At 63.6% G+C, this 54,693-nt stretch carries 60 protein-coding genes (2 of these 60 running past the window's edge); 19 read left to right on the plus strand and 41 right to left on the minus strand.

The window, feature by feature from the left end:
- The 6 genes from ACLD02_RS16315 to urtE all read left to right on the plus strand — a co-directional run.
- A protein-coding gene (locus tag ACLD02_RS16315; protein ID WP_194865642.1) for a GntR family transcriptional regulator crosses the window boundary here: on the plus strand, positions 1–386 show its 3' portion. 325 nt of this gene lie to the left of the window's left edge; the window shows 386 of its 711 coding nt (coding positions 326–711); its start codon lies off the left edge, out of view; its stop codon occupies positions 384–386.
- A gap of 19 nt (positions 387–405) precedes the next feature.
- A complete protein-coding gene (gene urtA, locus ACLD02_RS16320; RefSeq protein WP_194865624.1) occupies positions 406–1,704 on the plus strand; it encodes an urea ABC transporter substrate-binding protein in 1,299 nt (432 codons plus the stop codon).
- A 77-nt stretch (positions 1,705–1,781) separates the two neighbouring features.
- Complete coding sequence (urtB, locus tag ACLD02_RS16325) at positions 1,782–3,416, plus strand: urea ABC transporter permease subunit UrtB (RefSeq protein WP_410299176.1); 1,635 nt, start codon at positions 1,782–1,784, stop codon at positions 3,414–3,416.
- Complete coding sequence (gene urtC, locus ACLD02_RS16330; RefSeq protein ID WP_161385454.1) at positions 3,413–4,543, plus strand: urea ABC transporter permease subunit UrtC; 1,131 nt, start codon at positions 3,413–3,415, stop codon at positions 4,541–4,543. The genes urtB and urtC overlap by 4 nt, the downstream gene beginning before the upstream one ends.
- Complete coding sequence (gene urtD, locus ACLD02_RS16335) at positions 4,530–5,390, plus strand: urea ABC transporter ATP-binding protein UrtD (RefSeq protein ID WP_410299177.1); 861 nt, start codon at positions 4,530–4,532, stop codon at positions 5,388–5,390. The genes urtC and urtD overlap by 14 nt, the downstream gene beginning before the upstream one ends.
- A gap of 12 nt (positions 5,391–5,402) precedes the next feature.
- The gene (gene urtE / locus ACLD02_RS16340; RefSeq protein WP_410299178.1) at positions 5,403–6,098 is read left to right on the plus strand and encodes an urea ABC transporter ATP-binding subunit UrtE; all 696 of its coding nucleotides are present in this window, start codon (positions 5,403–5,405) and stop codon (positions 6,096–6,098) included.
- Positions 6,099–6,296: 198 nt separating this feature from the next.
- Here urtE and ACLD02_RS16345 read toward each other — a convergent pair whose 3' ends face one another.
- From ACLD02_RS16345 to pdxH, 22 genes are all read right to left on the minus strand, one after another.
- Positions 6,297–6,749, minus strand: a complete 453-nt coding sequence (locus tag ACLD02_RS16345) for a hypothetical protein (protein ID WP_194865619.1) — start codon at positions 6,747–6,749, stop codon at positions 6,297–6,299.
- Positions 6,750–7,040: 291 nt separating this feature from the next.
- Entirely contained in the window at positions 7,041–7,814 is a 774-nt protein-coding gene (map, locus tag ACLD02_RS16350) for a type I methionyl aminopeptidase (protein WP_410299179.1), read from the minus strand.
- Positions 7,807–8,013 carry a ParD-like family protein gene (locus ACLD02_RS16355; protein ID WP_194296896.1) on the minus strand — a complete coding sequence of 69 codons (207 nt, stop codon included), beginning with the start codon at positions 8,011–8,013 and terminating at the stop codon, positions 7,807–7,809. The genes map and ACLD02_RS16355 overlap by 8 nt, the downstream gene beginning before the upstream one ends.
- 47 nt (positions 8,014–8,060) lie before the next feature.
- Complete coding sequence (locus ACLD02_RS16360; protein WP_410299180.1) at positions 8,061–8,537, minus strand: GNAT family N-acetyltransferase; 477 nt, start codon at positions 8,535–8,537, stop codon at positions 8,061–8,063.
- 6 nt (positions 8,538–8,543) lie between these two features.
- Complete coding sequence (locus tag ACLD02_RS16365) at positions 8,544–9,002, minus strand: GFA family protein (protein ID WP_410299181.1); 459 nt, start codon at positions 9,000–9,002, stop codon at positions 8,544–8,546.
- A 25-nt stretch (positions 9,003–9,027) separates the two neighbouring features.
- Positions 9,028–9,303, minus strand: a complete 276-nt coding sequence (locus ACLD02_RS16370) for a hypothetical protein (protein WP_410299182.1) — start codon at positions 9,301–9,303, stop codon at positions 9,028–9,030.
- Positions 9,300–9,515: a hypothetical protein gene (locus ACLD02_RS16375; RefSeq protein ID WP_410299183.1), complete on the minus strand. Its 216-nt coding sequence runs from the start codon at positions 9,513–9,515 to the stop codon at positions 9,300–9,302. The genes ACLD02_RS16370 and ACLD02_RS16375 overlap by 4 nt, the downstream gene beginning before the upstream one ends.
- A gap of 5 nt (positions 9,516–9,520) precedes the next feature.
- Positions 9,521–10,054, minus strand: a complete 534-nt coding sequence (locus ACLD02_RS16380) for an AAA family ATPase (RefSeq protein ID WP_410299184.1) — start codon at positions 10,052–10,054, stop codon at positions 9,521–9,523.
- A gap of 44 nt (positions 10,055–10,098) precedes the next feature.
- Positions 10,099–10,593, minus strand: coding sequence for a YcxB family protein (locus ACLD02_RS16385; protein ID WP_410299185.1), 495 nt, complete (start codon positions 10,591–10,593; stop codon positions 10,099–10,101).
- A 4-nt stretch (positions 10,594–10,597) separates the two neighbouring features.
- Complete coding sequence (locus tag ACLD02_RS16390) at positions 10,598–11,080, minus strand: hypothetical protein (RefSeq protein WP_410299186.1); 483 nt, start codon at positions 11,078–11,080, stop codon at positions 10,598–10,600.
- Positions 11,081–11,164: 84 nt separating this feature from the next.
- Positions 11,165–11,461 carry an antibiotic biosynthesis monooxygenase family protein gene (locus ACLD02_RS16395; RefSeq protein ID WP_410299187.1) on the minus strand — a complete coding sequence of 99 codons (297 nt, stop codon included), beginning with the start codon at positions 11,459–11,461 and terminating at the stop codon, positions 11,165–11,167.
- Between the two features lie 296 nt (positions 11,462–11,757).
- Positions 11,758–12,612: an aldo/keto reductase gene (locus tag ACLD02_RS16400; protein ID WP_410299188.1), complete on the minus strand. Its 855-nt coding sequence runs from the start codon at positions 12,610–12,612 to the stop codon at positions 11,758–11,760.
- Between the two features lie 20 nt (positions 12,613–12,632).
- Positions 12,633–13,712, minus strand: a complete 1,080-nt coding sequence (locus ACLD02_RS16405; RefSeq protein ID WP_410299189.1) for a Gfo/Idh/MocA family protein — start codon at positions 13,710–13,712, stop codon at positions 12,633–12,635.
- 106 nt (positions 13,713–13,818) lie between these two features.
- Positions 13,819–14,295 carry a hypothetical protein gene (locus ACLD02_RS16410; protein WP_410299190.1) on the minus strand — a complete coding sequence of 159 codons (477 nt, stop codon included), beginning with the start codon at positions 14,293–14,295 and terminating at the stop codon, positions 13,819–13,821.
- A gap of 110 nt (positions 14,296–14,405) precedes the next feature.
- The gene (locus ACLD02_RS16415; protein ID WP_410299191.1) at positions 14,406–14,735 is read right to left on the minus strand and encodes a Rap1a/Tai family immunity protein; all 330 of its coding nucleotides are present in this window, start codon (positions 14,733–14,735) and stop codon (positions 14,406–14,408) included.
- An 82-nt stretch (positions 14,736–14,817) separates the two neighbouring features.
- Entirely contained in the window at positions 14,818–15,219 is a 402-nt protein-coding gene (locus tag ACLD02_RS16420) for a hypothetical protein (RefSeq protein ID WP_410299192.1), read from the minus strand.
- Positions 15,220–15,246: 27 nt separating this feature from the next.
- Complete coding sequence (locus ACLD02_RS16425) at positions 15,247–15,789, minus strand: hypothetical protein (RefSeq protein ID WP_410299193.1); 543 nt, start codon at positions 15,787–15,789, stop codon at positions 15,247–15,249.
- Positions 15,790–16,298: 509 nt separating this feature from the next.
- Positions 16,299–16,688 (minus strand): DUF6228 family protein, encoded by a 390-nt coding sequence (locus ACLD02_RS16430; RefSeq protein WP_410299194.1) that lies wholly within the window; start codon positions 16,686–16,688, stop codon positions 16,299–16,301.
- Between the two features lie 81 nt (positions 16,689–16,769).
- Complete coding sequence (locus ACLD02_RS16435) at positions 16,770–17,081, minus strand: hypothetical protein (RefSeq protein WP_410299195.1); 312 nt, start codon at positions 17,079–17,081, stop codon at positions 16,770–16,772.
- Positions 17,082–17,172: 91 nt separating this feature from the next.
- On the minus strand, positions 17,173–17,658 hold the full coding sequence (locus tag ACLD02_RS16440) for a hypothetical protein (protein ID WP_410299196.1): 486 nt from the start codon (positions 17,656–17,658) through the stop codon (positions 17,173–17,175).
- Positions 17,659–17,825: 167 nt separating this feature from the next.
- Positions 17,826–18,311 (minus strand): GNAT family N-acetyltransferase, encoded by a 486-nt coding sequence (locus tag ACLD02_RS16445; RefSeq protein ID WP_410299197.1) that lies wholly within the window; start codon positions 18,309–18,311, stop codon positions 17,826–17,828.
- 587 nt (positions 18,312–18,898) lie between these two features.
- Positions 18,899–19,528, minus strand: coding sequence for a pyridoxamine 5'-phosphate oxidase (gene pdxH / locus ACLD02_RS16450; protein ID WP_410299198.1), 630 nt, complete (start codon positions 19,526–19,528; stop codon positions 18,899–18,901).
- 204 nt (positions 19,529–19,732) lie between these two features.
- On the opposite strand from pdxH, the gene ACLD02_RS16455 reads away from it, so the two are divergent.
- Positions 19,733–20,302, plus strand: coding sequence for a gamma-glutamylcyclotransferase (locus ACLD02_RS16455; RefSeq protein ID WP_203105980.1), 570 nt, complete (start codon positions 19,733–19,735; stop codon positions 20,300–20,302).
- 46 nt (positions 20,303–20,348) lie between these two features.
- Here the strand turns inward: ACLD02_RS16455 and ACLD02_RS16460 are convergent, their stop codons facing one another.
- The gene (locus tag ACLD02_RS16460) at positions 20,349–21,371 is read right to left on the minus strand and encodes an AraC family transcriptional regulator (protein ID WP_410299199.1); all 1,023 of its coding nucleotides are present in this window, start codon (positions 21,369–21,371) and stop codon (positions 20,349–20,351) included.
- 109 nt (positions 21,372–21,480) lie between these two features.
- Between ACLD02_RS16460 and ACLD02_RS16465 the strand changes: the two genes are divergently transcribed.
- The 5 genes from ACLD02_RS16465 to ACLD02_RS16485 all read left to right on the plus strand — a co-directional run bounded on the left by ACLD02_RS16465 (position 21,481) and on the right by ACLD02_RS16485 (position 27,403).
- Positions 21,481–22,683 carry an alkane 1-monooxygenase gene (locus ACLD02_RS16465; RefSeq protein ID WP_203105982.1) on the plus strand — a complete coding sequence of 401 codons (1,203 nt, stop codon included), beginning with the start codon at positions 21,481–21,483 and terminating at the stop codon, positions 22,681–22,683.
- Between the two features lie 158 nt (positions 22,684–22,841).
- Positions 22,842–23,417, plus strand: a complete 576-nt coding sequence (locus ACLD02_RS16470; RefSeq protein ID WP_238401211.1) for a sigma-70 family RNA polymerase sigma factor — start codon at positions 22,842–22,844, stop codon at positions 23,415–23,417.
- A complete protein-coding gene (locus tag ACLD02_RS16475) occupies positions 23,414–24,304 on the plus strand; it encodes a FecR family protein (RefSeq protein ID WP_410299200.1) in 891 nt (296 codons plus the stop codon). The genes ACLD02_RS16470 and ACLD02_RS16475 overlap by 4 nt, the downstream gene beginning before the upstream one ends.
- A gap of 65 nt (positions 24,305–24,369) precedes the next feature.
- On the plus strand, positions 24,370–26,715 hold the full coding sequence (locus ACLD02_RS16480; protein ID WP_410299201.1) for a TonB-dependent siderophore receptor: 2,346 nt from the start codon (positions 24,370–24,372) through the stop codon (positions 26,713–26,715).
- A 64-nt stretch (positions 26,716–26,779) separates the two neighbouring features.
- On the plus strand, positions 26,780–27,403 hold the full coding sequence (locus ACLD02_RS16485) for a flavin reductase family protein (RefSeq protein ID WP_410299202.1): 624 nt from the start codon (positions 26,780–26,782) through the stop codon (positions 27,401–27,403).
- Here the strand turns inward: ACLD02_RS16485 and ACLD02_RS16490 are convergent.
- From ACLD02_RS16490 to ACLD02_RS16525, 8 genes are all read right to left on the minus strand, one after another.
- Positions 27,360–28,202 carry a hypothetical protein gene (locus ACLD02_RS16490; RefSeq protein WP_410299203.1) on the minus strand — a complete coding sequence of 281 codons (843 nt, stop codon included), beginning with the start codon at positions 28,200–28,202 and terminating at the stop codon, positions 27,360–27,362. The genes ACLD02_RS16485 and ACLD02_RS16490 overlap by 44 nt on opposite strands.
- Before the next feature lie 51 nt (positions 28,203–28,253).
- Positions 28,254–28,949, minus strand: a complete 696-nt coding sequence (locus ACLD02_RS16495) for a TetR/AcrR family transcriptional regulator (RefSeq protein WP_410299204.1) — start codon at positions 28,947–28,949, stop codon at positions 28,254–28,256.
- Positions 28,950–29,034: 85 nt separating this feature from the next.
- Entirely contained in the window at positions 29,035–29,739 is a 705-nt protein-coding gene (locus tag ACLD02_RS16500; protein ID WP_238401179.1) for an ABC transporter ATP-binding protein, read from the minus strand.
- A complete protein-coding gene (locus tag ACLD02_RS16505; protein ID WP_410299205.1) occupies positions 29,736–30,515 on the minus strand; it encodes an ABC transporter ATP-binding protein in 780 nt (259 codons plus the stop codon). The genes ACLD02_RS16500 and ACLD02_RS16505 overlap by 4 nt, the downstream gene beginning before the upstream one ends.
- Positions 30,512–31,456, minus strand: coding sequence for a branched-chain amino acid ABC transporter permease (locus tag ACLD02_RS16510; RefSeq protein WP_203105989.1), 945 nt, complete (start codon positions 31,454–31,456; stop codon positions 30,512–30,514). Before ACLD02_RS16510 ends, ACLD02_RS16505 begins: the two co-directional genes overlap by 4 nt.
- Entirely contained in the window at positions 31,453–32,325 is an 873-nt protein-coding gene (locus tag ACLD02_RS16515; RefSeq protein WP_203105990.1) for a branched-chain amino acid ABC transporter permease, read from the minus strand. The genes ACLD02_RS16510 and ACLD02_RS16515 overlap by 4 nt, the downstream gene beginning before the upstream one ends.
- Before the next feature lie 65 nt (positions 32,326–32,390).
- Entirely contained in the window at positions 32,391–33,614 is a 1,224-nt protein-coding gene (locus ACLD02_RS16520; protein WP_203105991.1) for an ABC transporter substrate-binding protein, read from the minus strand.
- A 51-nt stretch (positions 33,615–33,665) separates the two neighbouring features.
- Positions 33,666–35,279, minus strand: a complete 1,614-nt coding sequence (locus tag ACLD02_RS16525; protein ID WP_410299206.1) for an AMP-binding protein — start codon at positions 35,277–35,279, stop codon at positions 33,666–33,668.
- 148 nt (positions 35,280–35,427) lie between these two features.
- Here ACLD02_RS16525 and ACLD02_RS16530 point away from each other — a divergent pair, with 148 nt between their 5' ends.
- Positions 35,428–35,913, plus strand: a complete 486-nt coding sequence (locus ACLD02_RS16530) for a YchJ family protein (protein WP_410299207.1) — start codon at positions 35,428–35,430, stop codon at positions 35,911–35,913.
- Between the two features lie 154 nt (positions 35,914–36,067).
- Here ACLD02_RS16530 and ACLD02_RS16535 read toward each other — a convergent pair whose 3' ends face one another.
- The gene (locus ACLD02_RS16535; RefSeq protein ID WP_203105994.1) at positions 36,068–36,850 is read right to left on the minus strand and encodes a siderophore-interacting protein; all 783 of its coding nucleotides are present in this window, start codon (positions 36,848–36,850) and stop codon (positions 36,068–36,070) included.
- A 112-nt stretch (positions 36,851–36,962) separates the two neighbouring features.
- Here ACLD02_RS16535 and ACLD02_RS16540 point away from each other — a divergent pair, with 112 nt between their 5' ends.
- A complete protein-coding gene (locus tag ACLD02_RS16540; protein ID WP_410299208.1) occupies positions 36,963–37,400 on the plus strand; it encodes a MarR family winged helix-turn-helix transcriptional regulator in 438 nt (145 codons plus the stop codon).
- 44 nt (positions 37,401–37,444) lie between these two features.
- Here the strand turns inward: ACLD02_RS16540 and bla are convergent, their stop codons facing one another.
- The 7 genes from bla to ACLD02_RS16575 form a co-directional block, all read right to left on the minus strand.
- Positions 37,445–38,347 carry a class A beta-lactamase gene (bla, locus tag ACLD02_RS16545; RefSeq protein ID WP_410299209.1) on the minus strand — a complete coding sequence of 301 codons (903 nt, stop codon included), beginning with the start codon at positions 38,345–38,347 and terminating at the stop codon, positions 37,445–37,447.
- Positions 38,348–38,369: 22 nt separating this feature from the next.
- Positions 38,370–38,990, minus strand: coding sequence for a TetR/AcrR family transcriptional regulator (locus ACLD02_RS16550; RefSeq protein WP_410299210.1), 621 nt, complete (start codon positions 38,988–38,990; stop codon positions 38,370–38,372).
- 5 nt (positions 38,991–38,995) lie between these two features.
- Complete coding sequence (locus tag ACLD02_RS16555) at positions 38,996–40,387, minus strand: efflux transporter outer membrane subunit (RefSeq protein ID WP_410299211.1); 1,392 nt, start codon at positions 40,385–40,387, stop codon at positions 38,996–38,998.
- On the minus strand, positions 40,380–43,565 hold the full coding sequence (locus ACLD02_RS16560) for an efflux RND transporter permease subunit (protein ID WP_410299212.1): 3,186 nt from the start codon (positions 43,563–43,565) through the stop codon (positions 40,380–40,382). The genes ACLD02_RS16555 and ACLD02_RS16560 overlap by 8 nt, the downstream gene beginning before the upstream one ends.
- A 36-nt stretch (positions 43,566–43,601) precedes the next feature.
- Positions 43,602–44,780 carry an efflux RND transporter periplasmic adaptor subunit gene (locus tag ACLD02_RS16565; protein WP_410299213.1) on the minus strand — a complete coding sequence of 393 codons (1,179 nt, stop codon included), beginning with the start codon at positions 44,778–44,780 and terminating at the stop codon, positions 43,602–43,604.
- Positions 44,781–44,830: 50 nt separating this feature from the next.
- Positions 44,831–47,992: an efflux RND transporter permease subunit gene (locus ACLD02_RS16570; protein ID WP_410299214.1), complete on the minus strand. Its 3,162-nt coding sequence runs from the start codon at positions 47,990–47,992 to the stop codon at positions 44,831–44,833.
- A 63-nt stretch (positions 47,993–48,055) separates the two neighbouring features.
- On the minus strand, positions 48,056–49,237 hold the full coding sequence (locus tag ACLD02_RS16575; protein ID WP_410299244.1) for an efflux RND transporter periplasmic adaptor subunit: 1,182 nt from the start codon (positions 49,235–49,237) through the stop codon (positions 48,056–48,058).
- Positions 49,238–49,549: 312 nt separating this feature from the next.
- Here ACLD02_RS16575 and ACLD02_RS16580 point away from each other — a divergent pair, with 312 nt between their 5' ends.
- Complete coding sequence (locus ACLD02_RS16580; RefSeq protein ID WP_338015254.1) at positions 49,550–50,539, plus strand: AraC family transcriptional regulator; 990 nt, start codon at positions 49,550–49,552, stop codon at positions 50,537–50,539.
- A gap of 50 nt (positions 50,540–50,589) precedes the next feature.
- Here the strand turns inward: ACLD02_RS16580 and crcB are convergent, their stop codons facing one another.
- Positions 50,590–50,982, minus strand: a complete 393-nt coding sequence (crcB, locus tag ACLD02_RS16585; RefSeq protein WP_203106004.1) for a fluoride efflux transporter CrcB — start codon at positions 50,980–50,982, stop codon at positions 50,590–50,592.
- Positions 50,983–51,231: 249 nt separating this feature from the next.
- Here crcB and ACLD02_RS16590 point away from each other — a divergent pair, with 249 nt between their 5' ends.
- The 4 genes from ACLD02_RS16590 (at position 51,232) to ACLD02_RS16605 (ending at position 54,167) form a co-directional block, all read left to right on the plus strand.
- A complete protein-coding gene (locus tag ACLD02_RS16590) occupies positions 51,232–52,239 on the plus strand; it encodes an isocitrate dehydrogenase (RefSeq protein ID WP_203106005.1) in 1,008 nt (335 codons plus the stop codon).
- Positions 52,240–52,427: 188 nt separating this feature from the next.
- Positions 52,428–52,691: a YqjD family protein gene (locus ACLD02_RS16595; protein WP_194296867.1), complete on the plus strand. Its 264-nt coding sequence runs from the start codon at positions 52,428–52,430 to the stop codon at positions 52,689–52,691.
- A gap of 4 nt (positions 52,692–52,695) precedes the next feature.
- The gene (locus tag ACLD02_RS16600; protein ID WP_203106006.1) at positions 52,696–53,169 is read left to right on the plus strand and encodes a hypothetical protein; all 474 of its coding nucleotides are present in this window, start codon (positions 52,696–52,698) and stop codon (positions 53,167–53,169) included.
- A gap of 77 nt (positions 53,170–53,246) precedes the next feature.
- On the plus strand, positions 53,247–54,167 hold the full coding sequence (locus ACLD02_RS16605; protein WP_203106007.1) for a cation diffusion facilitator family transporter: 921 nt from the start codon (positions 53,247–53,249) through the stop codon (positions 54,165–54,167).
- Positions 54,168–54,175: 8 nt separating this feature from the next.
- Here ACLD02_RS16605 and ACLD02_RS16610 read toward each other — a convergent pair whose 3' ends face one another.
- Positions 54,176–54,693, minus strand: the 3' portion of a protein-coding gene (locus ACLD02_RS16610) for an aldo/keto reductase (RefSeq protein ID WP_203106008.1). It continues 472 nt past the right edge of the window; 518 of the gene's 990 nt are visible here — the last part of the coding sequence; its start codon lies off the right edge, out of view; the stop codon is at positions 54,176–54,178.

A 54,693-nucleotide genomic window follows, 5' to 3' on the forward strand; every position in this document is an offset into this window, starting at 1 on the left:
TCGAGGCACTGACGCGGTTGTGGACCACGCCCCCGGACCAGCGACCGACCCAGGTGGGCCCGGTCTCGGCGCTGGACGAACGATTCCATGAAGTCCTGGTGGAAGCCGCCGGTAATCAGGAAATGGCGCGTATCCATCATGACCTCACGGAACGGCTGCGCATCATCCGTCGGCTCGATTTTACCAAGCCGCCACGCATCGACGCCACCTACCAGGAGCACGCCGCGATTCTCGAGGCGATCGCGCACCGGCGGGTGGAACAGGCGCAGATGATGCTCAAGGCCCACATCGAGGCCAGCCGCAATGAAGTAAGAAAAATCACCCTGCATATGCTCCACGAAGCGCGCGCCCAAGGCGACGCCCGGGAGTTCGGTACGGATCGGTAACTACAACAAGGGGAACATCATGAGCATGAAACGGAACCTGAAACGCATCGCCCAGGTAGGGATCGCCGCCGGCGCCATCACCTACAGTGGTCTGGTCAGCGCCGCGGACACCATCAAGGTGGGCGTGCTGCATTCGCTCTCCGGCACCATGGCGATCAGCGAATCGACGCTCAAGGACACCGTCCTGATGATGATCGAGCAACAGAACGAAAAAGGCGGCGTGATGGGCAAGAAGCTCGAACCCGTGGTGGTGGACCCGGCCTCGGACTGGCCGCTGTTCGCCGAGAAAGCCCGCCAGCTTCTTACCCAGGATAAGGTCGACGTGATCTTCGGTTGCTGGACCTCGGTGTCGCGCAAGTCCGTGCTGCCGGTGGTGGAAGAGCTCAACGGCCTGCTGTTCTATCCGGTTCAGTATGAAGGCGAGGAATCCTCCAAGAACGTTTTCTACACCGGCGCCGCGCCTAACCAGCAGGCGATTCCAGCGGTGGACTATCTGCTCAACGACCTGGGCGTGAAGCGCTTCGTGCTGGCCGGCACCGACTATGTGTACCCGCGCACTACTAACAAGATCCTGGAGGCCTACCTGAAGTCCAAGGGCATCGCCGACGATGACATCATGATCAACTACACCCCGTTCGGTCATTCCGACTGGCAGTCCATCGTCTCCCGCATCAAGGAATTCGGCAGCGAAGGCAAGAAGACCGCCGTGGTCTCCACCATCAACGGCGACGCCAACGTGCCGTTCTATAAAGAGCTGGGCAACCAGGGCATCGACGCCGCCGACATCCCGGTGGTGGCCTTCTCCGTGGGCGAGCAGGAGCTGTCCGGCATCGACACCGGTCCGCTGGTGGGTCACCTGGCCGCCTGGAACTACTTCGAAAGCGTTTACACGCCGGAGAACAACAAGTTCATCGACCAGTGGCACGACTACATCGGCGATGACAGCCGCGTCACCAACGATCCCATGGAAGCCACCTACATCGGCTTCAACATGTGGGTGAAAGCGGTTGAGAAAGCCAAATCCACCGACACCGACAAAGTCGCCAAGGCCATGATCGGCGTGGAGACTCCGAACCTGACCGGCGGCACCGCGGTGATGAACAAGAACCACCACCTCTCCAAGCCGGTGCTGATCGGTGAAATCCAGGACGACGGCCAGTTCGCCGTGGTCTGGCAGACCGACGGCCTGGTGGCCGGCGATGCCTGGTCCGACTACCTGCCGGATTCCAAGAACCTGATCGCCGACTGGACCGCCCCGATCAACTGCGGCAACTACAACACCAAGACCAAGACCTGCGGCGGCCAGACCGCCCAATAAGCGAACGCCCACGATTCGCGACCCGCGGGCCGGCGCTGGCCGGCCCGCCTTTAACGGACGGATTTCGAGGAACCACGATGCGAAGGGTTCTGCTGATTGTATTGCTGTGGCTTGGCGCCACCGGCGTAGCGGGCGCGCAGACGCCCACCGACGATCCGGTGGCGACGGACCCGCCCTCGGTGAGCGACGCGCTCGCCGACCTGAAAAGCCGCGACTTCGACGTCAAGGGCAGGGCCATTGAAACCATCGCCCGCTCCGGCCACGAACAAACCGAGGCCCTGCTACAGGCACTGCTGGACCGCAAGCTGGTCCACGACCGCGCCCACGACCGTATCGTCCTGGGCGAACAGGCCGACGGCGGCTGGGCCCTCACCGACCCGCTCACCGGTGAATCCCTGGGCCAGGTGGACGCCCGTGCCGCCCGCCCGGTGATCATCAACAACCGGCTGCGCGAGAGGATTCGCAACCTGCAGGCCGTGGCCGCGCTCTCCAACGCCAACCCGTTGGCGCGCCGGGAAGCGGCGCAGCGCCTGGTAGGCACCACCGACCCGACGATGCTGCGTGCCCTGCGCGAACGTCAGGCCGAGGAAAGCAACCCCCTGGTTAACGGAGCCATCGACACTGCCTTGAACATCGCGCTGTTGCGCGATCCCGGCAGTGACCTGCACACCCGCCTGGCGGCCATCGACGCGGTGGCCGGCAGCCTGGAGCCGGCGGTGAAAAACGTGCTGCGCGACCGCGCCACGCAAACCGACGCCGCCGCCGAACGCAACGCGGCGGAGAAAGCGCTCAAGGCCATCGACGCGCGCGCCGCCCGCTACGAAACCGCCGATACCATTTTCTTCGGCCTGAGCCTGGGCTCGGTGCTGCTGCTGGCCGCCATCGGCCTGGCCATCACCTTCGGCGTCATGGGCGTGATCAACATGGCCCATGGCGAGCTGATCATGTTAGGCGCCTACACCACCTATGTGGTGCAACAGGTCTTTCCCCAGGGCCATGAATGGTCCCTGCTGATAGCGATCCCGGCCGCCTTTCTTGTCTCCGCCCTGGTCGGCATCGTCATCGAACGCTGCGTGATCCGCTTTCTCTACGGCCGGCCCCTGGAAACCCTGCTCGCCACCTTCGGCGTCAGCCTGATTCTGCAGCAGGCGGTGCGGCTGATCTTCTCGCCGCTGAACCGCAGCGTGGTGACCCCGGACTGGATGAGCGGCGCCCTGCAGATCAACCCGGTGTTCTCGCTCACCTACAACCGGCTCTACATCATCTTCTTCGCCCTGGCGGTGTTCCTCACCCTGCTCACCGTGCTCAAGAAAACCCGACTCGGCCTGCAGGTGCGGGCCGTGAGCCAGAACCGCATCACCGCCCGGGCCATGGGCATCCGCAGCGAACGGGTCAACGCCCTCACCTTCGGGCTCGGTTCCGGCATCGCCGGGATCGCCGGCGTGGCCCTGGCCCAGCTCACCAACGTGGGCCCCAACCTGGGCCAGGCCTACATCATCGACTCCTTCATGGTGGTGGTGTTCGGCGGCGTCGGAAACTTGTGGGGCACGCTCACCGCCGCCTTCGGCCTGGGCATCGCCAACAAGTTCATCGAACCGCTGGCCGGCGCCGTGCTCGCCAAGATCATGGTGCTGGTGTTCATCATCCTGTTCATTCAGCGCAAACCGCGCGGGCTGTTCCCGCAGCGCGGTCGGGCCGCGGAGGATTCATGAGACATTCCGACTTCAAGACCGCGCTCACCGACCACGCCGCCAAGCTGTTCCTGGGCGTGCTGTTCGGCGCGGTGATCATCGTCGCCCTGCTCAACCTGCTGGTACCGGCGGACTCCGCCCTGCACGTGAGCAGCTACACCGTCACCCTGCTGGGCAAGTACCTGTGCTACGCCCTGCTCGCCCTGGCCCTGGATCTGGTGTGGGGCTACTGCGGCATCCTCAGCCTCGGCCACGGCGCTTTCTTCGCCCTGGGCGGCTACGCCATGGGCATGTACCTGATGCGCCAGATCGGCGACCGGGGCGTCTACGGCAACCCGGAACTCCCGGACTTCATGGTATTCCTGAACTGGGATCAATTGCCCTGGTACTGGCACGGCTTCGACCATTTCGGCTTCGCCCTGCTGATGGTGGGTCTGGTACCCGGCGTGCTGGCTTTCGTGTTTGGCTGGCTGGCGTTCCGCTCCCGAGTCACCGGCGTTTACCTGTCGATCATCACCCAGGCGCTCACCTACGCGCTGATGCTTGCGTTCTTCCGCAACGAACTGGGCTTTGGCGGCAACAACGGCCTCACCGACTTCAAGGACCTGCTCGGCTTCTCGCTGCAGGCGGATGGCACCCGGGTGGCCCTGCTGCTGGCCTCGGCACTCGCCCTGGGCGGTGCCTTCGTGCTGTGCCGCTGGATCACCGGCACCCGCCTGGGCCGCACCGTGATGGCGGTACGCGACGCGGAATCCCGCGCCCGCTTCCTGGGCTACCGCACCGAACACTACAAACTGTGGGTATTCACCTTGAGCGCCGTGCTGGCCGGCATCGCCGGGGCCCTTTATGTGCCCCAGGTGGGCATCATCAACCCGGGCGAGTTTTCACCGCTCAACTCCATCGAGCTGGTGGTGTGGGTGGCCGTGGGCGGCCGCGCCACCCTATACGGCGCGGTGATCGGCGCCATCCTGGTGAACTACGCCAAGACCGTGTTCACCGGCGTGATGCCGGAAGCCTGGCTGTTCGCCTTGGGGGGCCTGTTCGTGGCGGTCACCGTATTCCTGCCGCAAGGGCTCGTCGGTCTGGCCAGGAACCTGGCCCGCAAGAAGAAACAACCGGACCAGGAGGCCCACCATGAGCCAGCCTGATTCCTTCGCCACCAGCCTCCGCGAAACCTTCCGCCGTGACCAGGTGTTCGGGCCCCTGCGCCCGGGCACCCGCCCGGTATCGGCGGGCCACCTGGACACCGGCGGCAAGCACATCCTCTACATGGAGGACGTCACCGTCAGCTTCGACGGCTTCAAGGCCCTCAACGACCTGACGCTCTACATCGAACCCGGCGAGCTGCGCTGTATCATCGGCCCCAACGGCGCCGGCAAATCCACCATGATGGACGTGATCACCGGCAAGACCCGCCCGGACAGCGGCGTTTGCTACTTTGGCCAGACCCTGGACCTGACCCGCATGTCGGACACGGAAATCGCCACCGCCGGCATCGGCCGCAAGTTCCAGAAACCCACCGTGTTCCCGGAACACACCGCCCTGGAAAACCTGGAGCTGGCCATGGCCGGCCCCAAGGGCACCTGGCACGCCCTGCTGAAACCGGTCACCGGCGAACAACGCGATTGGATGGCGAGCACCCTGGATACCGTGGGCCTGCTCAATGATCGCGACCGGCCCGCCGGCGCCCTCTCCCACGGCCAGAAACAATGGCTGGAAATCGCCATGGTGCTGATGCAGAAACCGGAGCTGCTGCTGGTGGACGAACCCATCGCCGGCATGACCCGCCAGGAAGTGGAACGCACCGCCGAGCTGCTGCAAGGCCTGGCCGGCGAACACTCGGTGATGGTGGTGGAGCACGACATGGAATTCATCCGCTCCATCGCCAACACCGTCACCGTGCTGCACCAGGGCAGCGTCCTCGCCGAGGGCAGCATGCAGCAGGTGCAAAACGACCCCAGGGTGATCGAGGTCTACCTCGGCGAATCGGTATAGCTGGAAAAGAATATGTTGAACATAAAAGGCCTCAACCAATACTACGGCGAATCCCACACCCTCTGGGATCTCGACCTCACCGTCGCCGAAGGCGAATGCCTGTGCGTCATGGGCCGCAACGGTGTCGGCAAGACCACCCTGCTGAAAGCCATCATGGGGCTGCTCCCGGTCGAATCGGGCAGCATTGAATTCCAAGGCCGCGACCTGGCCAAAAAGCCCGCCGAGGAACGGGCCCGCGCCGGCATCGGCTATGTGCCCCAGGGCCGCGAAATCTTCCCCCTCCTCACCGTGGAAGAAAACCTGGAAACCGGCCTCCAGGCCCGCGCCGACCGCAGCCGCAAAATCCCCGAGCGCATCCACGAGCTGTTCCCGGTGCTCCACGACATGCGCCACCGCCGGGGCGGCGACCTCTCCGGCGGCCAGCAACAGCAGCTCGCCATCGGCCGCGCCCTGGCCCTGGACCCCAAACTGCTGATCCTGGACGAGCCCACCGAAGGCATTCAGCCCAACATCGTCGACATGATCGCCCGGGTCATCAAAACCCTGAACCAGGAAGAAGGCCTCACCATTCTGCTGGTGGAACAGAAGCTGCCCTTCACCCGCGCCGTGGCGGACCACTTCGCGATTCTGGACCGGGGCAGCAAAGTGGCGGAAGGGGGCGTGAACGAGCTCGACGATGAGCTGGTGAAGAAGTATCTGACCGTTTAGAGCCCTTCAGGCAGAAGATAAATGGTGCACTCATTCCTAGGCCCGACAAGAGCCCTGTATGGTTTGTGCTGTTCGGCCTGGAATAATACCGTCCTCCAACAGAAACGCGGAACCAACGACCTTGGCGATGATCGGGACACGCTTGAAACCACGGCTAAAAACGACGCCTCTGGGCTTCGGACTTCCGATCGCACTCCCTTAATACATATTATCCCTGGACAGCATGGCGCAAAAAGCAACGCCGAACATGGCCGACAACCATAGCCAGAACCCGGCTTGATACTCCACTATTCGCTCCCTTGGACCTCCATCTGCCCAAAGGCTCGAGTAGAAGAAAGAGGACAAGGCCAGAATAAAGCTTCCATATGATAGATTCCGCGTCACCTTCGATGTTTGCCCGCACAGCAACATCAATACGGAAAGCCCGAAGAGAGGATTCGCAAACCACGCGATGCAATTATCCAGAACGGCGGCCCACCCAATCATCAGAACGTACCATCCCATATAGTCATTCAAGACGGCAGAAAATCCTTGATAGCTACTATCAGTCGTGAACGCAGGAAAAAATAGCGACAGCACGTATAGGACAACGGAAATTAACACCAGAATATAAAGCCTGAACTCAAGCACATCCCCCCATATGTCTTTCATCACTTCACCCTTGCTCCATTAAAACCACTCTTCCTTTATGCATACAGCCCGAAAGATCCAATTCGGCGAGATCACCACCTGATTTATCGACGCCAAGAAGAAATGCAGCTATACGACGGACCCCCTGAAAATGAAGGAGCACGACGGTGAAATCACTGTTCAGGCGCGGGTCGCTGGCGACTTCCCGGGCAGTCCCGCTGTGCTTCGCTATGTCTCCGGACTCGGCGATGACAGGATACAGTCCTCGCTATCGGTTAAGCCAAAGCGCCGGCGCTTTCCCGATTTGGCGGATCAACTCCGCTCTTCATCTCGCAGCGTCAGCACCTCGAAGCCATCCGGGGTAACCGCGATGGTGTGCTCCCACTGGGCGGAAAGGCGCTTGTCGCGGGTGACCACGGTCCAGCCGTCCGGCTTGGTGCGCACCGCCGCCTTACCCTGATTGATCATCGGCTCGATGGTAAAGGTCATGCCCTCGCGCAGCACGGTACCGGCGCCGGGCTGGCCGTAGTGCAACACCTGCGGGGCTTCGTGCATCTCGCGCCCGATGCCGTGGCCGCAGTATTCGCGTACCACGGAGTACCCCTGCCGCTCGGCGTAGCGCTGAATCGCGGCGCCGACATCGCCCAGAGTAGCGCCCGGTTTGACCACGCGGATGCCTTCCCACATGGCCTCGTAGGTCTTCTCCACCAACCGCCGCGCATGGGGAGCCACCTTGCCGATCATGTACATCTTGCTGGAATCGGCGATAAAGCCGCCTTTCTCCAGGGTGATGTCCACATTGATGATATCGCCGGACTTCAGGATCTTCTTCGCCGACGGCACGCCATGGCACACCACCTGGTTCACCGAGGTATTGAGCACATACTCGAAGCCATACTGGCCCTTGCTGGCCGGACGCGAGCCCAGCTCATCGACGATGTAGCGCTCCACCCGATCGTTGATCTCCAGGGTGGAAAGACCGGCCGCCACCCAACCATCCAGGTACGCGAAAACCGACGCCAGCAGCCGCCCGGACTCGCGCATCAGCGCCAGCTCCGCCTCCGTCTTCAAGACCGCCTCAGCCACCGGCCACCCGCCGTATATCCACCTCGGCCAGCTTCAGCTGCTCGCGCACGATCTCGGAAAAGGACAGCTCAGGATTGGCCTCCGCCAACATACCGATTTTGATCCAGAACTCAGCCTGGGCGTTGATGGAACGCACCATTACCGAACTGGCTTTGCGGATCTCCTCGTGGAGATCATCGTTGATCTTTACGATGCCCATGGCACGACCTATATATGAAACGTATACGAATCATATATACCGAGCCCTCAGCTCGCAACAGGGCGCGCCACCAGCAAATGGTAGGTGGTGAAACGCCGGCCCAGCAGCTGGCTCTGGTGCACCTCGCGCGCCATTCTGGCCAGCGACCGGTATTCCGGTCGACTGCCGAGAAGATGGAAGACGACTTCCTCATGGCCGAACTCGCTGGCCCAGCCCATCAGGATTCTGAATACGGCGATGCCAAGCCCCCAGGCCCTTTGTGACAGCACGATCGCAAGTTCGAAGCCATGACCATCCGGCTGAATCCCGCACCAGCCCGCCAGCTTCCCATCCACGAGAATCCCGCGAACCCGGCAGCCGGGCAGCGCGTCCAGCCGATGCTTCTCCCTTACCCACTCCTGAACGCTGTCCTTGTCGAAGCAGGCGTGATCCACCAGGTGCTTTCTCAGCGGCGCCTCGTTCAATACCGCCAGAAGGTCCTTTGAATCCACCCGGGTAAGATCAACCAGTTCCAGGTTGCTCATACCGGACTATCCGCCCGCCGCTTCGGCGTACTGCTGAAGCAAGACGGGGAATTGCTCTTGAGGCGGGAATTCTTCAAAGCCGTGGGTGGCACCGGTACTGACCCAATCCAATTTTTCCTTGGTGAAAGTCTCGATGAACGGGCGGTAATCAGCGGCGTTGTCGAACATCGTGGAGCGCACATTCACGAAATCCGCCTCGCCCTCCGGCCGGGTGAACAGCCAGCTCATGCAGTAATCGCAGAAGAAATGCCGCGTGGCGCCATGCAAACCGCCGATCACCGGCTCCCCCCGCGTGACGCTAAACGCCTCACCGGGGAACAAGGCACTCAGACTGAACGCACTGGACGACATACGCTGACAACCGGTGCAATGACAGGCCATGGTGACCATGGGCCTGGCGTGAACCTCGAATTCAACCCGCCCGCAGCGGCAGCGCCCCGTGGCGCTCAAGGAAACGTCCGACATAACAAAGGACCTCTTCATGGAAATATCAGGCACCGCTTCCGGAACCCTCCTCACGGATCGTCAAACCATGGTGGTCCGCCATGGCCACCAGCGCCGACTCATCACCCCGGATCTCCCACTCGAACCAGTTGGTCCACTCCATCACCAGTTCCTGGCCGTCTTTTCGGAGGGTATAGCTGTCGAAATCGATGCCTTTGTCAAAAGCCAGGGGCGAATACTCCCTTACCTTCTTCCACCCTCCGCGCCTCAGCGCTTCGAGTAGCTGGTTTCCCTTTTCCGTATCCAGCTCGATCAACTTCATTCCGAAAGGCACCTCTCCTCCGACGCCTGAACGCCGAACCGCCCCAGCATCCGCCGCACATAGCGGGTATCCGACCACAGGCCCTCGTCCTCCGCCTGTATGCCCATGCCGTTGGCGATGGCCTTCATCTCCCCGTAGCTCTTGCCGAGAATGTTGGCCACGGAGGCAATGCCGCAACCGGAGACTTCTTCCTGTACAACGCAGCTAATCACTTCTATTACTCTAATCCCGCCGTTGCCATAATGAAGGCAACCCGCTCCTCAATGCCGACGCGAGGCACTTCCACGGTTTGGTAGCCCCACCGCTCATACCACCGCTTCATCCCTTCGAATACCTCCACGGACTCCTCGAAGGTCTGGTCTCGCTCCGAGTCCGTGCCGTAGATTTCCTGCCAGGGCGGCAGCAGAAACACGGGATTGTGGTACGGGAACCGCTGAACCAGACCGGCCGCTTCGTCTTCCGTGATCGCGGACGCCAGGTCCAGCATGTACAACGCGTCCAGCACACCCCGGTCGAAGAAGGTTACGCCGTGGTGGGCTGTCGCGGCCCGATACTGTTCGATGTCCGAATCCAGGATCTCCCTGGCGAAGGCGGAGGCATCCGGTCGCGGCGACAGCCCCGCCGCCAGCCTCGTCTTTATGATCCGCCGCGCGGCCTCCGGGGCCACGCGATGGCCTCGCGCCGCGAGAGCATCCAGCAGGGTGGTTTTGCCGCCACCAGGACCACCGGTGACCACGAACCGTTTACTCATAGGATTGATAAGCTCCCTTCCGCCGGGAAACAAAGGCACCCGGCCTATTTGCTTTCCGGCATTGTTCCACTCAGAGCAGCCACGAGGGCCGGAATGTCGAAACCACTTTCGCTGATTGATTTCGGCACCACATAGTAGAGTCTTGGCATGGAAAAAATGATCACGTAGCGGTCATTCTGGCGCCACTTATGGATCGCATCCCAGCGCAGCAGCCCCTCGCCATCCCGGGAGGAAAAGGAGACGCCCTCCTCCCTCAACTCAACGGTGAACTCCTCGTGCATCGCCTTATATTTATCGTAGTGCCGCCCAAGTAAATACGGCGATACGAAAAGCTGGACCACCAGGAAAAAGACAATCCAACCGATCAAACCACCGACGATGGGTGCACTGACGGCTGGCGGCGCATAAACCGCCACGACCAGAAGGACAGCGAACACCATTACCGAGACAATCACGACTTTCACCGTGGGCCTGGCGTACAGCCTGCCCGACGCCACATAGTCCTTTTTCGAGATGCGGTATTTCGCCTTCATCGTCATCTTGTCAGCACCTCACATGGGCCAGGATATGTTTCTTCACGTGTTCGAAATCCTCCCGCTTCGGCAGCACGCTGGATACGATAGTGAGCTTCCCTTTGCGGTGAATAATCTTGAAGAAGACCGTTCCTTTTACTTCCTGGACCGAGACTTTTTCCACGTCGTTAAACGGCACCGTGATGATCTTTTTGCTAATGCCGCTCTTTGGTGCCCGAACATACTGATCGGTGATGATGAGCTCTCCCTTTGATGTGAGGCTCTTGAAGATCAGCAGCAAGCCCAACACCGAGAAGGCCGCGAGCACGAACGTGATCACCCAGTAGAAGATCGTGGCGCCCATTCGCGAAAAATGGATGCTGCCGTTCAGCACCAGCCCCCGATCGTTATCCAAGGAAAAGAAGCCCATGAAGCCGGCAAGCACGCCGAAAAAGACAACGGTGACGATCGCGGCGAGCAGCTTTGGCTTATAGGGGTATCGCTCTTCCATCATTCCAGTTCTCTTTCATTGCATTTATCCCGCCGGGGTGCCTGAACGGACCGGCCATCAACCAAGGTAAGCGACCGATTTACCACTTCAGCGCGTGAAATCCTCGATCTCATCGTAAACGGTGACGGAAAGCCGCTCGCCGATCTCACGCATCCCCACCATCTGCGACGGGCTCTCCGCGCCCCAGAACGCCTTCCAACTCTCCATGGCGTCCCACTTGGCGACCGTCAGCACCTCGGTCTTGTCCTCGGGACCGCGGAGCATGAAGCTGCCCAGCGCCCCGGGCACGGTTTCATGAATCCTGTTCGTGGTGTGAGCCCACGCTTCCCGAAAGCGCGGGAAGTCCTCTTCCGCCACCCGCCACCGGTATACCACCCGAATCACATCCGTCTCCCTATCACAATAATGAGCCGCCGCTCTTGCACCAAGGCAATGACGGCATTGCGTGCGTGACAACCGCTTTGAATCAGCAGGCCCTAAAATGCCCGATTCGCCGCTTTCCGTCGAGCGATCAGCGGGGGCGGATGCGCGAAGCTTGATGCATCTCTCGGGAAGGCGTGGAGCGCCGGGGAATTTCGCTATTCGGGCGGGAAAACGGAATTTGGTGGGATCGCGGCTGAAGCCGCTCCCACGGGGGCCAGCAAGGGCCAGGAGCTGCCCGGCCCTGCTGGTGGAGGGGTTTATTGGAACACGGGGAAGACGGCGGCGTCGCCGTAGTCCTGGATGGGCTTCATGGTCTTGAGGGTGGCCATGTCGTCGTCGGCAATGACGAAGTCCACGTCCGCGTTGTTCTTCATGTGGTCGGGCTTGGCCGTTTTGGGAAGCGGCAGCAGGCCGAGCTGAAGGTCGTAGCGGATGCAGAGCTGCGGGATGGAGACGTTGTACTTGCGCGCCATCTCGGCGATTTGCTCATTCTTGAACAGTTCGCCGTGGCCCACCGGGGAATAGGCTTCCACCAGCAGGCCCTTGTCCTGGGAGTGCTGGATCAGGTCCCAGGGCGTGTTGCTGATGTGGGCCAGCACCTGGTTGACCACCGGCTTCACGCTGCAGGATTCGAGGATGTTGTCGACGTCCTGCTCGGCGAAGTTGGAGAGGCCGATGGCGCGCAGCTTGCCGGCGTCATGGGCTTTTTCCAGGGCCCGCCAGGCGGCGCGGTTGCCTTCCAGGAAGCGGTCCGCCTCGCCGAAGCTGTCCCAGGGTTGCGGGCTGTGGATGATCATCATGTCGATGTAGTCCAGGCCCATGCGCTCCAGGGAGCCGTCGATGGCTTTCACGGCGTCTTCGTAGTCCTTGAAGCGGGCGGCGAGCTTGGTGGTGAGGAACATGTCCTCGCGGGAGACGCCACAGGCTTTGATGCCGGCGGCCACCTCGGCTTCGTTGCCGTAGTCCTGGGCGGTATCGATGTGCCGGTATCCGAGTTCGGCGGCGTCCTTGACGGCCTGCTCGGCGGCGTCACCTTCGATCAGCCAGGTGCCGAGGCCGAGTTTGGGAATCTCCACACCGTTGGAGAGGGTGTAGGTTTCTTGCAGCATCATGGTCGTTTCTCCTTGGTTGGTCACCGAGCGGAGCGCTCGATGGCATCCATCAATTCGTGCAGGGCGACTGCGTCGTCGAAGGACGGCGCGGTGCGCGAGCCCTGCGTAATGTCCTGGTACAGGCGCGCGTATACGCCGGCCACGTTGCGGGCGGCGGCGGTGTGCGGCTTGCCTTGGTATTCGCTCGCGTCCGGCATCAGGGGCGCCAGGGTTTGGTCGTCGCCACGGGCCCCTTTTACCCTAAGCTGGGTGAGCTGAGCGTGGCCCAGGTCCGCGGTGACCTGAATGTCGCCTTCGGTGCCGTTGATTTCCCAGAGCAGGTTGGTGCCCTTGCTGACACCGCCACGATAATGGACCGCCAGCGCGGCGCCATCGCTCAGCGTGCCGTGGAGCATCACCTGGTCGGCGGCGGTCTTGGGGCGGGTCTCGCCGGTGTCGGTGACGCGCACGGTTTCGTAGCGGCGCAGGGTCCGGGCGGAAACCTGGTCGATGCCGCCGAGCACGTCCTGCAGGGCGGCCAGGGTGTGGGCCAGGGGGATCATTTCCATGGTGGCGCCGTTGCGGGCGTCGTACAGGTAATAAAGATCGTCCGAGGTGGTGCCGGCCCAGTTGCCGCCGCTGCCGATCAGCGAGGTGGACAGCACGGTGCCCACGTAGCCGTCGGCGATCAGCTGCTTGAGATGAAGAATTTCCGGGGCCACCCGGGCCTGGGTGCCGACCACCGCCACCACGCCCTGGGCGCGGGCCAGCTCCGCCAGCCGGCGGGCTTCCGCGAGGCCGTTGCCCAACGGCCACTCGCAGTACACATGCTTGCCCGCTTCCAGCGCCGTGGTCACCAGCTCCAGGTGATGGGGCACCTTCACCGTGACCACCACCAGATCCACCTCCGGCGAGTGGGCCAGCTCCTCGGCGCTGGCGAACGCGTGCGGCAGGTTCATTGCCTCGGCGGTGCGGCGGGCGCTTTCCACGGAGCTGTTGGCCACACCCACCACCTTGAACTTGTCGCCCAGGGACGCGAGGGCCGGGATGTGCGCCGTGGCGGCCCAGTGGCTGTCGGGGTTCAAGCCGATGAATCCGACTCGAATGGGCTTCTCTTCCATGGCCGATCCTCCTGTGGCGATCAATGGAACTCGGAAGTGCCCTCCATGCTACGCCCCGGTGCGCCGTGGCGTTTACCCGATCATCGCCAACGCCTGCCTGATCCTGTCAATTCCTCGTGACGGGATAGTCGTCTGCCAGCTCCAGAGTTTCCAGACTGTTCCTTTTATCTTCGAGGTCTTTGAATTCTTCAGTTTTGTCGAGCTTCTTGGACTTCATATCACGAAGCAAAAGCGCCAACTCAAACGGCGCAGCTCCAAGGTGCAATCGTACTTGCGCATTAAAGGTATCGACAATAGCACTGGTGCTTTCGTCCAAATCAGTGCCGAACGTTGCTGCGTTGATACCTAGGATTTGCCCCAACTGATTTAAGAGATTGGCATAGCTGTCAGAGAACCGCTTCTGACGCTCTTTGTAGTAGTCAAAAAGATGCTGGCGAGCAGAAAATTCGTTCCCTTCGCGTATTTTTTCCAGCGTGGCCCGGAACTGAAGGGACGCTGCCTTATATCCAACGAAGCCAGTAACTAAGGCTGGGCCAAGAATCTTGAGAGCATCATGAAGCAGTTCAGTTATTGCCGGATCCATGTGTTACCTCATGAGCGCATAACGCCGTCAACATGGGCCGAGCGTAGCGAGGTCCCGCCCCAGCATAGCTCGGGCGAAGTGCTTGGCATTGTTAAGAGCCACGCCCGGCTTTATGGGCACGGCCATTTTTGTTGAACTGAATCATTTACTAGTTCCATGGCGCTACGTGAAGCGGGCGGGGCTTCTTTGAGCAATACGCTCACAACCTGCTCCTTGACCTCACCATGTGTTACTGCCTCCGGAACACACCACTCGTCCATTGAACTATAAAGTGCGTCAATGGCTCCCTCGCAGAACCCGCGAGCATATTCATTTGTTTCTGTTTCCTCACACGCCGCGTAAAGAAACGATGCTGACATAGGTGTTGCCAAACTATCCGCCTGCACCAACGGCGCCGCGATCAGTAAGGCCAGAATTAGCCCTGTTCCATTCGTATTCATTTCGGCTTTCCCGTTTTCGATCATGTGTTCTGAACGCACAAGTAACTGGCACCGGAGCGACAGCGAAGGGAACCAGAACCCGCTAGGGTTTTGGTGTCCGGTAGACCGCCTTGTTAAGGTGCCGACGCCTGAAAACGCCCCATGCCCCCAACAAACCAAAGACACTTCCTGTCCCCACAGCAAGGTGTAACATGCTCACGGGAGTGAAGGTACCTGCATATACAAAGGCCGAAAAACCACCAGAAAGAAAATAGGTGTTGCCCAGAGCCATAAAAGCGATAGCCCAACGGCCATATTGGGGCTCCTTTCTTAATACCTGAGCCCCAACAACAATGAACACAGCCAAGGCCGATGCTAAGGTCACCAGCGTGAGATTCGGGGTAGCGTGTGTCAGGTCCGCTTCCACTCCGGCTTGGTGGATTTCCCTACCAGAAAAGCCGCCGAGGAGGGTGACCGCAATAAATAGCCCGATCAGATATCTCATAGCACCTTAACGCTTGCAGCACGCGCGTTAGCGCGTCCCGGCCGCAGGCCCTTGCTGATCTACTTTGTTAGGGCTTTCTGCGCGATTAAAGGTTGAAATACGTATAGAACGCCCTGGTATTTTGTGTCTTGCCAACTCATTTAGACGTTCTGCTGCTTGCTTCATAGCTTGAAGATCAACCTCATTTGTTGCGAACTCATTTGATTGCGGCTTTGATTCAAGCTCAACAAACTTTACCTTAAACTCTTTTTTCGATATTTGCACATAACAATGCAAGGCATTTGTACCTGGATATCTAAAACTCAAATTCTGTGTGTGGCCCGTTAATGGCTGAAGCCCCCATGACATACTTGAACTTAGGAATTCAAAACCTTCATTTTTTAATAAATTTATTACCTCGCCAGCTAACAGATCAACTTCTTCGTCGCTGGTGATGATTCGTTTTGTGCCATCTACTCCTAGGCCCGCATCAATATGCTGAAGCTCTCTTTGTTTCAACATTGCTCCTTTAGGAGGGCAGCCACAAAGTAGAAACGCTACTGCTATTATGAATATTGCTCGAAATTTCATTTGTAGCCCTAACGCCATTGTTCAGCGGCAGCCTTGGCAGAGCGAAGCGGCGACAAGGCTGTCCAGTGGAGGGCCTTCAGGCCCGGAACGTACTGGAACTATTGGTTATGCGGAGCCGCTTGGTAACGTCCCATCTTCGAAGTCCGCATACCTCTCCACGCCTTTTGCAGACACCTCCAAGCCGCCCAATCTCTTGATTTCCGTCCACGGCGTAGAGGACGCGTCGTATTCAATCAACTCATATTCCCGGTGGCAGGTCTGCCAATTTGTACATGGACACCTATTTGGAGGTTGGTCCCAGGGTGTCTCTGCGAGGCGCTGAAGCACAGCCAACGCTTCACTCCACGAGTTAAACTCCCCGTGCCACTCTGCGTGGAATTGATCCTCCAGGACGACAGTCAAGATTCGGCCTCATTGGTACGCATAACGCTTTTGTTTAGCGGCGCCCCGACAGGGGCGTCCGGTGGAGGCCGCAGGCCGGAACAAACTACAACAACTTGTTAGAATTTCTAGTTTGCGAAGAACGCCCTTACCGATTTGGCTATCCTTTCCGTTTGGCTTGCATCCAGCCCAGGACTGACGCTTGAACTCCATAACTCGGGACCATCAAACTCACTAACTTTTATGTTGAGCATTACGTGGCCAAGCTTATCGGAGGTTGCGGTTAACTCCAGCTCGCCCTCGATGGAAGTCCACACCAGGGGGCCTTGCCAACCTTTCCATTCTTTTGCGATGAACTCGAAAAAATTGACCAACAAATCACAGTCGGCATAACCCCAAACTCTTTTCTCCAACTTTACGACAGGACTGTCGTAGCGCACAGAGAAGTAATCAGCATCTCTTTCGCAGAAAGTAAGCGATGCAGATGTGCTTCCTGATTTTATGACTGCTGTATCCATCCTTCCTACTTCTAACGCCCGCCATCACCGGTGACAAAGCCGTAGCGGAGCGGAGCTTTTGGCATCCGGTGGATGGCCTGGTTAGCTGATGGGCTCAATGCAGTACTCGATCGGCATAGGCTTGTCTACTACCTTTGAAGACAACCTGTATCGCTTACCTTTTTCTATTGAAGCTTCTTTCAGCACATCTTCGAGACGATCTTTTATTGGGACCTGAAAGTCATCTTCTGTGCGAGCCTGGATAAATGCTGCTGTGACCTCGAATTCATAATTCTCCGACTTATACAGAGCGAATTCGTCTCTAGGATCACGCTTAAACTCAAAACTCTCGCCATAATTATTGCCAAACCAATCCTTTACTTCATCAAGGACCGTATCGATATTTTCATACATTTCTGCATTCTCCTTTTCAGCTAACGTTCGCGTTGAGCCGCGCGCCGACAAGGCGCGTCGGACTCGAACGCGTTGTTATGCGTTGCCTCCGTCATTCCTCAACCGAGTTCCACGTAACCTTGGCTTGCTTTCCTTTACCCTTACCGAGCGTCTTACGATCTATGAGCTTTGACTCGAATTCGAAATCCTGCGTGATCTTTACAACAAGCAACTTGTTAAAGTTTCCGGCCCGCTTGACTTGAACCGTTCTATTGCCTTTTTCCGGCGATATTGTTTTTATCTCTACCCAATCATTTCCGAGGCGACCATCAGATCCCTTTGTCCCTGGTGCGTGACGTTCAATCCCGTATTTAATTTCTCCGTAGAGTTCGCCCAGTTCACCCCAAATCTGTAAGTAGCGACCCGTTACGTCACGGTACTCTCTCGCCGCTTCGACCAGATCTTCGAAAACTCTAATGACATCGAGACTCGCCTCGGGGTACTCAGCCTGCATTTCCTGATCCGCAAGTTGGCCATTGATCCAGTCCCAACTGATCCATTCCCCATCATCCCAAATGCCGTCAGCCGGTCCTGTCATAGGCCTTCCTGTCATTGAACAGCGCATGTGATTCCCCAGGTATAACGCCCGGCTCACCGAGCGAATTTTTGATGGCGGCTTTTGTGCAGCTCTTTGCACAAAAGATGACAGCGGAAATTTGTCCGGTGCAGCCGTTTGTTATGTGTGTTGCTGCTTACAATTACCACCTATGTGTACCTTAAGAACAAGCCAAGATAGTTGTTATGGATATTGCTTTTCCATGTGTTGCCATACAACCGAAACCCTAGTTGCTCAAGTATCTTTACCATCGCCGGATTAGCTGAAATTTCGGTAGAAGCCATGAGGTTCTCTTGCCCGAACTCATCTAGCAGCATGCGAGCAATATTTTTCGCTATGCCTTTTCCAGCATAGCTTGGGTCCGTGTACAGATATCCAAGCTCCCATTCAAAATCACTGCTTTGCTTTGGAAGTCCAGCTTTCTCATTTGAGAAATCGGATTCAGTCTTGACCTTAATAGCGCCAATCCCAGCTACCTTTCCATCAATTTTTGCGATACACAACAATTTACACCTATCAGCTTTGCGCCAAAGATCACCTTGAACTTTTCTCTGCTGCTTCAATGCTACGGAAAAACACCCTCGGACTTCATCTGTAAGCTGACTTTTCGAGATTAAATCATATTCGATTTTCATTTCTCCAAAACTCTTTCTAATCGTTCTAGCACGACGCTTTCTTTACATAACAGGTATTAGGACGCCGGCTCGAATATCCAATGAACGCGCCGGCGTCATATCACGTTATAGTTTTTAACTTCATCGAATAAAAGCAGAAAACTCAACGCGTTACAAACCCGCCGCATTGTCTGTCCCTGTTCGCTTGATTTCTTCAGTTCCGAATTGCCATGACTCCGTTCATATAAACAGCCCCAAGAGGGTAGCCATGCATACGAATAGTCGCAGGCGCCCAAGGCTCCGTGATCCGTTTCGCGATGCCATTCAAGTGCGCCATTACAGCCCACGGCCCGGGAAAACCTTGAGGTCATCGTTGACCTGATCCATGGCGCTGGGTTGCGGGTTACGGCGTCGGTTCGTGGTGGCGTTTTAGGGCGTCGTTACAGGCCAGGGGCGAATGGCCGGACCGCTGCTTTGAAGTGGAGAGGTTGGTGGTTGATTTAGGGGCTGATCGCGGCTGAAGCCGCTCCTACAGGGGCGTGTTGGGGCGTGTGGGGCATGGTGTGCGTGATCGGGCGGGCGAGCGGGCCCGCCGGGCGGGGAACGCCTTAGGGGGCGAGGCGTTCTCGGGTCCAGGTGGTGCCTTGTTTGAGGTAGCGGAAGCGGTCGTGGAGGCGGCTGGGGCGGCCGTGCCAGAACTGGATTTCCTCGGGGGTGATGCGGTAGCCGCCCCAGGTTTCCGGCATGGGGATGGTTTCGCCTTCCGGGTATTGCTGGGCGAGGTTGGCCATGTCCGCTTCCAGTTGTTCGCGGGTGGCGGGGCGGCTTTGCGGGGAGATGGCGGCGCTGAGCTGGCTGTCGCGGGGGCGGCTGGCGAAGTAGTCGCGGGATTGTTGGGGGTCGAGTTTTTCGGCGCGGCCGTTGACGATGAGCTGGCGGTCGAAGGGGCCCCAGAACATGACGAAGGAGACGTTGGGGTTGGCGGCGATGTCGTCGCCTTTGCGGCTGTCGTAGTGGGTGAAAAAGACGAAGCCGCCGTCCTCGATGCCTTTGAGCAGGACCACGCGGCTGGAGGGGCGGCCGTCGGCGGAGACGGTGGCGAGGGTCATGGCGTTGGCCAGGGGGAGGTTGGCGTCGATGGCTTCGTCGACCCAGCGGCGGGCCTGCTCGACCGGGTCCGCCAGCAGGTCGGCTTCGCTGAGGCCGGGGGCGTGGTATTCCTGGCGTACGTCTTTCATGGGGGCCCTTGTTGGTTTGTTCGTGGTGTTGGGGATTGTAGCGGAAATGGTCGGGGGTTTTGGTTGTTTGGGGTCAAGGGTGGTGGGTATGTGCCGGGGGGATCGCGGCTGAAGCCGCTCCTACGGGGGGTTCGATTGGGCATGGAGTGAACGAAGCGCGCTTGGGCGGCGGCGGGTTGGGGTGGGATTCGTTATCCTGGGCGTATGTCATTCAATACCATCGAGATCAATAAGCAGCGGCAGGATTTGAGCGGGCGCGAGAGCGTTTGGTTGTTCGGTTACGGGTCGCTGATTTTCAAGGCGGATTTTCCGTATCTGGAGCGGCGGCCGGCGAGCATTCGCGGGTGGGCGCGGCGGTTCTGGCAGGGCTCCCACGATCATCGGGGGACGCCTGAGTCCCCGGGGCGGGTGCTGACGCTGGTGGAGAGCCCGGGGACGGTGTGCGCGGGGATGGCGTACCGGGTGGCGCCGGCGGTGTTCGATCATCTGGATGTGCGGGAGAAGAACGGCTATTTGCGGTTTTCCACGCCGATGACGTTTTCCGATGGTGGGCACGAGGAAGGGCTGGTGTACATCGCCACGGAGGACAACGCGGCGTTTTTGGGGCCGGCGTCCGAGGCGGCGATCGCGCGGCAGATTGCGGGGAGTCATGGGCCTAGTGGGCCGAATCGGGATTATTTGTTGAATCTGGCGGAGGCGTTGCGGGAGTTGGGGGCGGAGGATGAGCATGTGTTTGCGTTGGAGCGGTTTTTGTTGGGGGTGGAGAGGTGTTGAGCGTGGTGTGGTGTAGCCGGGTGTGGAATCGCGACTGAAGTCGCTCCTACTGTTCTCTTCGCATTTGACGGGGGGAGACGCCGAACCAGCGTTGGAAGGTGCGGCTGAAGTTGGAGGGGTCCTGGTAGCCGAGGCGTTCGGCGATGCGTTCCACCGGGAGGTCGGTTTCCAGGAGGTACCAGGCGGCGAGCTCGCCGCGTACGTCGTCGAGCAGTTCCTGGTAGCGGGTGCCTTCGCTTTTTAGCTTGCGGATCAGGGTGCGCGGCGACATGGCGAAGCGGGCGGCCATGTCTTCCAGGGTGGGGTACTGGCCATCGCCGTCGAGCAGTTCGATGCCGATGCGCTGGCTGAGCGGGCCGCCGCTCTGCAGTTGCTTGAGCTGGTGTTCGCAATCCCTTAGCGCGGTGCGGTGCAGGCCCGGGTCGGCGGTGAGGCAGGGGGTGTCGAGCACCGGCTTGGGCAGGGTGATGGCCAGGTGGTCGGCGCCGAAGGTCACCGGGCAGCCGAGCCGTTGTTCATAGTGTTCCGCCCAGGGCGGCGCCTCGAAGGGCACCTGGATGCGGGCGTCGCGCAGGCGCCGGGAGGTGACCGTGTCCACCAGCTGGAAGTAGGTGGCGAGGATCGAGCCGGCGTTGAATTCCCGCATGTCGCCCAGGTCCACTTTTTCGTGGAGGGTGAGCCGCCCTTCCCGTTCGTCCTCCTCGAAGCTGAGTTCCACCAGTTGGAAGCGCACCGCCACGAAGCGGGCCACTACCTTGAGCACGGCGCGCAGGTCCGGGGCGGAGATCACCGCGTAGCCCAGCGGGCCGTGGGCGGACACCGAGGTGGCGGCGCCGATTTCCAGGCCCAGCCAGGGGGTGCCGGTGAGGGCCACGGCGCGCCGCTCCAGGCGCGACACCTGCTCCAGGCTCAGGTAGCGGTGTTCACCGAGCAGTTGCTCCCATTGCAGCCGGGTGCCACGGAAGATGGCGTCGTTTTCGAAGCCTCTTTCGTGCAGATAGGCGCACATCAGCCGGGGGTAGACCGGGTGGATGGCGGGGCGCAGGCGGTCGGTGTCGGTGGCGACCATGGTCGGGTCCTTTGTCACTATATGACGACTTATTGCCACCTTAGGCGGTGCCTTGCAAGGTCCGGGGGAGACATTCTGTATCCCATCGAACAACAATATCGAGGTTGCTATGAGCAAGGCAGGCGTTTTCACCGGACCTTCCGGGGTCGTGTACCGCGACCGCAAGCGAAAACTGTGGTTCACCTCCATCTTCGTGCCGGCCATCGTGTTCGTCGGCCCGGCGTTGTATTTCGCCACCGGCAACGCCTGGACGCTGTGGATTCCGCTGGTGTTCTACTACCTGACGGTGCCGGTGCTGGACATGATCATCGGCGAGGACCTGAGCAACCCGCCGGAGGAGATTGTCCCGCAGCTGGAGGAAGATCCTTATTACCGCTGGGTGACCTATGCCCTGGTGCCGCTGATCTGGGGCGCCTGGTTCTTCGGCGCCTGGTTCGTGGGCACCCAGGATCTGCCCTGGTACGGGGTGCTGGCCATGGTCTACCTGATCGGCGGCACCTGTGGCGTGGGCATCAACCTGGGCCACGAGATGGGCCACAAGAAGGGCAAGGGCGAGCGCTGGCTGGCCAAGTTCGTGCTGGCGCCGTGTGGCTACGGGCACTTCTTCATCGAGCACAACAAGGGCCACCATAAGGACGTGGCCACGCCGGAGGACCCGGCCTCCTCGCGCATGGGCGAGAGCATCTGGAAGTTCGTGCTGCGGGAGATTCCCGGCGCCGCCAAGCGCGCCTGGCGTCTGGAAAAAGATCGTCTGGAGGCGCGCGGCAAATCAGTGTGGTCCCTGGAGAACGAGATCATCCAGCCGGCGATCATCACCGCCGTGGCCTGGGGCTCGGTGCTGGCGATCTTCGGCATCGGCCTGCTGCCCTACATTCTGGCCACCGCGTTCTGGGGCGCGTTTCAGCTCACCTCCGCCAACTACATCGAGCACTACGGCCTGCTGCGCCACAAAACCGCCAACGGTCGCTATGAACGCACCAAACCGTACCACAGCTGGAACAGCAACCACATGTTCTCAAACTGGGCCACGTTCCACCTGCAGCGCCATTCCGACCACCACGCCCACCCGACCCGGCGCTATCAGAGCCTGCGCCACTTCGAGAACCTGCCCACCCTGCCCAACGGCTACTTCGGCATGTTCTTCATCAGCTACTTCCCGCCGCTCTGGTACAAGGTGATGGACAAGCGTCTGCTGGAACACGCCGGCTACGATGCGCGCAACATCAACTTCGACCCGGCCCGGCGCGAGGAGCTGATCCGCAAGTACGACATCAAATACGGGGACGCGCCGGCGAAGGTGGCCGCGGGCTGAAAGGCATTATCGCGACTGAAGTCGCTCCTACGGCACTGCGTTTGGCACCGTAGGAGCGACCGGGCGGCGTACCGCTTCAGTCGCGATCGCCCGCTTGTCACTCCCGCCTCATTTAATGATAATTGTTCGCATTATCAGGAAAGGGGCGAGGGGTGAGCATGACACCAAGGTCGTTGTCGGTGCCCCGGCGACGGGACACCGCCGGGGCGTCTTCAGGCGCGATGCCGGACATCGGCCTGCTCTACCACGAACATCACGGCTGGCTGTTCAACTGGCTGCGGCGCAAGCTGCTCAGCCCCCAGGACGCCGCCGACCTCTCCCACGACACCTTCGTGCGCCTGATCACGGGCGCCCCGGCCCAGCTTCATGAACCGCGCGCCTACCTGCTGGTCATCGCCAGCCGCCTTCTGATCAACCGCAACCAGCGGCAACGCATCGAGCGCGAGGCGCTGTACAGCGTGGCGGTCCTGCTGGAGGGCACCGATCGGCGCGGCCCGGAGCAGGTGGCCGGGGCCCGGGATCTGCTATCCCGGGTGCTGCACCTGCTGCTTGAGGAGCTGCCGGAAAAACCCCGCCGCGCCTTCCTGATGGCGCGCCTGGAGGGCCTGAGCTACCGGGCCATCGGTGAGCGGCTGGCGGTGTCCGAGAGCAGCGTGAAGCAGTACCTGGCGCGCTGCCTGGCCCATTGCCACTGGCGCCTGCACGATGCCCTGGAACAGGGGGGCGGCCAATGAGCGGCACGGACGGCATCCGCGATCGGGCGGCGGACTGGGTGGTGGCCCTGCATGAGGCCGGCGAGGCGGAGCGCGCCGAGCTGGAACGCCGTTGCCAGGCCTGGCAGGCGGAGGACGAGCGCCACCGCCGGGTGTTCCATGAGATGCGCACTTTGTGGGACGGCCTGATGCCCGAACGCCCGCGCCGTTCCCGGGCCGGCGTGCTGGTGGTGTGGCTGCTGATCGGGCTGATCGCCTGGCAGTTGCCGTGGACCCTGTGGCGCGGCGATGCCCACACCGGCACCGGCGAGCGCCGCGTGCTGGTGCTCGACGACGGCAGCCGCCTGACCCTGGACGCGGACAGCGCCGTGCGCCTGACCCTGAACGCGGACCTGCGTCGCGTCCGGCTGCTGCGCGGCCGGCTGTTCGTGAAGGTGGCGCCGGACGCCAACCGGCCGTTCCAGGTGGTCACCCGCGATGGCACCGCCGAAGCCCTGGGCACCGAGTACAGCGTGGCCCTGGAGGGCGAGCGTACCCGGGTGGCGGTGCGCGAATCCTCGGTGCGGGTGATCCCCGCCGCCCGGCCGGCGGCAGCCCGGGTGCTGCACGCCGGCGAGGGCACCACCCTGACCCGCACGCGCAGTGACGCCCCGGCGGCGCTGCCGCCGGGGCGCTTCGACTGGCTGGATGGCCGGCTGGTGTTCAATGACGCGCCCCTGAAGGAAGTGCTGGCAAGACTGTCCCGACACCGCCCGGGCTGGCTGCTGGCCAGCCCGGCGCTGCCCTCGGACCTGCGCTTCACCGGCGTACTGCCCGCCGACGACAGCGAGCGGGCCCTGGCGGTGCTGGGTGACGCCCTGCCGGTGCGGGTGCGGCGTATCACCCCCTATGTGGTGTGGGTGGACTGATTTTTTTCTGCCCGATCCGGGCCGTCGCCGGTCATGGAAGGTATAGGCAACCAAAGGAGACCTCCATGCCCCTACCCTTCCGCCCCCGGCTGACCCTATCCCGGCAAACCCTATCCTGGCTAACAATGCCCTGCCTGCTCGGCGCCCTGGCGCTACCCGCCAGCGCCGCCGAGCTCGACCTGCCCGCCCAACCCCTGGATCAAGCCGTCACCGAGCTGGCCCGTCAGACCGGGCTGACCATCGGCGGCGACGCCAGCCTGCTGCGCGGCCACCGGGCACCGGCCCTGAGCGGCGACTACGCGCCCCTGGACGCCCTGCGCCGACTGCTGGCCGGCACTCCGGTGACCTTCCGGGTGACCGGTGACGACAGCGTCATCCTGGAGCGCGGCAATACCCTGGAAGCGGTGGAAGTGAACGGCGAGGCGGAGCGCGCCGGCCTGGCGCCGGTGTACGGTTACGTGGCCCGCCAGAGCGTCACCGCCACTAAAAGCGACGTGGCCCTCAAGGAGACTCCGCAATCCGTGTCCGTGGTGACCCGGGAGCAGATCGAGAACCAGAACGCCCAGACCCTGGACCAGGCCCTGGCCTACACCCCGGGCGTGCAATCGCTCACCGGTGGCGCCAACAGCACCACCAGCGACGGTCTGCAGATCCGCGGTTTCAACGTCACCGGCTCCAGCCCGTTTTACCTGAATGGCGCCAAGCTGGCCCGTAACACCTTCAGCACCACCGCGGAGCCCTATGGCATGGAACGCATCGAGCTGCTGCGCGGGCCGGCCTCGATCCTGTACGGCGCCGCCGCGCCCGGCGGCGTGGTCAACATGGTCACCAAGCTGCCCACCCAAGAGCCACTGCGCGAGATCCGCCTGCAGGGCGGTAGCCATGATCGCCGCCAGCTGGCGGCGGACTTCGGCGGCCCGCTCACCAACGACGGCCGCTTCGCCTATCGCGTCACCGGCCTGACCCGGGACAGCGACACCATGGTGGACTACATTCCCGATGACCGGGACTTCCTGCAGGGCGCCCTGACCTGGCAACCCACCGACAGCACCCGGCTGACGGCATTCGCCACCTACCAGAAAAACGACACCGCCTATGTCTACGGCTTGCCGGTGGCCGGCACCGTGGAATCCAACCCCAATGGGCGCATCGACCGGGACCGTTTCATCGGCGAACCCGGCTTCAACGAATTCGTCTCCGAGAGCTACACCCTGGGCTACCTGTTCAGCCACCGCCTCAACGACACCTGGACGGTGCGGCAAAACGCGCTCTACTTCACCGCCGACGCGAATTACGCGGATATCGGCGTGGGTAGCTACGCCGCCGACCAGCGCACCGTGAGCCGCAGCGCCTATACCCGCAACGACGACAACCACAGCTGGAGCCTGGATAACCAGCTTGAAGGGGTGTTCGAGCTGGGCCGGACGCGACACACTCTGCTGTTCGGCGCCGACTACACCGAGCAGAGCTTCGCCCGTGCCCAGTACAGCGGCACCGTGGCGCCGCTGGATGTGTACGCACCGGTGTACGGGTCCCCGGTGGTGCTGGGCGCCACGCCGTTGGGCTCGTTTAAATCGGACAACCAGCAACTGGGCATCTACGCCCAGGACCACATCAAGGTAGACGACCGCTGGGTGATCCTGCTGGGCGGCCGCTACGACCGCTTCGACAACAAGCAACGCGACCGGCTCACCGGCGACCGCGCCACCACGTACGACGACAGCACCTTCACCGGACGGGCCGGCCTGGTGTATCTGTTCGACAACGGCTGGGCGCCCTACCTGAGCTACTCGCAATCCTTCGAGCCAGTGGAAAGCAGCACCGGCACCGACTACGAGCCCACCGAGGGCGAGCAGTACGAGGCCGGCCTGCGCTACGCGCCGGATGACCGGGATTTGTCGGTGACGCTGTCGGTGTACGACCTGATTCAGCAGAACGTGCTCACCACGGACCCGGCCGGTGGCCCGCAGATCCAGGAAGGCGAAGTCCGCTCCCGGGGCGCGGAGCTGGAAGCCCGTGCCCAGCTCACCAACGGGCTCAGCCTGATCGCCGGCTACGCCTACACCAACGCCGAGATCACCAAAAGCAACAGCGGCAGCGAAGGCAACGAACCCGGCGCCGTGCCCGAGCACAGCGCTTCCCTGTGGGCGGACTACCGTTTCGGCGGCGCGCTCAGCAACCTGAACGTGGGCGCGGGCGCCCGCTACATCGGCGCCAGCTACGACCTGGCCAACAACGTGCGGGTGCCGGACTACACCGTCTACGATGCCCTGCTCGGCTACTGGCTGGACGACTGGCGCCTGGCCCTCAACGTGCAGAACCTCACCGACGAGGAGTACGCCACCTGCACCTACCTGTGTTTCTATGGCCAGGAACGCACCTACACCGCCACCGTCACCTACCGCTGGTGAGGTAACACGGACGGGGTGGTGCGCGCCGCTTGTGGCACGCACCCCGCCGCCCTAACATTGCCCGATGAACGACGACACCCATTTCTACCAGCCCTCCGCCGGCCACGGCCTGCCCCACGACCCTTTCAATGCCCTGGTGGCGCCGCGTCCAATAGGCTGGATTTCCTCGAAGAGCCCGGACGGCGTGCTCAACCTGGCGCCCTACAGCTTCTTCAATGCCTTCAACTACCGGCCGCCAATCGTCGGCTTCGCCAGCATCGGCTACAAGGACAGCGTGCGGAACATCGAAGCCACAGGGGAGTTCGGCTGGAACCTGGCCACCCGCCCCCTGGCGGACGCCATGAATCAGAGCTGCGCGGCGGTGGCGCCGGAGGTGAATGAATTCGAGCTGAGCGGGCTGACGCCGGAGCCGTCACGAATCATCGACGTGCCCCGGGTGAAGGAAACCCCGGTGTCCTTCGAATGCCGCCTCAGCCAGGTACTGCGCCTGACCGGCGCCGACGGCGCCGAGACCGACACCTGGCTGGTGCTGGGTGAGGTGGTGGGCGTGCACATCGCCCGGCACCTGCTCAAGGACGGCGTCTACGACACCGCCGCCGCCGAACCGATCCTGCGCGCCGGCGGCCCGGCGGATTATTTCTCCGTCAACGAGACGACCCGCTTCCAGATGTATCGCCCGAAGACTTAGCCCAGTCCGACACCATCACATCCTTGACGGTGTCGGCCAGATAAGGGTCCGCCATCAGATCGTCGTAGAGCTGGACGAGCTCCCGCTTGTGCTGCTCGGTGATCGGTTCCTTGGCGATGCGGTACAGGTCAGTGCCTGTCAGGTTCTTGATCGGGCGCCCCTTGAACATGTTGATTGAGAAAAAATCCAGGACCGGATTCTCGGGATTCGCTTCCAGAATCGCCATCTCGACCAGGCTGCCATCCTGCCCGTTGAATAACCCCAGCCCCGCAAAAATCCCAGCCGTGGCATGGGTGACATCACCGTTGAATCCACCGGTGTAAATACCCAACCCATGAGGTTCTACGATAAACCCCGTGTAAGCATCCAGCGGTATCAGCAAAAGAACCGCGTCCAACCGGTTCTCCCGGGCCAAGTCGCTTACCAGCGGACGGTATCTGTCGATGGGCGTTTCCATCCAAGTCTTCAAACTAAAAAAAGGCTGTTCAATGTCCGAGTCCAACCAGATTTGGCGGTCATAGTCCACGTGAACCAACTGGTAATTGAAGTGATCGCGAAGGCTCTGCTCGATACGAGTCCGATAGATCTGGTCCAGATTTGCCTCCGACAAATCCACCTTGATCCGGTCATTGCCGAAATTGGTGGCGCCTTTATAAGCAATATCCACCTCGTCGCCCATTAAGGACAGCACCGCGATCCGTTCCATGTCTTCGTGCTCGAACGGTGCCTTACTGGCACATCCTCCCAGCGCAAGCAGCACCACCCCCGCCAAGAAAACAAAGCAGACCGGCTTCTTCATATCCTTCCCCTTTTTATTGTTTCATCATCCACGTTAATTACGGATTACCGTTCAATCATCGGCAATATTCAAATAGCGCTCCAGCACGTCGCGGATCACCTCGGCGTAATGGTTCACGCAGATTTTCTGTTCCCGGTATTTGCCGCGCTTGAGGTACCAGTCCTGCAGCATCGCCTTGGTGAGCGAGGCGAGCAGGCGGGCGTTGACGTCGCGGTAGGCGCCGGCGGCGATGCCTTCCTCGATGATGGCACGGAAGATGTCTTCCACTTCCCGTTCGATGGCGACGGCGTCATGTTTCTCTTTCTCCGGCAGGCTTTTGGCTTCCATGTAGGAGAAGTAGAACCAGGCGCGCATGATCTCGCTGAGATACAGATGCGCCTGAATGGCGGTGAACAGCTTGTCCCGAGGATCGACGATCTCCCGGGTGTGGCTGAGCAGAGTCTGGCGGGTGAGCAGGATGCCGTGGCTCTGGATCAGGTGGATCAGGTCGTCCTTGTTGCGGATATAGGCGTACAGCCCGCCCATGCTGAGGCCGGAATCGGCGCACAGGTCGCGCAGGGTCATGGCGTGGAAGCCTTTCGAATTGGCCAGACGCAGGGTGGAATCGATGATCCGCACCAAATTGCGCACCGCCACCGCTTCCTTCTTGATGCGAATCTTGTCCTGGTTCTGCCGGAACAGCTCCCGGCAGATGTCTTCCTTGGACAGACGCAGGTCCACTTTAAAGGCGTCGTAATCGGTGATCATGGGTCGTCAATGGGCTGAAAAGCGGTGAGTATAAAAGAGGCGGGGCCGGTTGCACCAAACCCCGCCGCCGATTCGCCGCCGGCCCTCAGGCGACCGACAGGAAGCGGTTCTGGGTGTCCACGTCCTGTTTCAGCTCGGCGCTGAGAGCTTCGTGCACCACCCGGCCTTTCTCCAGAATGTAGGCGCGGTCGGCGTGCTTGAGGGCAAAGTGCACGCTCTGGTCGGTGAACAGGATGCTGGTGGTGCGCGACAGATCATCGATCAGGCGCCCGATCTGCTGCACGATCACCGGCGCCAGCCCTTCGTTGGGCTCGTCCAGCAGCAGCAGGCGCGGTTCGATCATCAGCGAACGGGCCACCGCAAGCATCTGCTGCTGGCCGCCGGACAGGGTGGCGCCGTCCTGGTCGGCCAGTTCCGCCAGCATCGGATACTCGTCGAAAATCCGCTCCACGCTCCAGGCGTTCTCGCCGCCGGGACCGCGCCGGTCCGCCACGTCCAGGTTCTCGCGCACGCTCAGGCCGGGAAAGATGCGCCGATCCTCCGGCACATAGCCGATGCCCAGCCGCGCGATGCGGTGCGGCGCCAGGCGGGTGATGTCCCGGCCCTGCCAGGTGACCGTGCCCCGGCGCGGCGGCGTCAGCCCCACGATGCTTTTCAGGGTGGTGCTTTTGCCGGCGCCATTGCGCCCCAGCAAGCACACGGTCTCGCCCTCGTTAAGCGCCAGGGTGACGCCCTGCAGGGCCTGGCTCTCGCCGTAGTAGGTGTGCACGTCATCGAGTTGAAGAATCATGCGCCGGCCTCCTGTTGTTCTTCGTCTTCTTCTCCCAGATAGGCGCGCCGCACCTCCGGGTGGCGGCGCACTTCCTCCGGCGTGCCCACCACCAGCGCCTCGCCCCGGTGCATCACCAGGATGCGGTCGGCCAGGCTGAACACCACCTCCATATCGTGCTCGGTGATCAGGAAAGTGTAGTCGCCGCTGTCGGCCAGGGATTTCACCAGGGCGGTGGCACGGCGGGTTTCATCCGGCGTCATGCCGGCGGTGGGTTCATCCAGCAACACCAGACGCGGCCGGGTGGCCAGCACCACGGCGATTTCCAGCAGGCGCTTGTCGCCATAGCTGATCACGCCGGCACGGCGCTCCGCCAGCCCGCCGATGGACAGCCGCTCCAGCAGCGCCTGGGCTTCTTCCTGGAGCACGGTGTCGCGGGACGCCAGGTTGAACCAGCGTCGGCTGTGGTGATGCAGCGCCGCCAGCGCCACTTCCACGTTCTCGCGCACCGTCATCTCGGTGAAAATGTTGTTGATCTGAAACGAGCGCGACACGCCCAGCCGGCTGATGCGGTGCGGCGGCAGGCCGGTGATGTCCTGGCCGTCCAATAACACCTTGCCCCGGGTAGGCGTCATGCGGCCGGACACCATATTGTAGAAGGTGGTCTTGCCGGCGCCGTTGGGGCCGATAATGGCCAGGGTCTCGCGGGGCTGTACGTCCAGGGTGATGCCGGACACCGCGGCGTTGCCGCCGAAGTGCTTGGTCAGGTCTTGGATGCTCAGAATCGGTTCGCTCATTTTCGCTCCAGCCACCAGTCGAGGAAGGTGCCCAGCAGGCCACGCCGGAAGAACATCACCATCAGCGCCAGCACGATGCCGAGGAACAGCATCCACGCCTGGGTGATGCTGGTGATCCAGGTCTCCAGCAGGATGAACATGGCCGAGCCCACGAAGGGACCGAGAAAATAGCCGGTGCCGCCCAGGATCGACATCAGCACCGGTTCCGCCGAGGTGGACCAGTGCAGCATTTCCGGGCTGGCCACGCGCAGGAACGGGGCCATCAGGCCGCCGGCCAGGCCGGCGAAGGCGCCGCCGAGGGTAAAGGCGGCCAGCCGGTAGCTGCGCACATTGAGACCACAGAACGCCACCCGTTCCGGGTTCTGGCGGATCGCCTGCAGGATCATGCCGAACGAGGACCGACCGATCAGATAGAGCACCGCCGCGGCCACCACCACGAACACCAGCACCACGTGGTAGTAGACCGCCGGATTACCCAGTGTCAGGTCCAGCCCCAGGCCGAAATCCCCCAGGGTGAAGCCGGCGATGCCGTCGCTGCCGTTGGTCACCGAACGCCAGTGATGGGCCACCGAGAACACCATCATGCCGAACGCCAGGGTCAGCATGGCGAAATACACTTCGTTGAGGCGCACGCTGAAAAAGCCGATCACCAGCGCCAGTAGCGCGCCGGCGCCCACCGACAGCACCAGGCAATAGAGAAACGGCCATTTCAGATGCAGCAAGGTCATGGCGGTGGCATAGCAGCCGACGCCGAAGAACGCCGCGTGGCCGAAACTGAGCATGCCGGTGTAGCCGAACACCAGATTAAAACTGGCGGCGAACAACCCCATGATCAGAATTTCGGTGACGATGAAAATATAGAAATACGGCGCGAACCAGGGCAACGCCACCAGCCCGATCAGGGCCACCAGCAGCGCGCCGAGCAGAATCGTCTGTTTCATGCGGTAGCCCCCTTGCCCATGATGCCGGTGGGTTTGAACAGCAGCACCAGCGCCATGCCCACGAACGGCAGCAGCATGTTGATCTCGGGCATATAGCGCCCGCCGAAGCCGTGCATCAGGCCCAGCGCCAGGGCACCGATCAGCGCGCCGGGGAAACTGCCCAGACCACCGATCACCACCACGATAAAGGATTCGATAATGATCTTGTCGCCCATGCCCGGGTCGATGGCGCGCATGGGGGCCGCCACCGCGCCGCCCACCGCCGCCAGCCAGGCGCCGAAGGCGAACACGCCGGTGACCACGCGCTTGGTGTTGATGCCCAACGCTTCCGCCATGTCCCGGTCCAGGGCGGCGGCGCGCATGATGCGTCCCACCCGGGTGCGGTTGAACAGATACCAGAGACCGGCCAGCAACAGCAGGCCGACCAGAATGACGAACAGGCTGTAAATGGGATAGCTGGGCCCGCCAAACACGCGCACGGTGCCCTGCAGAATCGGCGGCGGTTCCACCACGTGGATACCGGAGCCCCAGATGGAGCGCACCGATTCGTTGATGATCAGCAGCAGCGCGAAGGTCAGCAGCAGACTGTCCGCCACGTCGCGCTGATAGATGAACCGCAGCACCAGCCGGTCGATCAGCACCGCCACCGCCGCCACGCCCAGCGGCGCCAGCAGCAAGGTGGGCCAGAACGACAGACCAACCAGATTGATCAGGGTATAGGCCAGATAGGCCCCGAGCATATACAGCGCGCCGTGCGCGAAATTAATCACGTTGAGCACGCCGAACACGATGTTCAGACCCACCGCGATCACGAACAGCAGCAGGCCGATATCCAGACTATTGAGTAAAGCCGCGCCAAAGCCGGACATGACACCCCCGTAACACGGAATTCAGGGAAGGGAACCGCCGGCCGGAGCCGGCGGCGTCAGGGTGTTCAGAGCTGGCAGCCGGTTTCCTCGATGGTGCGGGAAACCTTCTCGCCGTCGAAGATGCGCAGGTCCGCCAGGGTGCGGATGCCGTGCTTCTCGTTCATCGGGCCAGACTTGCCCCAGTTGGGGCCGACCAGCGCCTGATGATCGCCGGCGCGGAAGGCGATGGTGCCGTTGGGGGCGTCCAGGCTCATGCCGCTAAGGGTTTGCGCCAGTTTGTCGCCGTCGGTGGAGCCGGCGCTCTCAATGGCTTTCTTGTAGGCGTACACCGCCGCGTAGGCACCTTCCGCGTTGTAGCTGGGCGGCACGCCGTAGCGATCGATGTAGGCGCTGACGAAGCGCTTGTTCACGTCGTTGTCGAAGCCGTCGTACCAGTAGCGGGTGGACAGCCAGACGCCTTCCGGCATCTGCTCACCCAGGGCGGACAGCACCTCGGTGGCGGCGCCCACGGTGAACATGATTTCCATGTCCTGCTCGAAGAAACCCAGGTTGTTGGCCTGGCGTACGAAGTTGACCAGGTCGCCGCCCCACACCGAGATCAGCACGCCGTCCGGCTTGGCGGCCATTACGCCATTGATGAACGGGGTGAAGTCCTCGGCGCCAAAACGCGGGAAGGCGGTGTCGCTCATCAGCTCCACGTCCGGGTTGGCTTCCTTGAGCGCCTTGCCGAAAAACTCCCAGGACTGATGGCCGAACGCATAGTCCGGGCCGATGGTGGTCCAGCGTTTGGCGCCGGTTTCCCCGGCGATGATGGCGGCGGCCTTCATGTTCTGGGCCACATTGTTACTGATCCGGTAGGTGTAGGCGTTACAGAGTTTGCCGGTCACGTCCGGGGTGGCGGCGTGGGTGATGATCAGCGGCTTCTTCAGTTCCGGCATCACCGGCACCAGGCCCTGGGCCACGCCGGAGCTGTCCAGCCCCATCAGCACGTCGGCCTGATCCTGGTAAACCAGCTTGCGGGCCGCCTGGATCGCCACCGATGCCTTGCCCTGGCTGTCCTCGGTGATCACTTCCAGGTCGCGGCCCATCACGCCGCCATCCTGGTTGATTTCGTCGATGGCCAGTTGAATACCCTGCTGGGCGAACTTGCCGTAGTTGGCGGCGCTGCCGGACAGAATATAGATGGCGCCGATGCGGATCGGATCGTCGTCCGCCCAGGCGGGGGCGCCGGCCAGGCCGGTAACGGCCACCAGCGTCATCAGGAGTCGTGCGGGTTTGAGCAGTTGCATGACGGGTCCTCTCTTTTTATCAGTGTTGTTGTCGTATGTTTTGTCCCGTGGCTAACCGGCGAGACGGTCACGCAGCACGTTCTTGCGAATCTTCCCGGTCACGGTTTTCGGTAGCGCGCCCAGCACCACCTTTTTGGGAATCTTGAAGCCGGCCAGCCGCTCCCGGCAAAAGCCGATCAGTTCGTCCAGGTCCAGCTCCGGGCCGGGGCGCGGGTCGATAAAGGCGCAGGGCACCTCGCCCCACTTCTCATCGGACATGGCCACCACCGCCGCCTCCGAGACGCCCGGGTGCTGATAAAGCACTTCCTCCACTTCCAGGCTGGAGATGTTCTCGCCGCCGGAAATGATCACGTCCTTGGCGCGGTCCTTGATCTCGATGTAGTTATCCGGGTGCATCACCGCCAGGTCGCCGGTGTTGTACCAACCGTCACGGAACGCCTCGGCGGTGGTCTCCGGATTCTTGAGATAGCCCTTCATCAGGGTGTTGCCGCGCAGCTGGATCTCGCCCAGGGTCTCGCCGTCCGCCGGCACCACCCGGCGGCGTTCGTGGTCGTAGACCCGGGCGTCGTTGACGGCGAAGTTGATCACCCCCTGACGGGCCATGCGCCCGGCCAGCTGCTCGGTGGGCAGCGCCGCCCAGTCCGGTTGCGGCACGCACAGGGTGGCCGGGCCGAAGGTTTCGGTGAGGCCATAGAGATGGGTGATGTCGAAGCCCAGCTCGCGGGCCTTGCGGATCACCGAGCTGGGCGGCGCCGCGCCGCCCAGGGCGAACCGGGCCGGCCGGCTCAGGGCCCGGCCACGCTGGTCCATGTCCGCCAGCAGCATGTTGAGCACCACCGGCGCGCCGCACAGATGGGTCACTCCGTGCCCTTCCATGCGCCGGTAGATCAGGTCCGCGTCCACCTTGCGCAGGCACACATGGGTGCCGCCCACGGCGGTGATCGCCCAGGTGTAGCCCCAGCCGTTGCAATGAAACATGGGCAGGGTCCACAGGTAGACGGTGTCGGCGTTCATCTCGAACGCCATGGCGTTGCTCATGGCCGCCAGGTAGGCGCCGCGATGGTGGTAGACCACGCCCTTGGGATTGCCGGTGGTGCCGGAGGTGTAGTTGAGGGTGATGGCGTCCCACTCGTCCGTTGGCGTACGCCATTGGCCCGGGTCACCGGCGGCGTCCAGCCAGGCCTCGTAGCGCGGGCCGTCCAGGCTGGCGGGGCCGCCGTCGCGCTCGATGGCGACGGTGGCCGGCGGTGTCGCCAGGCCGGCCAGGGCGTCCTTGATCACCGCTTCGTATTCGCTGTCGTAGATCAGCACCCGGGCCTCGCCATGGTCCAGGATGAACCCCAGGCTGGCGCCGTCCAGGCGGCTGTTGAGCGCGTTCAGCACGGCGCCGGCCAGGGCCACCCCATAGTGGGCCTCGAGCAGTTCATGGCCGTTCGGCGCCAGCACCGCCACGGTATCACCGGGCCCCACCCCGCTTTGCGCCAACGCCGCCGCCAGCCGGCGGCAGCGGGCCAGGAAGGTGCGATAGTCCAGGGTCATGTCGTCATCGATCACCGCGATCTTGTCGGGAAACACGGTGGCCGAGCGCTGCAGGAAAGACAGGGGCGAAAGGGGGGCATAGTTGGCCCCGTTTTTTTCCAGCCCGTTCTTGTACTTATTGTTCATGGCGATTACCGACCTCTACTCTTACTCTGCTGCCGGGTCTGTTTAATGCCGCGATTATTTTTCAGGCGCCCGTCAAAAATATAGCGAGCGCTCGAAATATTCAATACACCGGAGGCGAAAATTCCTGGTTCTGGCAGAATAGCGCCCCATGACCGATACCGACCCGCGACACCCCGCCCCCACCGACGACGCCGTACCTTGTCCCTGCCAGTCCGGCCGTGTTTACGAAAACTGCTGCTCGCCGCTGCATCGCGGTGAGCCGGCGTCCACGCCGGAAGCGCTGATGCGCTCGCGCTACAGCGCCTTCGTGCGCAACGATACGACCTACGTGGCCAAAAGCTGGCACCCGGACACCCGCCCCACCGGGCTGATGCTGGATGACGGTGACGACTGGCTGGAACTTAAGGTGCTGGACAGCGATGCCGAAGGCGACCGGGGGCAGGTGCATTTTCGCGCCCTGCGCCGGCGCGATAAGGGGTTTTCGGTGCTGGAGGAAAAGTCCCGCTTCGTGCGCGAGGACGGCCACTGGTTTTACCTGGACGGCGACAGCAAGGTGAGCAACCTGAAGCCGGGCCGCAACGAGCCCTGCCCCTGCGGTAGCGGCAAGAAATTCAAGAAGTGCTGCGCGGCGTGAATACCGCATAAAAAGAGCGGGCCGTCCGCTGGCCCTGGGGGGTAAGAATGGACCACGACATGTCTGTATCGTGGCGTTCAGTATCCACCGCCGGGGCCGCGTCCCGGTAGCCGGTTAGCGCGCGGTTCTTGCCCGATCCTGCCGCCGGTCTCCCTCAATCCTTATCCTTGCGCTTTTCGATTTGGTGGCGGTCCTCGGTGAGGCCGATTTGCCAGTAGCCGCTGGCGTAGAGGCGGCGGCGGTCCACCTGGCGTTCCTGGGTGAAGTAGCGGCGCAGGGCGCGCACCGCGCCGCTTTCGCCGGCCACCCAGACCGCCGGGGAGCCGTCCAGCCAGGGCAACGCCAGCACCGTGTCCACCAGGCCTACCGCCGGCTGCTCCGGGTAGGGATTGACCCGCCAGGTGACCTGGATGCCGTCCGGAAACGGCAGCGGCTGCTGGTCGGCGGGATCGAGAATATCGAGCACCGCGTAGCCACGGGCGTGGGCAGGCAGGCGCTCTATGTTGGCGCCGATGGCCGGCAGCGCCGACATGTCGCCGGCGAACAGAAACCAGTCGGCGTCGAAGTCCACGAACTTGGGCGCGCCGGGTCCGGCGAAGCCGATGCGGTCGCCGGGCCGGGCTTGGGCGGCCCAGCCAGAGGCGGGACCGTGGTCCGAGTGCATCATGAAATCCACCACCACCTCACCGCGCCCGCGATCGAAATGGCGCAGGGTATAAGTGCGCACGAAGGGCTTGTGCTCTTCCGGGGTGTCGTTGAATGGCGGCAAGGCGATGCCGGTCTGGCCGGGCCGGGGAATCAAAAGCTTGAAGTTGGCGCTTTCGTGGTCGTCGGGGAAGTCGCTCAGATCGCCGCCGCCGAGCACCACCCGTTTCATGTTCGGGGTCGGGTTCTCGGTGCGCAGCACCTCCAGGATACGGGGCGCGGGTCGGGGCATGGGTCACCTCATGGGAAACGGGGGCGCTTGTGGCGCCCCGGTAATTAGTAGACAATATCAACCATAAATTCACTGGTTGACTTTGTCAATTAAATACAACACCCCGACATCCATGCCACACCAAGCCGATATCCGCCAGGTGCTCTGGCAGCTGGCCTTCCAGTTCAAGGTCAGCAGCAAGCGCGCGATCCGCGACTACGACCTGCCCATCAACGGCATGCACGTGCGTCTGTTGCAGATGATCCACCGCCAGCCGGACTGCACCGCCCAGCATATCGCCGCCGTCACCGGCCGTGACAAGGCGCAGATCACCCGCGTCATCAAGGAGCTGGAGGCCATGGACCTGGTCACCCGCACCCCCAACCCGGAGGACCGCCGCAGCCAGTTGCTGGCGCTCAGCAAGACCGGTCAGGGGCTGATGGCGCGCATTCAGGAGGCGGAGGACGAGGTCAGGAAGACGCTGCTGAAAGGCATCCCGAAAAAAGACGTGGACGCCTTTATCGAGACCGGCAACCGCATGCTCGACAACCTGCGCGACGAGGCACTTTAGGAAAGGCCGTATCGCGGCTGATGCCGCTCCTACAGAGAGTATGTTTACGTAGGAGCGACTTCAGTCGCGATTCCTTTTTGCCGCGCCACGGCGGCGGCCAGGGCGCGGCCGATCTCGGCGATGGCGGCGTTGCGTTGCTCCAGGGTGGCGTCGGTTTCGGTGATGTAGATGGCCGCCAGTACCGGGCCGCGTTGCGGTGGCCACATCACGGCGATGATCGCCCGGGAGCCGTGCCCGCCGGCGCCGGTCTTGTCGCCGATGGTCCAGTCGTTGGGGATGCCGGCGCGCAGCAGCGCGTCCGCCACCTGGTCGTCCTTCATCCATTGCAGCAGTTGCCGGCGCGACGGTTGGGCAAGGGTGTCGCCGAACAGCAGCTCGCGCAGGGTTTCGAGGATCGCGTCCGGGGTGGTGGTGTCCCGGGGGTCGCCGGGGGTGGCTTCGTTCAGTTCCGGTTCGCGGCGGTCCAGGCGGGTGGCGTTATCGCCGGTGCCACGCAGAAAGCGGGTCAGGCCGGCGGGGCCGTCTATGGCGTCGAGCACCAGGTTGGCGGCGGTGTTGTCGCTCAGGGTGATGGCCGCTTCGCAGAGCGCGCCGAGCGTCATGCCGGTGTCGACGTGCTCCCCGGTCGCCGGCGAGTAGGTGACCAGGTCCGCTTCGCCATAGTGGATCATCCGGTCCAGGCGGTCCTCGCCGGCATCGACCTTGCGCAGCAGCGCGCCGCAGGCCAGCACCTTGAAGGTGCTGGCGAGCGGGAAGCGCTGGTCGGCGTGGTAGCGCCAGGCACGGCCCGTTTCCTGGTCCGACACGGCGATCCCGACCCGCGCGTTAAGACGGCTTTCAATCTCCTGGGCCGTGGAGACCAGCGGCGTCCCGGCGGCGGCGAGGCTGGCCGCCGTAAGGCCGAGGCAAACCACGGCGGCGCGGATAATCAATGGGATAGGGTTCAAGGGGGGACTCCTGTTACTGCCGTCAGAGGGGGCGAACCGGCGGTTCGCGCAGGCCGGCCAGCAGCAGATCGCAGAAGCGGTCGGCGAGAAGGTCCGGGTCGCCGGACCGCCCTGCCCCGGACCAGGCCTGATGATGCATGCCCATGACCGCCGTCACCGTGACTCCGTCCGCGTTACGAAACACGCCGTCGGCGTGGCCGGCGGCCAGTATACGGGCCCAGATGCGTTCGTACTCCTGGTAAAAGCCCGCCACCCGGTGGCGGTGGTCGCCGGTGAAAACGTGACGCTCGTGCACGCACACCCGAAGCTCGGACGGGCGCTCGGCGATGCCGCCGACCACCGCCCGCGAGAAACGGCGCAGGCGGGTTTCCGAGTCCGGCTCTTCCTCCAGCAACCGCTCGCCGAACATCACCAGTTGCCCCAGGCAGCGCTGCACAATGGCCACCAGCAGCGCCTCCTTGCTGGCGAAGTAGTGGTACAGGGAGCTGCGGCCCAGGCCGGTGGCCTGCTCCAGATCGCTCATGCCGGTGGCATGGAAGCCCTGGCGGGCGAACAGGTCCGTGGCCGCGTGCAGCAGCCGCGCCCGGTTGTCCCGATTGTCGTTCACGGCGCCCCGGCAAAAGCCCAGGCTGGAAGGTTCCATGGCCATCATTCTCCCGCCGGCGGCCCGGCCAGGGTGCGGTAAATGTTGACCATGGCCAGGGTTTCCGAGGTGCGGCTTTCGATCAGGTTATCGCGGGTGTCGATCAGCTCCTGCTCGGCGGCGAGCACTTCGAAGTAGCCGATGTAGCCCTGCTCATAGCGGTCCCGGGCCAGGCGCGCGGCGCGGGCGGCGGAGTCCGTGGCGTCCGCCAGCCGCTCGGTGCGCACCTGGGCGCGCTGGTAACGGGACAGTTGGGTTTCGGTTTCCGCCAGAGCCTCCAGCACGGTTTGCCGGTAGTCGGCCAGGGCCGCGCGGCTGGCCGCGTCGGCGGCGTCGATGCGGCTGCGCACGCCACCGAAATCCAGGAAGGTCCAGTCCACGCCCAGGGCCACGGCGCGGGATTCCGCCGGGCCGCTGAACAGATCCGAGGAGTCCGCCGCCACGGAGCCCATCAGCGCGTCCAGGCTGAAGCTGGGGAACAGGTCCGCGGTGGCCACGCCGATGCGCGCGCTGGCGGCGGCCAGGCGCCGTTCCGCGGCGCGGATGTCCGGACGCCGGCGCAGGGCGTCGCCGGGGCTGCCCACCGGGATCGCCGGCAGACTTTCCGGCAGCGGCGCCGGCGCCGACAGGCGGCTGACCAGCGCCGCCGGTTGCCGACCGGCGAGCACGGCGATGCGATACAGGCGCTCGCGCACGCCGGCCTCCAGGCTGGGCAGGGTGGCGCGGATGGCGTCCAGCCGGGCGCGCGCCCGCTGGCGGTCGAACTCGGTGGCGCGGCCCGCGTCCAGGCGGGCCTCGACGATGGCCAGGGACTCGCGCTGGTTGGCCACGCTGCGGCGCGCCTGATCCAGTTGCTGCTGCAGCCCGCGCAGCTCGAAATAGCTGCTGGCCAAGCGCCCCACCAGGGCCACCTGGAGCGCGTTGAGGTCGGCGCCGGCGGCTTCCAGCTCCGCCTGGCGCGCCTGGCGGGCGCGGCGCAGGCGGCCGAACAGATCCAGCTCCCAGCGGGCGGCGGCGCCCACCTGGTAGCGGGTGACCCTTTCCTGGTCCGGGTCGGTGCGCTCCACCTCGGCCAGGTACTGCTCGCCGGCGGAGCCGCTGGCGCTCAGGGTCGGGTACTGGTCGGCGCGGGCGCCGCGCAGCAGCGCCTCGGCCTGATCCAGCCGCGCCAGGGCCGCTTGCAGATCCTGGTTGGCGGCCAGGGTCTCGCCGATCAGCTCGGCCAGCAGCGGGTCCTGGAAACCGCCCCAGAAGCGCCGCGCCTGGTCGTCGAAGGACGAGTCGTCGCGGGCCTCGGTGAAGCGGTCCGGGGCGTCCGGTTCCGGGGCCTGGTAGTCCGGCCCCACGGCGCAGGCACTGATCAGCAGTGCCGCGCCGAGGAGGGGAAGATTACGCATGGGTTTCTCCCGGCGAGCCATGGGCTTCGCCTTCCATTGTTGAGGGATGGTCGTATTTCAGCGGCCCGCCCAGCTTGCGCAGGGCCACGTAGAACACCGGCGTCAGGAACAGGCCGAACAGGGTGACGCCAAGCATGCCGGCGAACACCGCCACGCCCAGGGCCTGGCGGACTTCGGCGCCGGCGCCGGTGCGCAGCACCAGCGGAATTACCGCGGCGGTGAAGCAGATCGAGGTCATGACGATGGGGCGCAGCCGCAGGCGGCAGGCTTCCAGCGCCGCCTCCACCACGGTGCGGCCCTGGAATTCCAGCTCCCGGGCGAATTCCACGATCAGAATGGCGTTCTTCGACGCCAGGCCGATCAGCACCACCAGGCCCACCTGCACGAAGATGTTGATGTCGCCGCCCACCAGCCACACGCCCAGCAAGGCGGAGAGCACGCACATGGGCACGATCAGGATCACCGCCAGGGGTAGGGTCCAGCTTTCGTAGAGGGCCGCCAGCACCAGGAACACCAGCAGCACCGCCAGCGGGAACACCACCAGGCCGGCGTGGCCCTGGGTGGCTTCCTGGTAACTCAGGTCGGTCCATTCGAACTCGATGCCCGGCGGCAGCACCTGGTCGCCGATGCCGGCGAGCCGGTCCATGGCCTGGCTGGAGGACAGCACCCGGGGGTCGGTTTCGCCGGCCAGGTCCGCCGCCGGGAAGCCGTTGTAGCGCATCACCGGGTCCGGCCCGAAGCTTTGCTTGATATCCACCATGGAACCGATCGGCACCATCTCGCCCTGGTCGTTGCGGGTACGCAGGCGTGCGATGTCCTCGACGCTGTCCCGGTAGGGACCGTCCGCCTGCACGATCACCTGCCAGGTGCGGCCGAAGCGGTTGAAGTCGTTGACGTAGGTGGAGCCCAGATAGGTCTGCAGGGTCATGAACAGATCGGTGACCGCCACCCCCTGGGCCTTGGCCTTGAGCCGGTCCACGTCGGCGTCCAGCTGCGGCACGTTGGCCTGGTAGCTGGTGATCGGGTAACTCATGCCCGGCGTTTGCGCCACCGTGCCCTGCATGGCGGCGACCGCTTCCTGCAAGGCGCCATAACCGAGATCGGCGCGGTCCTCGATGTACATCTGGTAGCCGGAGCCGTTGCCCAGGCCGAGGATCGGCGGCGGCATGATCGAGAACGTCATGCCGCCCTTGAGCCCGGCGATCTTGCGGTTGATCTCCGCGTTGATCTCCTCGGCGGTGCGGCTCCGTTCGTCGAAGGGCGCCAGGGGCAAAAACGCCATGCCGGTGTTGGTGGTGTTGGTGAACTGCAGCACGTTCAGCCCCGGGAAGGAGATGGCGTGGTCCACGCCCTCGGTGTCCAGGGCGATGTCGGTGACCTGGCGCAGCAGTTCATCGGTGCGCTCCAGGGAGGCGCCTTCCGGCAGCTTCACCCCGGCGATCAGGTACATCTTGTCCTGCACCGGCACGAAGCCCGGCGGCACCAGCTTGAACATAGAGCCGGTGGCGGCGAGCAGCACCAGATAGACCACGAACACCGCGCCGCGCCGGCTCAGGCTGCGCGACACCGCGCCCTGATACTTCTCCGAGCTTCTATTGAAGAAGCGGTTGAAGGGCCGGAACAGCCAGCCGAACAAGCGGTCGATCAGCCGCGATAGCCGGTCCGGCGACGCGCCATGGGGCTTGAGCAGCATGGACGCCAGGGCCGGCGACAGGGTCAGGGAATTGATGGTGGAGATCACCGTGGAGATGGCGATGGTCACCGCGAACTGCCGGTAGAACTGGCCGGTGACCCCGGACAAGAACGCCATCGGCACGAACACCGCGCACAGCACCAGGCCGATGGCGACGATGGGGCCGGACACTTCCTTCATGGCCTGGTGGGCCGCTTGGCGGGGCGCCAGGCCATCCTCGATGTTCCGTTCCACGTTCTCCACCACCACGATGGCGTCGTCCACCACGATGCCGATGGCCAGCACCAGGCCGAACAGGGTCAGGGTGTTGATGGAGTAACCGAGCAGATAAAGCACCGCGAAGGTGCCCACCACGGACACCGGCACCGCCAGCAGCGGAATGATGGAGGCGCGCCAGGTCTGCAAAAACAGGGTCACCACCAGCACCACCAGCAGGATCGCCTCCAGCAGGGTGTGGATCACCGAATCGATGGAATCACTGACGAATACCGTGGTGTCGTAGTCGGTGCGGTAGGCCACGCCCTCGGGAAATTGCGCCGACAGTTCCTCCATGGTGGCCAGCACCTTCTCGCGGATCTCCAGGGCGTTGGCCCCCGGCGACTGGAAGATGCCGATGCCCACCGCGTCCTGGCCGTCCACCTGGGAGCGCAGGCTGTAGTCGTCGGCGCCCAGCTCCAGCCGGGCCACGTCGCCGAGGCGCACCAGTTCGCCGTCGGCGCCGGTTTTCAGAACCACATTGCTGAATTCGTCCTCGGTGACCAAACGCCCCTTGGCGTTGATCAGGGTAAGGAAATCGCTGTTTTCCACCGGTTCCGCGCCGAGCTGGCCGGCGGACACCTGCACGTTCTGCTCGCGGATGGCGTTGACCACGTCACCGGCGGTGAGGCCGTGGGCGGCGATCTTGTCCGGGTTGAGCCAGGCACGCATGGCGTAGTCGCCACCGCCCATCACCTGGGCTTCGCCCACGCCCTGCACCCGGGCCAGCCGGTCGCGCACATGCAGGCGCGCGTAGTTACGCAGGTAAAGAGTGTCGTAGCTTTGGTCCGGGGAAGTCAGGTGCACCACCATCAGAAAGGTGGGCGACTGCTTCTGGGTGGTCACGCCCTGGCGGCGCACCGCTTCCGGCAGCCGCGCCAGCGCCTGGCTGACCCGGTTCTGCACCCGCACCGTGGCGTCCTCCGCGTCCACGTCCGGGTGGAAAGTGATGGTCATCTGCAGCACGCCGTCGGAGCCGGCCACGGACTTGAAGTACATCATGCCCTCGACGCCGTTGATCTCCTCTTCCAGCGGCACCGCCACGGTCTCGGCGATCTCCTTGGGGTTGGCGCCCGGGTAGACGGCGCGCACCACCACCGACGGCGGCACCACCTCCGGGTATTCACTGATCGGCAGGTTGGGGATCGAGATCGCCCCCACCGCGAAAATAATGATGGACAGCACCGCGGCGAAGATCGGCCGGTCCACGAAAAACCGCGAAAAATTCATGGCAACAAGACTCCTGGGCTTTGCACGCCGCGTTGATCAGGGCTGGCCGGCGAGATCGCCGCCCGCCGGTTCATCCAGGGACACCGTGTTCGGTTGCACCGGCATGCCGGGCATGAACACCTTCTGGGTGCCGTTGACGATCACGCGGTCGCCGGGCTCCAGGCCCTCGCGCACCACCACCAGGTCGTCCAGTTCGCGGCCGGTTTTCACCGGGCGCCGGGCCGCCGTGTTGTCCTCGCCCACCACGTAGACGTAGCGCCGGTCCTGATCGGTGAGCACCGCCTTGCGGCTGATCAGGATCGCCTGCTCCAGACGCGCCACCGGCATTTCCACCCGGGCGAACTGGCCCGGTTTAAAAATGCCATTCGGGTTGGGCAGCACCGCCCGGTAGCGCAGGGTGCCGGTGTCCGGGTTCATCTGGTTGTCCACGAAGTCCAGCCGGCCCGCGTGCGGGAAGCCGCTCTCGCCGCTCATTCCCACCGCCACCGACGGCGCCTTTCCCTCGTTCATCAGCCGCTGAGCATTGAGCGCATCGCTCTCGTTGCTGTCGAAATAGACGTGCAGCGGGTCCACCGAGACCACCGTGGTCAGCAGCGTCTGGTCGGCGCTGGCCAGGTTGCCCTTGGTCACCAGGGCGCGGCCGGCGCGGCCGGTCACCGGCGCCGTGACGCGGGTGTAGCTCAGGTCCAGTTCGGCGCTGATCAGCGACGCCTTGGCTTCCGCCACCCGGGCCCGGGCACCGAGCCGCGCCGCCTCGCGGCGGTCGAATTCCTCCCGGGAGATGGCCCGGCTGTCGAGCAGCTTTCGCGCCCGGTCCGCCTCCAGCCCGGCCAGGCGGGCATCGCTGCGGGCCTGTTCGAGGGCGGCGCGGGCGGCGTCCACCCGGGCCTGGTAGGGGCGCGCATCAATGCGGAACAGCAGGTCGCCGGCTTCCACCCGCTCCCCTTCCTCGAACGCCACCTCTTCGATGTAGCCGCTCACCCGCGATCGCAGTTGCACGGTTTCCGGGGCGGACAGCCGGCCGGTGAACACTTCCTTGAGCGTGGCCGGCCGTACCAGCACCTCGGCCACGTCCACTTCCGGCGCCGGCGGGCCGCCGCCTTCCGCCTGCTCACGGGCATCGCAACCGGCCAGCAACAGGGCGGACGCCAACAGCGCCAACAGCCCCCAGTACAAACCCATGCCCGCCACGGGCCCCTCGTTGACGCTTTCCATCGTGTTTCGCTCCGCATGCTTGGTATTCAGGAGCAAAGAAAACTACTTCCTCAACTTAAGTTCAGGTCAAGGCTTTTCCTATCGGCCTTCTTCAAGGGACCGGCCAGCTTGCGCAGCCCCACGTAGAACACCGGCGTCAGGAACAGACCGAACAGAGTGACGCCCAGCATGCCGGCGAACACCGCGATACCCAGGGCCTGGCGCACCTCGGAGCCGGCGCCGCTGCCCAGCACCAGCGGCACCACGGCGGCGGTGAAGGTGATCGACGTCATGATGATTGGGCGCAATCGCAGGCGGCAGGCTTCCAACGCCGCTTCCACCACGGTACGGCCCTGGAATTCCAGCTCCCGGGCGAACTCCACGATCAGGATGGCGTTCTTGCAGGCCAGACCGATCAGCACCACCAGCCCCACCTGCACGAAGATGTTGGTGTCGCCCCCCATGAGCCATACGCCGGTCAATGCCGACAACAGACACATCGGCACGATCAGGATCACCGCCAGGGGCAGCGTCCAGCTTTCGTACAGAGCCGCCAACACCAGGAACACCAGCAGCACCGCCAGGGGGAACACCACCAGGGCGGCGTTGCCCTGGGTGGCCTGCTGGTAGCTCAAGTCGGTCCACTCGAATTCCACGCCCTCCGGCAGGGTGCGTTCGCCGAGGGCGGTGAGCACGTCCATGGCCTGGGTGGAGGACAGAACCCGCGGGTCCGCCTCGCCGGCCAGGTCCGCCGCCGGGTAACCGTTGTAGCGCAGCACCGGGTCGGGGCCGAAGCTCTGGTGAATGTCCACCATGGAGCCAATCGGCACCATCTCGCCCTGGTCATTGCGGGTACGCAGCCGGGCGATGTCCGCCACGCTGTCCCGATAGGAGGCATCCGCCTGGGCGATCACCTGCCAGGTGCGGCCGAAGCGGTTGAAGTCGTTGACGTAGGTGGAGCCCAGGTAAGTCTGCAGGGTCATGAACAGATCGGTGACCGCCACCCCCTGGGCCTTGGCCTTGAGGCGATCCACCTCGGCATCGAGCTGCGGCACATTGGCCTGGTAACTGGTGATCGGGTAGGTCATGCCCGGGGTTTGCATCACCGCCCCCTGGAAGGCGGTGACCGCTTCCTGCAGAGGGCCGTAGCCGAGCCCGTCCCGGTCCTCGATGAACAATTGATAACCGGAACCGTTGCCCAGCCCCTGGATCGCCGGCGGCATGAAGGAAAAGGCGATGCCTTCCTTGAGCGCACCGATGCGCCCGGCGATTTCCGCGTTGATGTCCGCGGCGCTGCGGTCCCGGTCCTCGAACGGTTCCAGGGGCAGGAACGCCAGGCCGGTGTTGGAAGTGTTGGTGAACTGCAAGGCGTTCAGGCCCGGGAAGGAAATGGCATGGGCCACGCCCTCGGTGTCCATGGCGATGTCCACCACCTCCTTGAGCAGGGCGTCGGTGCGTTCCAGGGAGGCCCCTTCCGGCAGTTTCACCCCGGCGATCAGGTACATCTTGTCCTGGATCGGAATAAAGCCCGGCGGCACCAGCTTGAACAGGGAACCGGTGGCGCCCAGTAGCACCAGGTAGATCACGAACACGGCGCCGCGCCGGCGCAGGCTGCGCGACACCGCGCCCTGATACTTCTCCGAGCTTCTATTGAAGAAGCGGTTGAAGGGCCGGAACAGCCAGCCAAACATCCCGTCGATCAGACGGGTGAGCCGGTCCGGGGCGGCATCATGGGGCTTGAGCAGCATGGCGGCCAGGGCCGGCGACAAGGTCAGGGAGTTGATGGTGGAGATCACCGTGGAGATGGCGATGGTCACCGCGAACTGCCGGTAGAACTGGCCGGTGACGCCGCTGAGAAACGCCATCGGAATGAACACCGCGCACAGCACCAGACCAATGGCGACGATCGGCCCGGACACTTCTTTCATGGCTTGGTGGGCGGCGGCCAGGGGCGTCAGGCCTTCCTCGATGTTCCGCTCCACGTTTTCCACCACCACGATGGCGTCGTCCACCACGATGCCGATGGCCAGCACCAGACCGAACAGGGTCAGGGTGTTGATGGAATAACCGAGCAGATAAAGCACCGCGAAGGTGCCCACCACGGACACCGGCACCGCCAGCAACGGGATGATCGACGCCCGCCAGGTCTGCAGGAACAGGGTCACCACCAGTACCACCAGCAAGATCGCTTCCAGCAGGGTCTGAATCACCGAATGGATGGAGTCGCGCACGAACAGGGTGGTGTCGTAGACGCTGCGATATTCCACGCCCTCCGGGAAGCGGGTGGCGAGCTCGTCCATGGTGGCGATCACCTGGTCGCGGATTTCCAGGGCGTTGGCACCGGGGGCCTGGAAGATGCCCATTGCCACCGCGTCCTGGCCGTCCAGCCGGGCGCGCAGGGTGTAATCACCGGCGCCCAGCTCCAACCGGGCTACGTCGCGCAGCCGCAGGATCTGACCGTCGTCGCCGGCGCGCAGCACGATGTCGCCGAATTCTTCCTCGCTCTCCAGACGTCCCTTGGCGTTGATCAGGGTGAGGAAATCACTGCCGGGCATGGGCTCGGCGCCGATCTGGCCGGCGGAGACCTGCACGTTCTGCTCGCGCATGGCGGCGATCACGTCGCCGGCGGTGAGGCCCCGGGCGGCGATCTTGTCCGGGTCCAGCCAGGCACGCATGGCGTAGTCGCCGCCGCCGAACAGTTGCGCCTCGCCGACGCCGGGGATGCGCGCCAACTGGTCACGCACATGCAGCCGCGCATAGTTGCGCAGGTAGAGGGTGTCGTAGCGACCGTCCGGGGAGGTCAGGTGCACCACCATCAGGAAGGTGGGCGACTGCTTCTGGGTGGTTACGCCCTGCCGGCGCACCGCTTCCGGCAGCCGCGCCAGGGCCTGGCTAACCCGGTTCTGCACCCGCACCGTGGCGTCCTCGGCATTGGTGCCGGGGCGGAAGGTGATGGTCATTTGCAGCACGCCGTCGGAGCCGGCCACGGACTTGAAGTACATCATGTCCTCGACGCCGTTGATGGCTTCTTCCAGGGGCGTCGCCACGGTCTCGGCGATTTCCTTGGGGTTGGCACCCGGGTAGACGGTGCGCACCAACACCGAAGGCGGCGCCACTTCCGGGTACTCACTGATCGGCAGGTTGGGTATCGAGATCGCCCCCACCGCGAAAATAATGATGGACAGCACCGCGGCGAAAATCGGGCGGTCCACGAAGAAACGGGAGAAATTCATGACAAAGGGCTCCTGAACGGCGGCCCGGAAGGCCGCCGCGGTTCGTCGTTCCCAGTTAAAAAGTCAGGGCCGGGCGGCCACCTCGCCGGCGGGCACCTCGCGCATGGATACCAGATGGGGCGCCACCGGCATGCCGGCGCCGAACACCTTCTGGGTACCGTTGACGATCACACGGTCACCGGATTTCAAGCCATCGCGGACCACCACCAGGTCGTCTACCTGACGGCCGGTGTTCACTGCCCGGCGGGCCACGGTATTGTCCTCACCCACCACGTAGACGAAACGCCGATCCTGGTCGGCGAGCACCGCCTTGCGGCTGATCAGCACCGCTTGATCAAGCCGGGTAACCGGCATTTCCACCCGCGCGAACTGGCCCGGCTTAAAAACGCCATCCGGATTGGGCAGTAGCGCCCGGTAGCGCAGGGTGCCGGTGTCCGCGTTGAGGCGGTTGTCCACGAAGTCCAGCCGCCCCTGGTGCGGGAAACCCGGCTCGCCGGTCAGACCGATGCGAACCGGCGGCGCCTTTCCCGCCTGTTGCAGACGCTGGGCATCCAGGGCGTCAGCCTCATTGCTGTCGAAATAGACATGCAGCGGGTCCACCGACACCAGGGTGGCAAGTAAGGTCTGGTCGGCGCTGGCCAGGTTACCCTTGGTGACCCGGGCACGACCGATGCGACCATCCACCGGCGCGGTGACGCGGGTGTAGGTCAGATCCAGTTCGGCGCTGGCCAGGGCCGCCTCGGCCTCATCCACCAGGGCACGAGCGTTGAGCAGCGCCGCCTGACGCTGGTCGTGTTCTTCCCGGGAAATGGCGCGACTGCCGAGCAGCTTGCGGGCCCGCTCCGCCTCGCCACTGGCCAGGCGCGCCTGACTGCGAGCCTGGGCCAGGGAAGCCCGGGCGGCCCGCGCCCGTGCCTCATAGGGACGCGGATCAATGCGGAACAGCAGATCACCGGCCTCCACCAGTTCACCTTCCTCGAAGGCCACCTCGTCGATATAACCGCTCACGCGGGGGCGCAGTTGCACCGTTTCCGGCGCCTCCAGCCGACCAGTGAAGGTTTCCCACAGAGTCACCGGCTCCACCAATACCGGTGCCACATCCACTTCCGGGGGCGGCGGCGCGGCGCCGGCCTCCGCCTCGCCACGGGCGTCGCAACCGACCAGGAACAGGGCCGCCATCAACACCGCGATCAACCCCCAGTACAGGCTCGCGCCGGCCAAGGGACCCTCGTTGACGCTTTCCATCATGTGTCGCTCCGTTTTTTAAAAACGCTTCGGGTAGGGCGGAACAATCTAGGGGGAAAGGGGAAGGGAACGTTATCCTATTCCTGCGCGGGTATTGCCTGATTCTGTTTGAAAGCCACCGCCCCGATCCGGTGCGGTGGCGACAAAACGGGCCGGATCGGGGCATAATCCTTGCCGGATTGCCCGTTTCTGCCGGGTGCTTGCCCGATCCTGCAGGGATTGGCGTTTTGTCATCCAGGCCCCGGAATGCGGGCGTATACTCGCCGCTCATCGACGAAACAGCGGCTTGCCCGCGAACCGGAGGGCGGATTCGTGATTGCCAACCAAACCATCCTCGAACCACTGGACGACGAACTGAGCCACTTGGCGAAAACTCTGGCGCGCCAGATCCAAAAATGGACGCCGGATGAAGGCCTCAACGATACCGCGATCCCCGGCCTGGAACTGGTGCGCGCCAACACCACCACCAGTTGCATGGGCTCCTCGGTGTACGACCCGTCGTTCTGCCTGATCGCCCAGGGCGCCAAGACGGTGTGGCTGGGGGATCGGGAAATCGCCTATGGGCCTCTCAGTTGCCTGGTGTCCTCGGTGCACCTGCCGGTGCTCGGCAAGGTCACCGACGCCACCCCGGAAAATCCCTATCTGGGGGTGAAGGTGAACGTGGACCCGCAGGAGGTCACCGACCTGATGCTGGAGTTGGGCGAGGAACTGCTGGAACCGGGGGACCCCGAGGACCCGGAAAACGCCTGCAGCTGCGGCCTGGGCCGGGCCCAGGCGGAGAAGGACATGGTGGAGGCGGTGCTGCGCCTCGTGGCGCTGCTGGACAACCCCCGGGACGCGCGCATTCTGGCGCCCCTGGCCCGCCGCGAGATCATCTACCGGGCCCTGATCGGCGAGATCGGCCCGCGCATGCGCAAGTTCGCCGTGGCGGACACCCAGGCGCACCGCATCGCCCGGGTGATTTCAGTGCTCAAGGACCGCTTCACCGAGCCGTTGCGCATCCGTGATCTGGCGGACCTGGCGAACATGAGCGAGTCGTCCCTGTTCCATAGTTTCAAGCAGGTCACGCGCATGTCGCCGCTGCAGTTCCAGAAAAAGCTGCGCCTGCACGAGGCACGCCGGCTGATGCTCGCCGAGGGCCTGGAGGCGGCCACCGCCAGCTTCCGGGTGGGTTACGAGAGCCCGTCCCATTTCAGCCGCGAATACAGTCGCCTGTTCGGCAACCCGCCCCGGGCGGACGTGGTCAAGCTGCGCGGCGAACAGCCGATGACCAGCCGGGAGCCGGTATCGGCGCGGGCCTAGTCGCCGGCGCCGCCGCTCAGCGAGCCAACCCTCTCAGCGAGCCAACCTCCTCAGCGAGCCAACCAATGGCGCGCCAGCGCCACCATCCCCAGGCCCAGGCCGGTCATGCACAGCGAACCGACCACATGGGCGGCGATGCCGCCCAGGGCCAACCCCCAGCGCCCGGCCTGGAGGTTGATGAACATCTCCGCGGAAAACGACGAGAAAGTGGTGAGCGCGCCCAGAAAGCCGGTCACCACCAGTAGCCGCCACTCCGGCGTCAGCGATGGCAGCCCGGCGAAAACGCCCAGCGCCAGCCCGATCAGCCAGCCGCCCAGCAAGTTGGCGGCGAGGGTGCCCAACGGCACCGCCGGAAACAGCGCGTTCAACCACAGGCTGAGCAGCCAGCGCAGATTGGCACCCAGCGCCGCGCCCACGGCAATGGCGACCACCGATAACCACATGGTCCGTCCCCTGATTACGAAAAACCCGATCTATCATGACGCCCGGGCCACCCCAAGGAAACCTCGAAACGGCTCATGGCATGGACTTTGAATGCCAAAGGCCCCGACGAAAAGCCACGGTTCTGGTAGACTAGCGTCCCACTGGCGATCCCAGATTCGGGCTCCGGCCCGCCCTCGCTGCGAAAGTCGTATCGACGGGGTGAACCGGCCCAACCATTATCCCACCCGATAATCATAGGAGTTAGATCCATGGCGGAAACACGCGTAACAGTCATTCCCGGCGACGGAATTGGTCCGGATATCATCGATGCCACCCTGCGCCTGCTGGACGCCCTGGATTGTGACTTCGTCTATGACCGGGCCATTGCCGGGCAGACCGCCCTGGATCAGGGCATGGATCTGGTGCCCCAGGAAACCCTGGACATGATCGAGAAGAACCCGGTGGCCCTGAAAGGCCCGATCACCACCCCGGTGGGCAAGGGCTTCCGCTCGGTCAACGTGACCCTGCGCAAGCACTTCGATCTGTTCGCCAACCTGCGCCCGGCACTGTCCATCCCCGGGGTACGCTCGCGCTACGACAATGTGGACATCCTCACCATCCGCGAGAACATCGAGGGCATCTATTCCGGTGAAGGCCAGATGGTCACCGACGACGGCGAACGGGCCGAACTGCGCAGCGTGATCACCCGCAAGGAATCCAAGCGCCTGATCCGCTTCGCCTACGAAGCCGCCCGGCGCCTGGGCCGCCGCAAGGTCACCGTGGTGCACAAGGCCAACATCATGAAGTCCACCTCCGGCCTGTTCCTGAGCGTGGCGCGTAGCATCGCCGAGGAATACCCGGACATCGAGCACGAGGAAATGATCGTCGACAACTGCGCCATGCAGCTGGCCATGAACCCGCACCGCTTCGACGTGATCGTCACCACCAACCTGTTCGGCGACATCCTCTCGGATCTGTGCGCCGGCCTGACCGGTGGCCTGGGCCTGGCACCGGGCGCCAACGTGGGCGAGCATCGCGGCATCTTCGAGGCGGTGCACGGCAGCGCCCCGGACATCGCCGGCAAGGGCATCGCCAACCCCACCGCCCTGATGCTGGGCGCCGGCATGATGCTCGAATACCTGGAGATGAACGAAAAGGCCGAGCGCCTGCGCAGCGCCATCCGCCATGTGGTCGGCGAAGGCAAAGTGGTGACCCCGGACCTGGGTGGCAACGCCTCCACCGACGAATTCACCGACGAATTGATCCGCCACCTCTGAGGCTGGCTTTATCAATCTTTTGCAAAGCCGCCCGGCCATGCCGCGCGGCGGCGCGGCGGGGCTGGGGCGCGCTTTGTTGATGCCGGTTCATCTTTATTGACCCGGATCTATAGGCAAGCCCCGCCCCGGTTGACTATCCTTTGTTGTTCAAGGATTCGCATCCTTTATTACCGACAGGAGGTGGTTACATGAGTCAGGAAACCGAAGCCCTCAAAAAGGACATCGATCAACTCCGCCGTGATCTGGGCACCCTGGCCGACGCGGTCAAGAAGTCCACTCAGCAACGGGCCCAGGCCGGCGTGGAAAGCGCCCGCGCCCAGTTCGACGATGTGCGCAAGCAGGCCGAGTTGCAGACCGAGCAGGTCGGCGCCCAGATCAAGGAACGCCCGTTCACCAGCGTGCTCGCCGCCTTCGGCGTGGGCATTCTGCTCGGCAAGCTGATCAGCCGCTGACGCCATGAACCTGCGCCGGCCGCTGTCGTCCCTGTTCAGCCTCAACGCCCTGGTCTGGCTGGCCATGCTCACCGGCCTGGCGGCGCTGCTGTGCTTCGCCACCGCCGGCTGGCTGGCGCTCGCCCCCCGGGTGGGCGCCCCCTTGGCGAGCCTGTTCACCGGGCTTGGCCTGCTGGTGGTGGCGGTGCTGCTGGGGCTGGGTGTGCGGCGGCTGGCCGTGGGCCGGGCACAAGCGGAACCGCCGGCGCCGCCGCCGGTGGAGGCACGCCTGGAAGACAGCCTGCGGCCGCTGATCGGCGACCCGGCGCTGCGCTGGACCCGGGAACACACCACCGTGGTGGCCCTGGGCGCCCTGGCCGCCGGCGTGCTGATCGCCGCCAGCCCGGGCACCCGCCGCTTTCTCACCCGGACCGCCGGCCCGGTGCTGACCCGCAAGGCCATCGACGCCTACCGCGACTTTTCCGGCGACGATCACTGAACCGCTCCCCGAAGCGCCGCTTCGGGTAGACTGGGCGGTCGGTATGTTCAGTGACGTGGAAAAGGAACGGCAAGGCGATGAAAACCGAACGAGGGGTGTTGCTCCTGTCGGCGCTCATGTCCGTGGTGGTGGGCAGCGCGGCGGTGACGGCCGCCAGTATCACGCAGTCCAAGGCCATTCTTCTGGATGGCCTGTTCAATCTGGTCTATTTCCTGGTGGCCCTGGTCACGGTGCGCATCAGCGCCCTGACCACCCAGCCCGATGACCGCAAGTTCCCCTTCGGCTACGGCTATTTCGAATCCCTGGTGAACGCCGGCAAGGGCCTGCTGATTCTCGGCGTGGCCCTCTTCGCCCTGGTCGACGCCCTGATCGCCCTGGCCAGCGGCGGCCGGGAAATCCTCGCCGGCCCGGCCATCGTCTATGCGGTGTTCGCCACCCTGGCCTGCTCATTCACCGCCTGGACCCTGCGCCGCAGTCTGGGGCACCTGGATACGCCGCTGGTGCGCGCGGATTACGAGAACTGGCTGATCAACGCGCTGATCTCCAGCTCGGTGCTGCTCACCTTCTGCTTCCTGCCGGTGGCGCGCTGGCTGGGCTGGTACCAGATCCTGCCGTACGTGGACTCGGTGCTGGTGATCGCGGTGGTGCTGTTCTGTCTGGGCATGCCGATCCGCATGGCCCGCGGCGCCCTGCGTGAGCTGCTCAACCGGGCGCCGCCCCGCAACCTGCGCCGCCCGGTACGCGCCGCCATCGACGCCGCCCTGGCGGGTCTGCCGGTGCGCCAGGTGGAGGTGCGCATGGTGCGCCCCGGTCGCCAGCTCTACGTGATCATCCATGTGGTGCTGCCGCCGGATTACCGGGTCCACGGCCTGGCCGAACTGGACGCGCTGCGCGAACGGCTTGAGCGAGCGGTATCGGCGGTCTACCCGCAGCAGGTCACCGACACCCTGTTCACCGCCGACCCGAGATGGGCGGAGCCCTGCACCCCGGAGCGGTAGAAGCGGCTTCAATGACCCACGCTGGCCATGCCCTCGGCGCTGTAGCGTTCGCCGGCGGCGGCGTGGGGCGGGAAGATCGCGTCCAGCCGCGCCACTTCCTCCGCGCTCAAGACCACATCCAGGGCACCCAGGTTGTCGTTCAGATAGTTGCGCCGCTTGGTACCGAACAGGGGCACCACATCCTCGCCCCGAGCGAGCACCCAGGCCAGGGCCAGTTGCGAGGCGCTGACGCCTTTTTCCTCCGCCAGGTCGTGCACCTGATCCACCAGCTCCAGGTTGCGCTGGAAGTTGTCGCCCTGGAAGCGGGGGTTATGGCGGCGGTAATCGTCGGCGTCGAAATCCTCCGGGGAACGGATCGCGCCGCTGAGAAATCCCCGGCCAAGGGGGCTGTAGGCCACGAAGCCGATCCCCAGTTCGCGACAGGTGGCCAGGTGCCCTTCCTCCGCGTCCCGGGTCCACAGGGAATACTCCATCTGCAGGGCGGCAATGGGGTGCACCGCCTGGGCCCGGCGCAGGGTGTCCGGGG

It is taken from the genome of Alloalcanivorax sp. C16-2, assembly GCF_046507615.1.
Classification (GTDB): Bacteria; Pseudomonadota; Gammaproteobacteria; order Pseudomonadales; family Alcanivoracaceae; genus Alloalcanivorax; species Alloalcanivorax marinus_A.

Excerpts from the sequence above, each read along its gene's own strand:
- ACLD02_RS16475 (WP_410299200.1), top strand. The coding sequence starts at position 23,414 with ATGAGCGGCACGGACGGCATCCGCGATCGGGCGGCGGACTGGGTGGTG.
- ACLD02_RS16360 (WP_410299180.1), bottom strand. The coding sequence starts at position 8,537 with ATGAGCAACCTGGAACTGGTTGATCTTACCCGGGTGGATTCAAAGGAC.
- ACLD02_RS16405 (WP_410299189.1), bottom strand. The coding sequence starts at position 13,712 with ATGGAAGAGAAGCCCATTCGAGTCGGATTCATCGGCTTGAACCCCGAC.
- pdxH (WP_410299198.1), bottom strand. The coding sequence starts at position 19,528 with ATGAAAGACGTACGCCAGGAATACCACGCCCCCGGCCTCAGCGAAGCC.
- ACLD02_RS16515 (WP_203105990.1), bottom strand. The coding sequence starts at position 32,325 with ATGTCCGGCTTTGGCGCGGCTTTACTCAATAGTCTGGATATCGGCCTG.
- ACLD02_RS16550 (WP_410299210.1), bottom strand. The coding sequence starts at position 38,990 with ATGGAACCTTCCAGCCTGGGCTTTTGCCGGGGCGCCGTGAACGACAAT.
- ACLD02_RS16355 (WP_194296896.1), bottom strand. The coding sequence starts at position 8,013 with ATGGGCATCGTAAAGATCAACGATGATCTCCACGAGGAGATCCGCAAA.
- ACLD02_RS16470 (WP_238401211.1), top strand. The coding sequence starts at position 22,842 with ATGACACCAAGGTCGTTGTCGGTGCCCCGGCGACGGGACACCGCCGGG.
- ACLD02_RS16530 (WP_410299207.1), top strand. The coding sequence starts at position 35,428 with ATGACCGATACCGACCCGCGACACCCCGCCCCCACCGACGACGCCGTA.
- ACLD02_RS16570 (WP_410299214.1), bottom strand. The coding sequence starts at position 47,992 with ATGAATTTCTCCCGTTTCTTCGTGGACCGCCCGATTTTCGCCGCGGTG.
- urtB (WP_410299176.1), top strand. The coding sequence starts at position 1,782 with ATGCGAAGGGTTCTGCTGATTGTATTGCTGTGGCTTGGCGCCACCGGC.
- ACLD02_RS16510 (WP_203105989.1), bottom strand. The coding sequence starts at position 31,456 with ATGAAACAGACGATTCTGCTCGGCGCGCTGCTGGTGGCCCTGATCGGG.
- ACLD02_RS16590 (WP_203106005.1), top strand. The coding sequence starts at position 51,232 with ATGGCGGAAACACGCGTAACAGTCATTCCCGGCGACGGAATTGGTCCG.
- ACLD02_RS16595 (WP_194296867.1), top strand. The coding sequence starts at position 52,428 with ATGAGTCAGGAAACCGAAGCCCTCAAAAAGGACATCGATCAACTCCGC.
- urtE (WP_410299178.1), top strand. The coding sequence starts at position 5,403 with ATGTTGAACATAAAAGGCCTCAACCAATACTACGGCGAATCCCACACC.
- crcB (WP_203106004.1), bottom strand. The coding sequence starts at position 50,982 with ATGTGGTTATCGGTGGTCGCCATTGCCGTGGGCGCGGCGCTGGGTGCC.
- ACLD02_RS16600 (WP_203106006.1), top strand. The coding sequence starts at position 52,696 with ATGAACCTGCGCCGGCCGCTGTCGTCCCTGTTCAGCCTCAACGCCCTG.
- ACLD02_RS16420 (WP_410299192.1), bottom strand. The coding sequence starts at position 15,219 with ATGAGATATCTGATCGGGCTATTTATTGCGGTCACCCTCCTCGGCGGC.
- ACLD02_RS16565 (WP_410299213.1), bottom strand. The coding sequence starts at position 44,780 with ATGGAAAGCGTCAACGAGGGGCCCGTGGCGGGCATGGGTTTGTACTGG.
- ACLD02_RS16525 (WP_410299206.1), bottom strand. The coding sequence starts at position 35,279 with ATGAACAATAAGTACAAGAACGGGCTGGAAAAAAACGGGGCCAACTAT.
- ACLD02_RS16425 (WP_410299193.1), bottom strand. The coding sequence starts at position 15,789 with ATGAAATTTCGAGCAATATTCATAATAGCAGTAGCGTTTCTACTTTGT.
- ACLD02_RS16560 (WP_410299212.1), bottom strand. The coding sequence starts at position 43,565 with ATGAATTTTTCGCGGTTTTTCGTGGACCGGCCGATCTTCGCCGCGGTG.
- ACLD02_RS16415 (WP_410299191.1), bottom strand. The coding sequence starts at position 14,735 with ATGAATACGAATGGAACAGGGCTAATTCTGGCCTTACTGATCGCGGCG.
- ACLD02_RS16490 (WP_410299203.1), bottom strand. The coding sequence starts at position 28,202 with ATGAAGAAGCCGGTCTGCTTTGTTTTCTTGGCGGGGGTGGTGCTGCTT.
- ACLD02_RS16380 (WP_410299184.1), bottom strand. The coding sequence starts at position 10,054 with ATGAGTAAACGGTTCGTGGTCACCGGTGGTCCTGGTGGCGGCAAAACC.
- ACLD02_RS16390 (WP_410299186.1), bottom strand. The coding sequence starts at position 11,080 with ATGATGGAAGAGCGATACCCCTATAAGCCAAAGCTGCTCGCCGCGATC.
- ACLD02_RS16555 (WP_410299211.1), bottom strand. The coding sequence starts at position 40,387 with ATGCGTAATCTTCCCCTCCTCGGCGCGGCACTGCTGATCAGTGCCTGC.
- ACLD02_RS16520 (WP_203105991.1), bottom strand. The coding sequence starts at position 33,614 with ATGCAACTGCTCAAACCCGCACGACTCCTGATGACGCTGGTGGCCGTT.
- ACLD02_RS16455 (WP_203105980.1), top strand. The coding sequence starts at position 19,733 with ATGTCATTCAATACCATCGAGATCAATAAGCAGCGGCAGGATTTGAGC.
- ACLD02_RS16505 (WP_410299205.1), bottom strand. The coding sequence starts at position 30,515 with ATGAGCGAACCGATTCTGAGCATCCAAGACCTGACCAAGCACTTCGGC.
- ACLD02_RS16500 (WP_238401179.1), bottom strand. The coding sequence starts at position 29,739 with ATGATTCTTCAACTCGATGACGTGCACACCTACTACGGCGAGAGCCAG.
- ACLD02_RS16385 (WP_410299185.1), bottom strand. The coding sequence starts at position 10,593 with ATGACGATGAAGGCGAAATACCGCATCTCGAAAAAGGACTATGTGGCG.
- ACLD02_RS16345 (WP_194865619.1), bottom strand. The coding sequence starts at position 6,749 with ATGAAAGACATATGGGGGGATGTGCTTGAGTTCAGGCTTTATATTCTG.
- ACLD02_RS16535 (WP_203105994.1), bottom strand. The coding sequence starts at position 36,850 with ATGCCCCGACCCGCGCCCCGTATCCTGGAGGTGCTGCGCACCGAGAAC.
- ACLD02_RS16485 (WP_410299202.1), top strand. The coding sequence starts at position 26,780 with ATGAACGACGACACCCATTTCTACCAGCCCTCCGCCGGCCACGGCCTG.
- ACLD02_RS16605 (WP_203106007.1), top strand. The coding sequence starts at position 53,247 with ATGAAAACCGAACGAGGGGTGTTGCTCCTGTCGGCGCTCATGTCCGTG.
- ACLD02_RS16445 (WP_410299197.1), bottom strand. The coding sequence starts at position 18,311 with ATGAAAATCGAATATGATTTAATCTCGAAAAGTCAGCTTACAGATGAA.
- ACLD02_RS16460 (WP_410299199.1), bottom strand. The coding sequence starts at position 21,371 with ATGGTCGCCACCGACACCGACCGCCTGCGCCCCGCCATCCACCCGGTC.
- ACLD02_RS16410 (WP_410299190.1), bottom strand. The coding sequence starts at position 14,295 with ATGGATCCGGCAATAACTGAACTGCTTCATGATGCTCTCAAGATTCTT.
- ACLD02_RS16430 (WP_410299194.1), bottom strand. The coding sequence starts at position 16,688 with ATGGATACAGCAGTCATAAAATCAGGAAGCACATCTGCATCGCTTACT.
- ACLD02_RS16465 (WP_203105982.1), top strand. The coding sequence starts at position 21,481 with ATGAGCAAGGCAGGCGTTTTCACCGGACCTTCCGGGGTCGTGTACCGC.
- ACLD02_RS16540 (WP_410299208.1), top strand. The coding sequence starts at position 36,963 with ATGCCACACCAAGCCGATATCCGCCAGGTGCTCTGGCAGCTGGCCTTC.
- ACLD02_RS16495 (WP_410299204.1), bottom strand. The coding sequence starts at position 28,949 with ATGATCACCGATTACGACGCCTTTAAAGTGGACCTGCGTCTGTCCAAG.
- urtD (WP_410299177.1), top strand. The coding sequence starts at position 4,530 with ATGAGCCAGCCTGATTCCTTCGCCACCAGCCTCCGCGAAACCTTCCGC.
- ACLD02_RS16370 (WP_410299182.1), bottom strand. The coding sequence starts at position 9,303 with ATGAAGTTGATCGAGCTGGATACGGAAAAGGGAAACCAGCTACTCGAA.
- ACLD02_RS16440 (WP_410299196.1), bottom strand. The coding sequence starts at position 17,658 with ATGACAGGACCGGCTGACGGCATTTGGGATGATGGGGAATGGATCAGT.
- urtA (WP_194865624.1), top strand. The coding sequence starts at position 406 with ATGAGCATGAAACGGAACCTGAAACGCATCGCCCAGGTAGGGATCGCC.
- ACLD02_RS16400 (WP_410299188.1), bottom strand. The coding sequence starts at position 12,612 with ATGATGCTGCAAGAAACCTACACCCTCTCCAACGGTGTGGAGATTCCC.
- urtC (WP_161385454.1), top strand. The coding sequence starts at position 3,413 with ATGAGACATTCCGACTTCAAGACCGCGCTCACCGACCACGCCGCCAAG.
- ACLD02_RS16365 (WP_410299181.1), bottom strand. The coding sequence starts at position 9,002 with ATGTCGGACGTTTCCTTGAGCGCCACGGGGCGCTGCCGCTGCGGGCGG.
- ACLD02_RS16575 (WP_410299244.1), bottom strand. The coding sequence starts at position 49,237 with ATGGAAAGCGTCAACGAGGGTCCCTTGGCCGGCGCGAGCCTGTACTGG.
- ACLD02_RS16480 (WP_410299201.1), top strand. The coding sequence starts at position 24,370 with ATGCCCCTACCCTTCCGCCCCCGGCTGACCCTATCCCGGCAAACCCTA.
- ACLD02_RS16435 (WP_410299195.1), bottom strand. The coding sequence starts at position 17,081 with ATGTATGAAAATATCGATACGGTCCTTGATGAAGTAAAGGATTGGTTT.